Origin of the sequence: Sulfurimonas hongkongensis, assembly GCF_000445475.1 — a bacterium.
Classification (GTDB): Bacteria; Campylobacterota; Campylobacteria; order Campylobacterales; family Sulfurimonadaceae; genus Sulfurimonas; species Sulfurimonas hongkongensis.
In genome coordinates this window covers 1-50,364 of sequence record NZ_AUPZ01000008.1, presented here as the reverse complement: position 1 = coordinate 50,364, position 50,364 = coordinate 1, and the positions used below count along the sequence as shown (strand labels likewise).

The 50,364-nt window shown below is 34.4% G+C and carries 41 protein-coding genes; 13 read left to right on the top strand and 28 right to left on the bottom strand.

Annotation, left to right across the window (positions count from 1 at the left end):
* Positions 1 to 80: 80 nt before the first annotated feature.
* The 10 genes from M947_RS18785 to M947_RS18740 all read right to left on the bottom strand — a co-directional run bounded on the left by M947_RS18785 (position 81) and on the right by M947_RS18740 (position 11,437).
* Positions 81 to 2,108 carry a TonB-dependent receptor plug domain-containing protein gene (locus M947_RS18785; protein WP_021287663.1) on the bottom strand — a complete coding sequence of 676 codons (2,028 nt, stop codon included), beginning with the start codon at positions 2,106 to 2,108 and terminating at the stop codon, positions 81 to 83.
* A gap of 135 nt (positions 2,109 to 2,243) precedes the next feature.
* A complete protein-coding gene (locus M947_RS18780; RefSeq protein WP_021287662.1) occupies positions 2,244 to 2,669 on the bottom strand; it encodes a DUF1104 domain-containing protein in 426 nt (141 codons plus the stop codon).
* Between the two features lie 117 nt (positions 2,670 to 2,786).
* The gene (locus tag M947_RS18775) at positions 2,787 to 4,199 is read right to left on the bottom strand and encodes an N-acetylmuramoyl-L-alanine amidase (protein ID WP_021287661.1); all 1,413 of its coding nucleotides are present in this window, start codon (positions 4,197 to 4,199) and stop codon (positions 2,787 to 2,789) included.
* 7 nt (positions 4,200 to 4,206) lie between these two features.
* Positions 4,207 to 5,298, bottom strand: a complete 1,092-nt coding sequence (locus M947_RS18770) for a nitronate monooxygenase (protein ID WP_021287660.1) — start codon at positions 5,296 to 5,298, stop codon at positions 4,207 to 4,209.
* Positions 5,299 to 6,498: a tyrosine--tRNA ligase gene (gene tyrS, locus M947_RS18765; RefSeq protein ID WP_021287659.1), complete on the bottom strand. Its 1,200-nt coding sequence runs from the start codon at positions 6,496 to 6,498 to the stop codon at positions 5,299 to 5,301.
* Positions 6,499 to 6,579: 81 nt separating this feature from the next.
* Positions 6,580 to 8,730, bottom strand: coding sequence for a RelA/SpoT family protein (locus M947_RS18760; RefSeq protein ID WP_021287658.1), 2,151 nt, complete (start codon positions 8,728 to 8,730; stop codon positions 6,580 to 6,582).
* 5 nt (positions 8,731 to 8,735) lie between these two features.
* Positions 8,736 to 8,957, bottom strand: coding sequence for a DNA-directed RNA polymerase subunit omega (locus M947_RS18755; protein ID WP_021287657.1), 222 nt, complete (start codon positions 8,955 to 8,957; stop codon positions 8,736 to 8,738).
* A gap of 299 nt (positions 8,958 to 9,256) precedes the next feature.
* Complete coding sequence (gene pyrH, locus M947_RS18750) at positions 9,257 to 9,967, bottom strand: UMP kinase (RefSeq protein WP_021287656.1); 711 nt, start codon at positions 9,965 to 9,967, stop codon at positions 9,257 to 9,259.
* Positions 9,968 to 10,079: 112 nt separating this feature from the next.
* A complete protein-coding gene (locus tag M947_RS18745) occupies positions 10,080 to 10,859 on the bottom strand; it encodes a CheR family methyltransferase (protein ID WP_021287655.1) in 780 nt (259 codons plus the stop codon).
* Entirely contained in the window at positions 10,859 to 11,437 is a 579-nt protein-coding gene (locus M947_RS18740; protein ID WP_031347999.1) for a CheB methylesterase domain-containing protein, read from the bottom strand. The genes M947_RS18745 and M947_RS18740 overlap by 1 nt, the downstream gene beginning before the upstream one ends.
* Positions 11,438 to 11,576: 139 nt before the next feature.
* On the opposite strand from M947_RS18740, the gene M947_RS18735 reads away from it, so the two are divergent.
* On the top strand, positions 11,577 to 12,581 hold the full coding sequence (locus tag M947_RS18735; RefSeq protein WP_021287653.1) for a polysaccharide deacetylase family protein: 1,005 nt from the start codon (positions 11,577 to 11,579) through the stop codon (positions 12,579 to 12,581).
* Positions 12,582 to 12,676: 95 nt separating this feature from the next.
* Positions 12,677 to 14,722, top strand: a complete 2,046-nt coding sequence (locus tag M947_RS18730; RefSeq protein WP_021287652.1) for a methyl-accepting chemotaxis protein — start codon at positions 12,677 to 12,679, stop codon at positions 14,720 to 14,722.
* A 111-nt stretch (positions 14,723 to 14,833) separates the two neighbouring features.
* Here M947_RS18730 and M947_RS18725 read toward each other — a convergent pair whose 3' ends face one another.
* Positions 14,834 to 15,580 carry a hypothetical protein gene (locus tag M947_RS18725; protein ID WP_021287651.1) on the bottom strand — a complete coding sequence of 249 codons (747 nt, stop codon included), beginning with the start codon at positions 15,578 to 15,580 and terminating at the stop codon, positions 14,834 to 14,836.
* Between the two features lie 96 nt (positions 15,581 to 15,676).
* Between M947_RS18725 and M947_RS18720 the strand changes: the two genes are divergently transcribed.
* The 5 genes from M947_RS18720 to M947_RS18700 all read left to right on the top strand — a co-directional run bounded on the left by M947_RS18720 (position 15,677) and on the right by M947_RS18700 (position 24,288).
* Entirely contained in the window at positions 15,677 to 18,853 is a 3,177-nt protein-coding gene (locus M947_RS18720) for an NAD-glutamate dehydrogenase domain-containing protein (RefSeq protein WP_021287650.1), read from the top strand.
* 67 nt (positions 18,854 to 18,920) lie between these two features.
* Positions 18,921 to 20,237 carry a hypothetical protein gene (locus M947_RS18715; RefSeq protein ID WP_021287649.1) on the top strand — a complete coding sequence of 439 codons (1,317 nt, stop codon included), beginning with the start codon at positions 18,921 to 18,923 and terminating at the stop codon, positions 20,235 to 20,237.
* Complete coding sequence (locus M947_RS18710; RefSeq protein WP_021287648.1) at positions 20,238 to 21,329, top strand: trypsin-like peptidase domain-containing protein; 1,092 nt, start codon at positions 20,238 to 20,240, stop codon at positions 21,327 to 21,329. It begins immediately after the preceding gene.
* Positions 21,329 to 23,278 carry a M3 family metallopeptidase gene (locus M947_RS18705; protein WP_021287647.1) on the top strand — a complete coding sequence of 650 codons (1,950 nt, stop codon included), beginning with the start codon at positions 21,329 to 21,331 and terminating at the stop codon, positions 23,276 to 23,278. Before M947_RS18710 ends, M947_RS18705 begins: the two co-directional genes overlap by 1 nt.
* The gene (locus M947_RS18700) at positions 23,278 to 24,288 is read left to right on the top strand and encodes an endonuclease/exonuclease/phosphatase family protein (protein ID WP_021287646.1); all 1,011 of its coding nucleotides are present in this window, start codon (positions 23,278 to 23,280) and stop codon (positions 24,286 to 24,288) included. Before M947_RS18705 ends, M947_RS18700 begins: the two co-directional genes overlap by 1 nt.
* A gap of 88 nt (positions 24,289 to 24,376) precedes the next feature.
* Here the strand turns inward: M947_RS18700 and M947_RS18695 are convergent, their stop codons facing one another.
* Together M947_RS18695 and M947_RS18690 are read right to left on the bottom strand one after the other, a co-directional pair.
* Positions 24,377 to 25,054: a uracil-DNA glycosylase gene (locus M947_RS18695; RefSeq protein ID WP_021287645.1), complete on the bottom strand. Its 678-nt coding sequence runs from the start codon at positions 25,052 to 25,054 to the stop codon at positions 24,377 to 24,379.
* Between the two features lie 3 nt (positions 25,055 to 25,057).
* Positions 25,058 to 25,351 (bottom strand): hypothetical protein, encoded by a 294-nt coding sequence (locus M947_RS18690; RefSeq protein WP_031347997.1) that lies wholly within the window; start codon positions 25,349 to 25,351, stop codon positions 25,058 to 25,060.
* Positions 25,352 to 25,475: 124 nt separating this feature from the next.
* Here M947_RS18690 and M947_RS18685 point away from each other — a divergent pair, with 124 nt between their 5' ends.
* Genes M947_RS18685 through putP form a run of 3 tightly spaced genes read left to right on the top strand, consistent with a single transcriptional unit; the run spans position 25,476 to position 31,357 of the window.
* Positions 25,476 to 26,330, top strand: coding sequence for a tetratricopeptide repeat protein (locus M947_RS18685; protein ID WP_021287643.1), 855 nt, complete (start codon positions 25,476 to 25,478; stop codon positions 26,328 to 26,330).
* The gene (locus tag M947_RS18680) at positions 26,327 to 29,887 is read left to right on the top strand and encodes a proline dehydrogenase family protein (RefSeq protein WP_021287642.1); all 3,561 of its coding nucleotides are present in this window, start codon (positions 26,327 to 26,329) and stop codon (positions 29,885 to 29,887) included. The genes M947_RS18685 and M947_RS18680 overlap by 4 nt, the downstream gene beginning before the upstream one ends.
* Positions 29,888 to 31,357, top strand: coding sequence for a sodium/proline symporter PutP (gene putP / locus M947_RS18675; RefSeq protein WP_021287641.1), 1,470 nt, complete (start codon positions 29,888 to 29,890; stop codon positions 31,355 to 31,357). It abuts the gene before it with no gap.
* Positions 31,358 to 31,384: 27 nt separating this feature from the next.
* On the opposite strand, the gene M947_RS18670 is transcribed toward putP, so the two are convergent.
* Together M947_RS18670 and M947_RS18665 are read right to left on the bottom strand one after the other, a co-directional pair.
* Positions 31,385 to 32,503, bottom strand: coding sequence for a methyl-accepting chemotaxis protein (locus tag M947_RS18670; RefSeq protein WP_021287640.1), 1,119 nt, complete (start codon positions 32,501 to 32,503; stop codon positions 31,385 to 31,387).
* 7 nt (positions 32,504 to 32,510) lie between these two features.
* Positions 32,511 to 32,894 carry a PAS domain-containing protein gene (locus tag M947_RS18665; RefSeq protein ID WP_021287639.1) on the bottom strand — a complete coding sequence of 128 codons (384 nt, stop codon included), beginning with the start codon at positions 32,892 to 32,894 and terminating at the stop codon, positions 32,511 to 32,513.
* A 192-nt stretch (positions 32,895 to 33,086) separates the two neighbouring features.
* Between M947_RS18665 and M947_RS18660 the strand changes: the two genes are divergently transcribed.
* Together M947_RS18660 and M947_RS18655 are read left to right on the top strand one after the other, a co-directional pair.
* Positions 33,087 to 33,389 carry a flagellar biosynthesis protein FlhA gene (locus M947_RS18660; protein ID WP_021287638.1) on the top strand — a complete coding sequence of 101 codons (303 nt, stop codon included), beginning with the start codon at positions 33,087 to 33,089 and terminating at the stop codon, positions 33,387 to 33,389.
* Between the two features lie 135 nt (positions 33,390 to 33,524).
* A complete protein-coding gene (locus M947_RS18655) occupies positions 33,525 to 34,274 on the top strand; it encodes a response regulator transcription factor (RefSeq protein ID WP_021287637.1) in 750 nt (249 codons plus the stop codon).
* Between the two features lie 3 nt (positions 34,275 to 34,277).
* On the opposite strand, the gene M947_RS18650 is transcribed toward M947_RS18655, so the two are convergent.
* The 11 genes from M947_RS18650 to M947_RS23375 form a co-directional block, all read right to left on the bottom strand.
* A complete protein-coding gene (locus M947_RS18650; protein ID WP_021287636.1) occupies positions 34,278 to 36,554 on the bottom strand; it encodes an ATP-binding protein in 2,277 nt (758 codons plus the stop codon).
* A gap of 137 nt (positions 36,555 to 36,691) precedes the next feature.
* Entirely contained in the window at positions 36,692 to 37,528 is an 837-nt protein-coding gene (locus M947_RS18645; protein WP_021287635.1) for a peptide deformylase, read from the bottom strand.
* 19 nt (positions 37,529 to 37,547) lie between these two features.
* On the bottom strand, positions 37,548 to 37,712 hold the full coding sequence (locus tag M947_RS23625; RefSeq protein WP_021287634.1) for a hypothetical protein: 165 nt from the start codon (positions 37,710 to 37,712) through the stop codon (positions 37,548 to 37,550).
* Between the two features lie 112 nt (positions 37,713 to 37,824).
* The gene (locus M947_RS18640; protein ID WP_021287633.1) at positions 37,825 to 39,294 is read right to left on the bottom strand and encodes an NAD(P)/FAD-dependent oxidoreductase; all 1,470 of its coding nucleotides are present in this window, start codon (positions 39,292 to 39,294) and stop codon (positions 37,825 to 37,827) included.
* A 147-nt stretch (positions 39,295 to 39,441) separates the two neighbouring features.
* The gene (pepN, locus tag M947_RS18635) at positions 39,442 to 42,012 is read right to left on the bottom strand and encodes an aminopeptidase N (protein ID WP_021287632.1); all 2,571 of its coding nucleotides are present in this window, start codon (positions 42,010 to 42,012) and stop codon (positions 39,442 to 39,444) included.
* A 61-nt stretch (positions 42,013 to 42,073) separates the two neighbouring features.
* Positions 42,074 to 42,847: a xanthine dehydrogenase accessory protein XdhC gene (xdhC, locus tag M947_RS18630; RefSeq protein ID WP_021287631.1), complete on the bottom strand. Its 774-nt coding sequence runs from the start codon at positions 42,845 to 42,847 to the stop codon at positions 42,074 to 42,076.
* Positions 42,847 to 45,153, bottom strand: a complete 2,307-nt coding sequence (locus tag M947_RS18625) for a xanthine dehydrogenase molybdopterin binding subunit (RefSeq protein WP_021287630.1) — start codon at positions 45,151 to 45,153, stop codon at positions 42,847 to 42,849. Before M947_RS18625 ends, xdhC begins: the two co-directional genes overlap by 1 nt.
* Positions 45,153 to 46,571 (bottom strand): FAD binding domain-containing protein, encoded by a 1,419-nt coding sequence (locus M947_RS18620; RefSeq protein WP_021287629.1) that lies wholly within the window; start codon positions 46,569 to 46,571, stop codon positions 45,153 to 45,155. Before M947_RS18620 ends, M947_RS18625 begins: the two co-directional genes overlap by 1 nt.
* Positions 46,572 to 46,646: 75 nt before the next feature.
* Entirely contained in the window at positions 46,647 to 47,072 is a 426-nt protein-coding gene (locus tag M947_RS0111985; RefSeq protein WP_021287628.1) for a HepT-like ribonuclease domain-containing protein, read from the bottom strand.
* Positions 47,065 to 47,352: a nucleotidyltransferase family protein gene (locus M947_RS18615; protein ID WP_021287627.1), complete on the bottom strand. Its 288-nt coding sequence runs from the start codon at positions 47,350 to 47,352 to the stop codon at positions 47,065 to 47,067. Before M947_RS18615 ends, M947_RS0111985 begins: the two co-directional genes overlap by 8 nt.
* A gap of 80 nt (positions 47,353 to 47,432) precedes the next feature.
* Positions 47,433 to 47,573 carry a phage integrase N-terminal SAM-like domain-containing protein gene (locus M947_RS23375; protein ID WP_245541256.1) on the bottom strand — a complete coding sequence of 47 codons (141 nt, stop codon included), beginning with the start codon at positions 47,571 to 47,573 and terminating at the stop codon, positions 47,433 to 47,435.
* Between the two features lie 191 nt (positions 47,574 to 47,764).
* Here M947_RS23375 and M947_RS18610 point away from each other — a divergent pair, with 191 nt between their 5' ends.
* Positions 47,765 to 48,955: an HNH endonuclease gene (locus M947_RS18610; protein ID WP_021287625.1), complete on the top strand. Its 1,191-nt coding sequence runs from the start codon at positions 47,765 to 47,767 to the stop codon at positions 48,953 to 48,955.
* 189 nt (positions 48,956 to 49,144) lie between these two features.
* Here M947_RS18610 and M947_RS18605 read toward each other — a convergent pair whose 3' ends face one another.
* Together M947_RS18605 and M947_RS18600 are read right to left on the bottom strand one after the other, a co-directional pair.
* Positions 49,145 to 50,005 carry an IS3 family transposase gene (locus M947_RS18605; RefSeq protein ID WP_071779286.1) on the bottom strand — a complete coding sequence of 287 codons (861 nt, stop codon included), beginning with the start codon at positions 50,003 to 50,005 and terminating at the stop codon, positions 49,145 to 49,147.
* A gap of 11 nt (positions 50,006 to 50,016) precedes the next feature.
* Complete coding sequence (locus tag M947_RS18600; RefSeq protein ID WP_162139350.1) at positions 50,017 to 50,256, bottom strand: transposase; 240 nt, start codon at positions 50,254 to 50,256, stop codon at positions 50,017 to 50,019.
* Positions 50,257 to 50,364 lie beyond the last annotated feature (108 nt).

Here is a 50,364-nt window from a genome sequence, read left to right as displayed (position 1 = left end):
ATTTTATCAAACTGACACGAAATTTCTAACACTCCCAGTTAAGACAGAACAGTCTTATCTCTAGACATACTTTGTATATCTTAAAACTTGTATTTAGCACCAATGTAGTAATATGACTTTTGTATATATCCCAATTCTTCTGGTATTTTTTTATCAAAAACATTGTCGATTCCGGCAAAGAGATCTATATTTTTAAAACTATTTTTTTGCATTATCTTTATATTTGTTGTGCTATAACTCCCAACTTCTCCCTCTGAACCTATCTGTTTTCCCGTATATTTTGTTACACTTCTTAACTCAAGCTTTGGAATGGGGAAATAGCTAATTGTCATACTTGTGAGTTTCTCTGGAACTCCAACCAGATCAGTATCATCTGTTTTGTTTTTTGCATCTACATAGGTATAATAAAATTTTACAATTAACTCATCTATTGGATAAAGAGCTATGCTGGTTTCAACCCCTTCTATCTCACTCTTGCTTATATTTTTATAAGTCGTAGTAGTGGCATCTAGTACAACCTTGCTTATTCTATCATCTATGTTGGTATTATAAGCGGAGGCTTTGAAATCATACATATCCCCCTTGTTACTTACTCCTATCTCTATAGTTTGACTTGTTTCTGGTGTAAGATTCCAACTCTCTGTTTTTGTTCCATCTATAATTGTAGAACCTAGAAGACTTTTTCCTACAGCTGTTGTACTGTTAGTATAGAGTTCTTCATCAGTTGCACTTTTAAAACCTTCGGAGTAGTTTGCCTTGAGTTTTGTGTTTTTATCTACTGCATAAACGGCACCAAAGCTGATAGAAGATTCACTTTTTGCTACAGAGTCTTTATCATACCTAGCCCCATATACAAGATTTAACTTCTTAATAGGTCTATACTCATGTTGCAAAAAAACTCCTGAATATGTTCTATTATCTATGCTATATCCAGTCGCTTCTCTATCATTAACTCTATACTCTCCTCCAACTAAAACTCTATTGTTCTGTGAAAATTCATATGTGTTTACAAGATTATGGTTAACATACCTTGTAGTAGAATTGTCTACCCCAGATATAGAGCCCTCTTTTGAATTATACCCCAGTTCTTCCCAGAAGTTTGTATATATTTTTTTGTCTTTTTCATATTTTGAATATGAGATACTATATCTTAATTCATAAGCATCCGAAGGTGTATATGTAAATCCAGAACTCGCAGTAACTCTTTTATTTTCATCATACTGTTCTGCTAAAATATTATTTACTACGATTTTATCATAGTTTGTCTTATATAGTGCGCTTACAAAATCTCCCTGGGTATCCTCTTTAAGATAACTCATATCTACATCTATCTTAAAATGATCATTAAATCTGTGCGTTACTCCCCCGCTAATACTTTTAATCTCCATTTCATTTTGAAGATCTTCTTGAAAAGTATATGTATCGTTTAAATTATCTAAATTTGTTGTTGATTGTAGTGTGGGAGAGAGTGTAGAGGGTTTATATGAGTTAGTTCCCTGTTTAATGATAATATCTTCTGTCGTATCATTTGAATAAGTATCTCTTTTAATATAACTCGAGAAAATTCTAAATGAGGTATTGTCTTTTTTACCAAACACACTCATATCAGCACTATTTTTACTTTTTGCATGAGTTAATTGTACATCTCCGGCAAAATCATCACTACTTTTTTTAGTAATAATGTTTACCACTCCACCTATAGAGTCACTCCCGTAAAGTAAACCGGAACTCCCCTTGACTATCTCTATCCTCTCTACCATGCTAGCAGGAAGCTTTCCTGCATCTGAAAAATCTCCATTAACTCTTTTACCATCTATTAGATAAAGTGTATCATCGGGTTTCATTCCTCGTATACTAACCTGTTGTTCATTAGCGCCAGATGGCCTTGTAACAACTTCTCCACTACTTATCAATATATCAGAAACATTTGTCGCGCCGCTATTTTCAATTTCATCTTGTGTAATTACAGTTACCTGCATAGGTAAATCATCTATTGTACTTTTGGTTTTAGTACTTAAGACAACAATTTCACCTAAGTAATATGTCTCATTTGCTACAAGCAGTGATGATAAAATTATACTAAAGCTTAAAATATTATTAATTTTCAACTTATATCCTTCTTTTCAATAAATTTAAATTATTATTGCAAAAGAGTGTTATATTTGTGTTAATTTACTATAGAATATGATAAGTAATTAATTTTTAAAGGTAATACTGCGATGAGTACTACCACTTCTAAGGTATTATTTTATTTGCACTTGCTTTTCTTTAATAAGTTCATCTGCTCTTTGAACCAACTCTTGTGAAGTCATTGATATCATTTTTGTCTTAAATGCAAACTTCTCTTCCATACTCAATGAGCTCATTTTTGTTTTTAAAGCATTTTTTCTCTCAGGGGTAAGCGATTTCATTTTTGCTTCAAATTCTGCAATTTTTTCTGGCGTAGTGGAGAGTATAGACGCCTTAAATGCATGCATTTCTTCTTTTTCTATTTTTCGCTCTTCAGGCGATAGTGCTTGCATCTTAGCTTTCATAGCTGCTTTAAACGCAGATTTATCTTCTGGTGCAACACCACCTCTATGGTTTTTTAACTCTTGTATTGACATATTCGAGTAATCAACTGCAATGAGAGCTGTAGCCAACAAAGCACTTATAATTATATTTCTCATTTTAAATCTCCGTTTTTTTTTGATTGTAACTATTTATTGTGAAGTGTTTGTGAAGTCTTATGCAGTAGTTAATCAAGTGTTACAATTACTAGTTGAATTGGATAAGTAAAAATTTAATTAGTTTTTCTCAAAATATCTCTCAATCCCATTTGCTAAACCTAGAGCTATTCTTTTTCTGTATGTAGGATTTACCAATCTTTTAGCCTCTTGCGGATGTGAGATAAAACCTACTTCGACTAAGACAGCTGGCATTTGAGCACCAACTAGCACCCAAAAAGGTCCCTCTCTTACTCCGCCATCTTTTGCTTTGTAGTTTTTGTTTAACTCTCCTAGCATTCCCCTTTGTAGGTCGATGGCTAGTTTGTTTGATGCAACTATTTTATGAGAATTTAGAAAGTTTAAAAAGGTATCTTTACCATATTTATTCATCTCACTCAAATCTGCGGAGTTCTCTTTCGCAGCAACTCTCTCAGCCCTTTTAGAACGAGAAGGAGACAAGAAATAGCACTCTATTCCATGAACTTTATGTGCATTTTTGCGTCCAACTGCATTTGCGTGAATACTTACAAAAACATCAGCCTTTTTTTTATTGGCAAAAGCAGTCCTTTGGCTTAGTTTTATGTACTTATCACTCTCTCTTGTCATATACACTGTATATCCACGAGCTTTTAAAATCTTCTTTAACTCTTTAGATATCTTGTAAACTACAACTTTTTCTCTATATCTTTTATAGCCAACCGCTCCTGGATCTTTTCCACCATGACCTGGGTCTATAACTATGATTTTATCTCTATCAGCTCTTTTAGGGAAGTTTGACTTTTCTGGTTTTTGTTTTACTGTTTGTATGCTTTTGGTTTTAGTAGATGCAACCATATGAATAACTAGTTCATCATCATCTTTTTTAAAGCTAATACGCACTTTTTGACTATCTTCTATAACAAGTCTTAGTGTATTTGAGTTGTACTGGGCTATTTTGATTCTATCTATATTTCGTTTATTTAAGCTTTGTGAATCTGTGAGCATAGATGCGTGAACATCAAAAACATATCTATATCTCTGCTCTTTTGCATCATAGAGTGTAAAATAATTTAGTTGATTATTTCTTAATTTTTTGTCAAATTTCAAGACAAGTCTGCCATCTCGCCATTTTATACTTTTTAATTTGTGTGATGAAGTTATTTTAATATTTGGGCTTTTGCTTTTAACTTTTTTAGCTTTATACTTTTTTTTAGGAGCTTTATATGAGGATGGTTTTGTTTTTATACTAGCTAGTTCTTGTTCATACTGAGATATATCTATATGAAGTGCTTTACCACTTTTAACGATCCCTTTTAATGCACTACTCCTAAGCTTCTCATCTTCTGACATAATGGCACGAAGATAGAGATTTTTGTAGTCATTATATGCACGAAAATAGTTTGATTTTGATTCAGTTTTCATAAAAGTATCGGCTCTTTTTAAGAGCTCTCTGTCACTTTGAGCGTAAAGAGATATAGCAATTAAGAAGATAAGAACAAGTAAACGCATCATCAGCTATCTATTCACCTTGGACAAGCTTTTTCATTAACTCTTTTACTGAGATTATTTCATTTAGTCTATAGCCATTTGTTCCCGAAAAAAATAGACCCGTTTCCAAATTTCCTAAATAAGCATCACTTAGCCTATCTGCTATACAAAAACCAACTACCTTTGCCTCTTCTCCACGATTACATGGTGACACACAGTTAGATATGCACTTAATAGCTGGACCTTCTCTTTTTTGGACTAAATGAGTTAAGTTTGTAACTATACCTTGAGCTGGGTATCCAACAGGTGAGCCCATAAGCTGTATATCCTCTTTTTTAGCATTTAGTAGCACTTCTTTAAAGTTTTGATGGGCATCACATTCATCAGTTCCAATAAAGCGAGTTCCCATCTGAACGCCTGATGCACCTAGTGATAGCATCTGTTCAATATCACTCTTATCCCAAACTCCACCAGCTGCTATGACTGGAATATTTCCCCAAAGAGCCGCCTCCTCAACAACTGGACCTACTATATTTTCTAGTTGATTCTCTTCTAATTTGCACTGCTCATAAGTAAAACCTTGATGTCCACCACTCTTTGGACCCTCTACTACTACTGCATCTGGGATTTTGTTGTATCTTTTTTGCCATCTTTTACAAATAATTTTTAAAGCTTTTGCAGATGAGACTATAGGTACAAGAGCTACATCTGGATAACCCTCAGTAAACTCCGGCATATTTGTAGGTAGACCTGCTCCAGTTATAATGATATCAGCTCCACCCTCACAAGCATCTCTTACAACTCTACCATAGTCATTTATAGCGTATAAAACATTTACAGCTAGAGGCTTATTTCCACATATTTTTCTTGCATTGAAGATGATTTTTTTAAGCCCCTCGCTTGAGTAGAAATTCACTTCACTCAAAGGTCTATTTGAGACTAATTTTTTAGCATAGACTTTGTCTTCGTAGTAACCAGTACCAACAGCACTAATGACTCCCAAACCACCCTCATAAGACACAGTTCCAGCTAATTTATCCCAGCTAATTCCAACACCCATTCCACCTTGGACTATTGGATGTTGTATAGTATATTTTCCGATCTTTAGTGACTTAAAACTCATCTAATTAACCTTTAATTTTGCAAACTTTCTTTTTCCAACTTGTAGTACATACTCACCTTTTGTGAGTTGTAACTCTATATCTGAAATCTTTTCTTGATTTATTTTAACAGCACCTTGCTTAATATCTCTTCTAGCTTGTGAAGTAGATGGCTCTAAGTTACAATCAACTAAAGCCTTTGCTATCCAGATATCTCCATCAGCACTAAACTCCTCTATCTCGGTAGGGATTTGACTTTGAGAATGAACTTTTTGAAACTCTTCTTTTGCTGCATCAGCTAACTCTTTAGTATGATATCTCGCCGTAATCTCTAAGGCTAACTCTTCTTTAACACTCTTTGGGTGAAGTAAGCCATCACTAACACCGGCTTTAAGAGTATCTATCTCATCAAGAGTTTTTGTACTTAGTAGCTCATAAAATCTCCACATAAGCTCATCAGAGATACTAAGGATTTTGCCATACATATCGTTAGCTTCATCAGTTACTCCTATGTAGTTGTTAAGAGATTTACTCATCTTTTGAACACCATCAAGTCCCTCTAATATTGGCATCATAAGCACAGCTTGTTGTTTTTTTACATCATAAGTTTTTTGAAGTTGTCTTCCCATCAGAAGGTTGAATTTCTGGTCTGTCCCACCAATTTCTATATCACTCTTTAGATGAACACTGTCATACCCTTGAAGAAGTGGGTACAAAAATTCACTAACTGCTATTGGTGTATTTGCCGTGTATCTTTTTGAAAAATCATCACGTTCAAGCATTCTAGCAACTGTTAGAGTAGATGCAAGCTCTATCATACCAACAGTTCCAAGAGAGTTTAACCAGCTTGAGTTATAAACAATATCTGTTTTGCTCTCATCTAAAATCTTAAAGGCTTGCGTAGTGTAACTTGCTATATTTTTTTCTATATCTTGGCTGCTTAAAACCTTGCGAGTCACACTCTTTCCACTTGGATCGCCGATAGCCGCAGTAAAATCACCTATAAGAAACTGTACTCTAGCCCCATACTTTTGAAATGTTGCCATCTTTTGCAATAAAACTGTGTGACCAAGGTGTAAGTCTGGTGCAGTAGGGTCAAAACCAGCCTTTACAGTAAAAGCTTTCCCCTCATCAAAATAAGCTTTTAATAAGTTCTCTACTCTCTCAATGTCGATTATCTCAGCACAACCTCTTTGTATCTCTCTTAGGGCCTCTTGTAACATCTATATATATTCCTAATCTTCTAATTTTTCTGGCTCAAAGAGCCAAGCTTTAATGGCCTCAGCGGCCAAAACACAACAAATTTAACGATATGCATCATCTGTACGAATGAGATGAATGACTTTTATTTTTTGCTCCATTCTAGCACGAAGTGAGTTAATATCAGCTTCTTTTGACTCAAAACCAAGCTCGCAATATCTTGAAGATTCACTTTTATTTTTTCCTAATTCTATAGAGTTTATATCTATATTTAACTTCACTAAAAAGTTTAAAAAATCAGCTAAAGTTCCTTTTCCACTGTGCAGGGAGACTATCATATTGTAGTTGTAGATATTTTGTCTCTCCCATCTAACAAAGAGCATAGCATCATTTGCTTCTAGTTTTTTGATAGCACTTTTGCACATCTTATGATGCACATAAGCTTTAGATTTTTCTAAAAAAGCAACTATCTCATCACCAGCTTTTGGATGACAACAATAATCAAAAACTACGTCACTAATATGTGAGTTGCTAAATATTTCAACACCCTTTATGGTGTAAGGTTTTAGCTTAAATCTATGACGAGTAAGAAATCTCTTAAACCTTGAGTTTTTGCTAATTTCTAAAGTATATCTATGCATGACTTCACGAAGCAATTCTATATCTGATGGTATATTTGCTCTTCGCTCAAAGCTGTTTCTATCAAACCACTCTTCAACTCTTGAGTTATTAAGTTTCATTGCAGTTGCGACTATGTTTACACTTGATTTTGCATTTAAATCCCTAAGTCTTGCGTTGCAATTTAGCCGCATATTAGTTTTGGCTTTAGATGTTTTTACTGCATCTATCCATGAACATCTTGTGATGACATCATCAGACATATTTATTTTTATAATATCGCCATTTTGAAGCTCGCTTAAGAGTGAGGCTTTTACCTTATTTACAAGTGCTGATTTTGCTCTATTTCCAACTGCACTATGGACCATATAAGCAAAGTCTAAAACTACTGCACCTCTAGGAAGAGTAAAGGCTTCTCCGCGAGGAGAAAAGACAGCTATATCCTCAGAATACAAGTCATTTTTTATAAGTGCATAGAAGTCTTCAACTGACTCATTTTGATAGCTTAGATTGTTTAGCCAGTCTAGTTTTATATTATTTCCACCACTCTTATATTTCCAGTGAGCTGCTACTCCTAGTTCTGCGGTATTGTGCATCTCATGAGTTCTGATTTGAACTTCAAAAATAGCAGTTTTATAAAAAACCGTAGTATGGATAGTCTGATAACCATTATCTTTTGCTACTGCTATATAGTCTTTAAATCTTGATGAGAGAGGTTGGAAGTTTAGATGGATAAGTCCTAAAATATTGTAACACTTTACTGGGTCAGTTGTGATGATTCTAATAGCCAAAAGGTCTAAAACTTCGTCTATTGAGACACCTTTTCTTTGCATCTTTAAGTAGATAGAGTAGCGATGTTTTACACGAGAGAGAATCTCAAAGTCATCTTCACAAATACCGTTTTTTAGTAAGATTTTATTTATCGACTCTTTAAACTCTTCTAGTTTCATCTCTATAGCGTGATAGTTCGTATCAAGATAGTTATCAATATGGTGTTTTTCTTCTTTGAAAATATATGAAAAACTCAAATCTTCTAATATATTTTTTAAAAAAGAGATACCTAAGCGATGTGCAATAGGAGCGTAAACTACAAGTGTTTCTTCTGCAATTCTTAGCTGTTTGTGTTGCGGTAGTGCATTTAAGGTTAGCATATTGTGAAGTCTATCGCAAAGTTTTACCACTAAAACTCTTACATCTTCGATACTAGCGAGCAACATCTTTCTAAATGAGAGTGCAGAGACCACTAACTTTTCATTTGAACTAGATGGAACAAGCTCTAAATCACGGATAGTATCAATCTTAGTAAGTCCCTCAACAAGATGCGACACATCACTTCCAAACAGCTCTGTGATAGTCTCAATCCCAACATCTGTATCTTCTACAATATCGTGCAAAAGTGCAGCTATCGCCATTGACTCATCATCTGTAATAGAAGCAACTATAGTAGCTACTAAAATAGGGTGAATAACATAAGGCTCGCCACTCTTTCTAAACTGCCCTTTATGAGCAGCCTTTGAATATTCCAGAGCATCTTGGAGTCTCTTACTTGGAGCCATTTGGCTAAAGAGGTACCCCTGTGCTGAGTCAACATCATGTATGTGTTTGACTTTTTCTATATCAACTTGACTCAGACTCAAATCAACTATCTTATAATATCTTCAAAGCCTTTTATAACTATAAGACCTTGTGCAATCTCCATCAAAGCCAAATCTGCTGCTTTAATGCTTTTTGGATCAATATTTAACTTGCTTGTAGCACCATTTAAAATCTCATCACTTCTCTTTGAGACAGCAAGTGCCAACTGATAACGATCAAGAGTTTTGTTGTCATCTAATATTTTTGCTGTTAATTCTTCAACATTCATACAATTATTTCCTTAATTTTATTTTATAAGATGAAGGGGATCCTTCATCTTATTTTGTCACGGTATCGGAAGTAATTCCGCTACCTACGCTAACACTTGGTTTCCCTCGGCGGGAAGCCCTCGGCACTTGTGCCTCTTTGACTACCATTTGAAGCTTTTAAAACCGCGAATTTGTTCTGGGGCTTTAGGCTTTAAAGTAACACTAGCCTTCTCATTTTACTTCAAGAGAGACTGTGAAACAACTACAGTTATTTCACAGTCTCAAAAAAGGTAAAACGAGGCTAAAAGGAGACTTAATGCTACTGCACTATAGAACAGTTTTCTCTATTGCCGTTTAGTATGTCTAGCAAGTTTCCTTTTTTAGACATATCACACACTATAATTGGCAATTTGTTGTCTTTTGCTAATGCTATGGATGTGTCGTCCATAACTTTTATATGGTCTTTTAGAGCTTGCTCGTATGTTAGTTCTGAGAGTTTTATTGCATCCCTAAACTTTTCTGGATCTTTATCATAAACTCCATCAACCTTAGTAGCTTTTATGATAACCTCAGCACCAATCTCTACTGCTCTTAGAGTTGCCGCTGTGTCTGTTGTAAAAAATGGATTACCAGTCCCTGCTGCAAAGATAACCACTCTGCCCTTTTCTAAGTGACGAACTGCACGACGATTTATATATGGCTCTGCAATTTGTTCCATTTTTATAGCTGTTTGCATCCTCACTTGAAGCCCTGCATGCTCACAAGCCTCTTGCATAGCTACACCGTTTATCACAGTAGCGAGCATTCCCATATAATCACCGCTAGTTCTTTTGATAATGCCATCTTGCGCAGCTGTAACGCCACGAATAATATTTCCACCGCCAATCACTATGCCAACTTCTATGCCAGCATCTACTAAAGATTTTATCTCTTGAGCAATATACTTAAGTATCTTAGTATCAATCCCATGACCTGCTTCACCTGCGAGAGCTTCACCTGAAAACTTAACCAATACCCGTTTATTAGCCATGCAATTCCTTTTTAGGCATCTCTAAAATTTTTTGTCAGAGGTGCCCTTATATCTAAATCCGCGAATTATATTAAAATTTGTCTTTGATATTGCTTTTATAAATCTCCGTTTTTTATAATTCATCGGCATGACCGAAAAATATCTTTTGTTCTTGGTTTTTTCTCATCCCTTGGAGTATCCCTTTAGCTCTTGCTTTAGTTTGCGCATCGAAGTAGATAAACATATTTCTTGAAAAAATATAGTCAAATTTACCAAGAGTAGCGAATGAGGCATCAAAGATGTTTATAAGTCTAAACTCTACTAAACTTTTAATACTATCTTTTAAGATAAACTTATCATCTTGCTTATAAAAATACCTCTGCACAATCTCATCGCTAAGATTTCTTACATTTCTTTGTTTATAAACTGCTCTTTTAGCTTTATTTAATGCATCTGAGTTTATATCTATACCTAAAATCTTAAACTTATCTGCTTTTACTCCAGCTTCAAGAAGAGCTATCGCTATGCTATAAGGCTCTTCTCCCGTTGATGATGGCGCACACATTATCTTAACTGTAGAGGAGTCCTTTTTTACAAGACTTACTAACTCTTCTATCTGCTTAAACTCTCTATAAAAAAATGTCTCATTTGTAGTTAGATAATCTATAAGCTCTTGCTTTATATCTGCATCTCTATCTAAAAGACTTAGAAGTTTAGAAAACGAATTTATCCCTCTTTGCTTACAAAATGTCATAACTTTGTTGTTTAAAATATTCATCTGCTTATCAAAAGTAACACCTGTTTCATTTTTAAAGTATTCAGCAATCCCAGTTGCATCACTATAGTCAGTTGGTTCCTCTTTTTTTACCTCACCAAAACTCTTATCTTCTTTTTTTCTAAAAAAACTAAACATTATGAACAAAATTCCTTTATGGTTTGTATTATCTCTTTTATATCTAAAATTTTTATATCTTTTATCTCTTTTCTAGCACGACTAGGCATCCCATCTACGATGGCGCTTTGCTGCGACTCTGTCAAGCACAAAGAGCCGTTTTCTTGTAAAGCTTTGCAAGCCTCGATCCCATCTGCACCAATTCCCGTTAATATTACGCTTAAAAACTCTATCTCTTTTGTAAAGGGTAAAAAGGAGTTAAAAATATAGTTAATATCTGGATTAAAACTATTTAAGCTAGAGTCTTTTTTACTAAAGATTAGTCCATTTGAATCTCTGCTAACTCTAGTAGAACCTGAACATACATAGATACCTGAACTCTTTAAGTAAGTTTTATCATTAGCTATGAAGATATTGTTTGTTGGGTCCTCATCTAATCTTTTTGCAAAACTATCCATAAAACCAACAACCATATGTTGAGCTATTACAATGCTTGTATCGTTTAGTTTTGGCAAAGCTTTTATAATCTTTTCAATCTGTCCGGGCCCACCTGTTGAAGCTGCTATTAGGACTATTTTTTTTGGTACTGTATAGCTCATATTTGTTTTTCTATTTTCATACAACGAGGCCTTAATTTTTTTACTAAAATGTGACTGTATTATATCAAATATATCTCTTTATAGCACTCTTAAATAGTTACATACTATAATGCACAAAACATATCTAAGGACAAAATTTATGAAGTTTAAAAAATCTCTTTTTATCTCTCTTATACTTTACGCATCAACTCTATTTGCTGATAGCTGGGCTGTTGCTTTTATGTATCATCGTTTTAATGAGACTAAGTACCCATCTACAAATATCAAAATAGAACAATTCAAAAAACAACTAGAGTATTTAAAAGCTAACGACTACAATGTTTGGCATCTATCTAAAATCATCTCATATATAAAAGCAAAAAAAGAGTTACCACCAAAGACTGTAGCACTAACCATAGATGATGCATATATTAGTTTTTATGAAGATGGCTACCCACATCTTAAAGAGATGGGCTTCGCCTTTAGTCTTATGGTTAGTACCAATCCCGTAGATGCCAAATCAAAAAACTATATGTCATGGTCACAAATGAGAGAGATAAAAAAACATAAAGCAGAGTTTATAAACCACTCTGTCATGCATCACTACCTCATACAAAAAGATAAAAAAGAGATCCGAGATGAGATCTTAAAGGCTCAAAGGCGACTTCAAGAAGAGTTAGGGGATAGCACCAATGAAAATCCACGCCTCTTTTCATATCCTTTTGGAGAGTATGATGAAAGGGTTGAAAACATCTTAGAAGAGTTAGACTTCGTTGGCATCACACAAACTTCTGGGGCTATTGGTTTTGATACAGATTTAAGAAAAATACCTAGATTTCCTATGGCTGAGGCCTATGCATCCATGGATAGCTTTATAACTAAGCTAAACACAAAACCTATGCCAATTGTCTCTGTTTTACCAAAAAACAACATCATAAAAAACAACAATCCTCCAAAACTTACCCTGACACTAAAAGAGCAACTTCCAAATATGCAGTGCTTTATCTCAAGTGGTAAAAAGATAAATCACACTTGGGTATCACAAACCGAACTTGAAGTAAGCGCTGATAAGGAGCTAAAAAAGCCTAGAGATAAGTATACTTGTACAGCCCCTACAAGAGATAATAAGTGGTACTGGTATAGTCACTTATGGATAATTGAGTAACATTTTAAAGTTAAATAGTCAAATTGTCGCTCTAAAAAGTTTTTTTTAACTTTTTCTTTGATACAATTTTTTTTAACATTATTGGGGAGTATTTAATGAACAAACTATCTATAAAATTACAAGTTATCCTGCTTGTAGCAGTGTCTTTAGTCGTTTTGGCTTTTATCATAGGACTAATCTCAACAAACAAAAGTGCAGATGCACTACTAAAAAACAGTTATGAGAACTTAACAACTGTTCGTGATATGAAAAAAAGTCAAATTCAATCTTTTTTTGATAAAAATCTTGTAGATATAGAAGTTCTTTCTCGCTCACAAAATGTAAAAGAGCTACTAACAGATCTCATAGATGTACATGAGACACTAAATGTACAAGCAGATGAACCTTATCCAGTTAACAACGAGTTAGCAAAAGATAAAAAAGAGAGACATGAAGAGTATTTTCAAACTTATATGAAAGCCTATGAATATTATGATATCTTTATCATTTGTGCAAAACATGGACATGTTATGTATAGTGCTACAAAAGAGTCTGATTATGGTGCGAATTTAACTGTTGGTGCATTAAAAGATAGTCCTCTAGGAGAAGCTTACAGAGAAGCTCTAAAGAACAATCGCCCTACATTTATAGATATGAAACCATACGCTCCAAGCGAAAATGAGCCGACAATGTTTCTCTCAACTCCTGTATCTATTGATGGAGAGGTTCAAGCTGTTCTTGTATTTCAAATAAGTGACGCTGCTATAAACAAAGTTATGCAACAAAGAAATGGCTATGGCGAGACACAAGAGGACTATCTAGTAGGAGCTGATAAGCTTATGAGAAGTGATAGTTTTATCAACAATAGTACTCACTCTATTAGAGCATCATTTGCAAATCCAGCAAAAGGTAGAGTTGATACACAAGCCTCAAGAGATGCATTTGAGGGTAAAACAGACATTATAATGACAGAAGGTTATGATGGCAATCAAATCCTTCTTGCATATTCACACATAGATATTGGTCAAGATTTTGACTGGGCTATTATCTCAAGAATAGGCGAACAAGAGGTTATGATAACACCAAATGAGATAAAAACTTCTATCATCATAGCAGCTATAATCGCACTTCTTATCATAGTTGCGCTTACTGTAGTTATGATAAACATTAGCGTTATAAAACCACTAGATAGATTTAAAGATACACTTCTTAGCATCGGAAGTAACAACGACTTAAATAAGAAAGTTGATGAAAATGCTCCACTAGAGTTAGCTCAAATGGCATCAACTTTTAATGAACTCTTAGATAGTCTCAAAAACCTTATAAAAATTTCTAAACAGGGCGCTACAGAAAACGCTTCTATCTCTCATGAACTCTCAACTACTGCAAAAGGTGTTGGAGAAAATGTTGAAAAATCAGTTGTAGCAGTAGATGATGCAACTCTAAAAGCAAACACTACAAAAGATGAAATCTTAATAGCTATCACTGATGCGCAAGAGAGTAAAAAAGAAGTTGAAAAAGCAAATGAGAATCTAAATGCTGCTAGAAATGATATTGTTGCTCTTACTTCTAGAGTTCAAGGCAGTGCCCAACTAGAGATAGATCTAGCCCATAAAATGGATGCTCTCTCAGGTGAAGCAAATGCAGTTAAGAGCATCTTAGAAGTTATCTCAGATATTGCAGACCAGACAAACCTACTTGCACTCAATGCTGCGATTGAAGCAGCACGTGCAGGCGAGCATGGACGAGGCTTTGCGGTTGTGGCTGATGAAGTTAGAAAACTTGCAGAGAGAACTCAAAAATCACTAGGAGAGATAAATGCAACTATTAGCGTAATAGTCCAATCCATAAATGATGTGAGCACTCAAATGAACACAAATTCTCAAGAAGTTCAAGCTTTAGCTGAGATATCAACTGATGTAGAGGTGAAGATAAACGATAGTGTAAATATTGTAAACTTAGCTGTAAAAGCGAGTGATAAGACTGTAAATGATTTTGAAAAAACTGGTAAAGATATAGAGTTTATCGTAAATCAAATCACGCAGATAAACACTATCTCATCTCAAAATGCAAGAAGTGTCGAAGAGATAGCAGCAGCTGCAGAGCATCTAAACTCACTAACTGACGCTCTGCATGTAAAACTAGAGGAGTTTAGGACTTAATCATTAAACCCTTTATAGGAACGCTAACCAATGGCATACTCCATGATAAGAGGATTGCAAGAGACATCTGTCCCTGCCAATAAAATGGACGAGTTCGTTTTATTGTTATTATCAATGGTAGGCTCTAACTAAAATCCCTCTTTTTCCATCATGAGATATCAAATGATAGTTGGCACTATAAACTTTTGCTTTTTTGTTTGTGTGAACTTTTATAACCCAGTTAGCCTCAACTGCTCTGTGTTTTGCAAGTCCTGATTGGCTTAGTTTTTTCATCTTGTTGATGCTATTTTGGGTTACATTTAACTTATCATATATAAAATCATTATTTTCTAAGTTTTTATATAGTGTAAACTCCGCATCGTCTACTAAAGGGATGATTTCAAAATACTTAGCATCTTTGTGTTTGTTTATAAAAGAGATGATGTTTTTTTTACACTCCCAAGAGATGATATAACTCCCCATCTCCATGTCATAACAACTTGCAAACTCTTTTATAAGCTTCGCACCTTTTGGAGCTTCACTTAAATCCTCAAAGTTTTTATCAGCACTGCTCTTTACTAAAGGAGCTGGCGAAACATCTCTGTTGATTGTAGTTAGTCGTTTGTTCTGTTCTTGTATATTTTTTAGCTTCATCTCTAGAGATTTATACTCATTAATGCTTTTATACTCTTTTTGAACATCTAGTGGTAACTCTGCAAAACTCACAACTTTTTTAGCATTGTTTCTATCTTGAGAACTTTGAGAGTTTAAATCTACATAGAGATACCCAACAATTCCAAGTGCCGCTATTAAAAGGCTGTAAGCCACATAATGAAGTATATTTACTTGTGATTCTTTAAATTTTGCTTCCTTTTGCATAGTTTCTCCTACCTTTTGAGTTAAATGTATCATACAACACATGTCCAAAGAATTCAAAATGTGTTACAATTAAATTAATTTTTATAAGGAATTCTAATGAAATCTTCTTCTACAAATTCGACTGCTATTTCTAAAGACAGCCCAACTATTTCTGATGAACTCTACAGTGATGTTTTAGAGAAAAAAATCATCACAGAGATTGTTGATGATTCAAAACTTCCCTTTATATATATTTACTCTTCAAAACAGATATACTTATCTTCAATACTTCCAGTTTTGCATGATTTTGGCTTTATCATAATAGATGAGATTACCTATACTATAAAAAAAGGTAAGCAGCAAATCTATTTAAATAAATTTAACCTAAAACTAGATGACATAAAGAGCTTAAAAAACTCAAAACTAAATGTCCAGAGAGTTATTTCAGACTCACTTTTAGGCAATGCTCTATTTAGATGTAAGCTATACTCTTTAGTATTTTCTCAAAACCTCTCTATTAGAGAAGTGCTACTTCTTCGTGCTATGATTGAGTATATTGACCAGTCTGTTATCTCGATAAATCAAGAAGCGATACTAAATACTATCACAACATATCCTCAGATATCTAAACTTTTTATTGATTATTTTATGACAAAATTTAATCCAGAACAGACCAAAAGAGATAAGCTTTTAAAAGAGTTAGAGTCACATTTAGAAGAGCTTATAAAAGATGTTCCAAATATTATGGATGACAAAATTTTAAAACTCACCTATGCACTCATTCAAAACCTAACTAGAACAAACTACTTTTTTAACAACCCACAAATAGCTTTTAAAATAGATACCGCATCTTATGCTCAAAACCTTAAAGGGCTTCAACCAAATATAGAGATTTTTGTGTATCATCCTGAGTTTAGCGGTGTGCACTTAAGAATGAGCAAAATAAGCCGTGGAGGACTTAGATGGAGCGAGAGACATGAGGATTATCGCCAAGAGACAAAGTCACTTATGCTCACTCAAGAGGGCAAAAACTCCATCATCATTCCAGATGGCGCTAAAGGTGGATTTGTTATACATAAAGAGGAATCTACTATAACAAAAGATCTGTTTAAAAGCATTTATAGTGCATTTATAAATAATCTTTTAGATCTTGTTGACAACAGAGTTGATGGAGAGATAGTAAGAGATAAAAGGGTTGTAGCTTATGATGGAGATGACTACTACTTTGTTGTTGCAGCTGATAAAGGTACTGCATCTATGAGTGATGTAGCAAACGAGATAGCAAAGAGCCGCTCCTACTGGCTAGGTGATGCTTTTGCTAGTGGTGGAAGCAATGGTTTTGGACACAAAGATTTAGGTATTACAGCTCGTGGTGCATTGGTATCTTCTGAGAGATTTTTTATAGAAAGAGGTATAAATATAAAAGAGCAGAGCATCACGATAGCTGGCATCGGAAGTATGAATGGGGATGTTTTTGGAAATGGGATGCTCTATTCTAGGATGTTTAAACTTCTAGGTGCAATCTCCCACAAAGAGATTTTCATAGACCCAGACCCTGATGTAGAGATTAGTTATAAAGAGCGTTTGAGACTCTTTACAGCCAAAAACGGAAGTTGGAGTGCTTATAATAAAGAGCTTATCTCTAAAGGTGGAGGCGTATTTTTACGTTCACAAAAGAGTATAGAGATAAGTGAGGAGATAAAAAAACTGCTTGGCACTACTAAAAAGACTCTTAGTGGAGAAGAGTTAGCTAAAAAAATGCTAATGATGAGAGTTGATATGCTCTTTAATGGTGGAGTTGGAACCTATGTTAAAAGTTCTCTTGAGTCAAACTTAGACCTTGGCGATAAACAAAATGAAGCAGTTAGACTAGACGCAACTGAGTTAAGGGCTAAAGTTGTATGTGAGGGTGGAAACTTAGGTTTTACTCAAAGAGCTAGAATAGAGTATGCAAGAGCTGGCGGAGAGTTGAATCTAGATGCAATAGACAACGCTGCTGGAGTAAATACATCTGACCATGAAGTAAATTTAAAAATACTCCTTAATATCATAAAATCAAAAAATCTTTTAAGTGAAGAAGGTGCTAAAAAAACACTAAAAGACTTAACTGAGCAAGTAGTAAACTTAGTTTTATGGAGCAATTATCACCAATCTCTAGCAATTTCGCGAGACTCTAGTTTAAGTCATCGCTATTTGGATGATTTTCTATCAAGTATTGAGGTTTTAGAGACCAATCTATCAACCTTTAAAAGAGTAGATAACTTTATACCTAAAAACGAAAATATCTCTGAGATACTTTGTCCTGCTGGCTCTATTGTTAGACCAATCATTAGTTCACTTATCTCTAATTCTAAGATATTTATTAAAAATATTTTACTTAATTCTACCCTTGTTGATGAGAGTTTTGCGAATCAATTTTTATTTAAATACTTTCCAAAATCATTTATAAGTGCTTATGAACATGAAATTCAAAACCACCCCCTTCGTCGTGAAATCATAGCTACAATCATGGCAGATACTATAGTAAACCTTCAAGGCGCTACCTTTATTTCTGACTTTAACAAAATAGGAAGAGATGGCTTTTTACTAAAGATAAAGTCATACCTCATCACAAACCAACTCTTTGATGCTAATGATATAAGATATGAGATATATAGAAATGATTTTAAGATGAATGTAAAGCTTCAGTACAAACTCCTAGATGAGATAGAGAGGACTCTAGGATTTACTACTAGATGGATGTTAAGGTACCTAGCTAAACATCAAGTAGATGTAAATCATATACTAGACTACAAAGAGGAACTTTTTGAGATTTTAGGCAATATGAATGACTCAAAGATTACAAAAATCTTAGATGACAACCAAAAGTTTAACCTTTTCTTTAGTGCTATAGACTACCTAAAGTTTGCAGTAGCTGCTATTATGGTAAAAGAAAATTCACTTCACTCTTTTAAAGATGTTGCAGTGCTTTTTTACTTTGTAGTAAATGAGTTTAAGATTTTAGAGATGATAGCATCCCTAAATGCAATAGATATAGCATCTAGTAGCCAAAAAATCCTAAGACATCAAGTCCTCCAGTATATAGAGTTTATCGTGGTTCATTTTACCGTCAAAGTTTTGGAATTTCAAAGAGTAAACGAAACACCTCAGGAGGCTTTTAGAGAGTATCTAGAAAATGAACAAGAGTCATTTGAAGATATGAGAGCTAACATAGAACTTTTTATGTCAAAAGAGACAAAGAGTATCGAAGAGGTTAGCATCACTGTAAATCAAATTATGACTTCTATTTTATAGCATAGCTTTTTTTTAAGCATGCTATAATTGCAAAGAAATTACAAATACTCTTTAATATAGGAAACTTTTGAACTGGTTTAACTTTTTTGATACTAAAATAACAGAACTTCGCCATCCTTTTGGCAGAGGCATAAATGCTTCACTCTCCCCTAATGAAGAGGAGCTTTTTAACAAGTCTTATGAATCTTTTGAGAAGCATGAGATACTAGATGCTTATGAGTTTTTCCTCAAAACGCTAGAGAACTTCACAAATCAAATCTCAAACAAAAACATCACAATTATAAGAGATGATGAAAAGCTAGAGTTTGAGATATTTCAAGGGAGTGCAAGAGTCACAGGAGTTGTAACGAAAGAGTCTCTTTACGCGCAAGTTGTGATGATAAAGACTAAAGAAGCTACGGTTGCACTAAAACGCTACATCTTAGAGAGAAACTACCAACTAACTTATGCTAATTACTCAAGCGATGGTGAGTTTATAAAGCTAAAACTCTATCATGACAATATAACTGCATCTCCACAAAAGATATTTTTTCCACTTCGAGAGATTGCTCTAAATGCTGACTTTGACAAAGAGTATTTAAAGAGTGAATTTAAAGATATCAGACTTGAAGATTCTTCTCATATTGTAAAACTAGAAGATGATGAGCTAAAGATTAAGTATGAGTTTTTGCATAAGTGGATAGATGAACTAGAAGCAAAGATACTTACACTCCCAACAAATGATAATGCTGGGATGCAGGCTTTTTTATACCTGCATCTACTCTTTAAAATTGACTACCTTTTAATCATAAAATGTGATGTTTATCAAAAGATGAGTAAAAAAATACGGATATATTTTAGTGATGAGAACCTCTCAACTGAGTACAAAAATGAAGAGCTAAGAAAGTACGTAGAGAAACTTAAGAACATGGATTTTAAAGAGTTTAGCAAAAAATTTTATAGTGCAAAATACACTTTTAACCCGATGGAGAAGGTTTCACATGAAGAAATCTCCAACTTTATAGATGAATCGTTTATAAAAATAAGATGGTATAAAAACAATCGCTACAATCAGATCATACCTACCATCTATAGATATATTCCTTTTTATATTTTATACAATTATGGGCTAAATCCTATTGTAAAAAGGCTTCTGCATACTCTAGTTAAGATTCAAAATCCGACTTTTTTTAAAGCACTAGGTTATAGTGTACTTTATGACAAAGACAAAAAAATCTTTGCTAAAAAAGCCATCAAAGCCAGAATCAACGATACCATAGTTCCACATCAAGCAAGATATAAAGAGCTAAAACCTTTTGGAGATAAGCTTAACTTCTCATCTCTAAATGAGTTTAGCAATAGCTATCTTTTACAGCTAAAGCATCTAAACTTTGAGGAGATTTAGATGATAACTCAAACACTACTCGATACTTATATAGACAACATCATCCAGATAATGACACCTTATGGAACTGGAAGTGGCTTTATCATGGGCGATTTAATTGTGACAAACTCTCATGTAGTAGGTGGACTAAAAGAAGTGGTAGTTAGTTCAAAAGATATAAAAAGAACTATCGCAAAGGTTGTTTATGATGATAGTGATTATGATTTAGCTTTTATAAAAACTGAGTTTGATGAGCCGAAAAATCCTTTAAAACTCTCTTCTAGCAGAGTTAAAAATGGAGATACAACTATAGCCATAGGACACCCTTATGGACTAAACTATACAGCTACAGAAGGCATAGTTTCAAAAGCATCAAGACTCTATGAAGACCTAGAGTACATCCAAATAGATGCGGCAATTAACCCAGGAAACAGTGGTGGACCACTCCTAAACGTCAAAGGCGATGTTATAGGTGTAAATACTTTTATCATTCAAAATGCCAATAACCTAGGCTTTGCACTTCCACACTTTTATGTAAAAGAAGCTATACAAAATTTCAAAGAAGTAGGCGAAATAAACATCATAAAGTGTCCATCTTGTAAAAATCTTATAAAAGAAAAAGATATCAAAAATGACTACTGCCCTGAGTGTGGTACAAAGCTAGAGATTGCAAAGCTTAGACGAAAAGGCTACACTCCATCAGGTGCTACAAAACGCTTAGAAGATATACTTGATTCACTTAACATAAACGTCACCCTCTCAAGACGCTCTCAAGCCTCGTGGAGAGTTGACTATGGAAGTGCAAGAATAGAGATTAACTACTATGAAAATGGCATCATTATCGGTGATTCTAAGCTTTGTAGAATTCCAAAAGAGGATATAGAAAATATCTATGATTATCTTCTTAGTGAGAATGAAAACCTTAGCTACTTGCAGTTTTCCATAAATGAAAACAGTATCTATCTATCTTATCTTATAGTCGATTCTTCTCTCACATTTGATGAGGGAAGAGTTGCATTAGAGAGGCTCTTTAGACTCTCTGATGAATATGATGAGATTTTGATAGATAGATTTAAAGCCATAAAATTAAAAAGAGATGAGGAAGATAGATAATGAGCAAATTTTTAAAATTTAGTCTAAATTTAGAGAGTTTTATAGATGATTTACAAAAGATTATAGAGCAAAATAATAAAAGCGTTGATGAGTTACTCAAGCTTGATAAAAAGAGTTATAGCTCTTTTGTCAAACCACTACAAGAAAATGAAGAGAGACTTGAGCTGTTTTTCTCGCCACTCTCACACATAAATGCGGTAAACAATTCAGATGAATCGCAAAAAGTATATGCCGACTCTCTGCCCATCATTACAGATTACTCTACAAAACTATCTCAAAATATAGAGATTTACAGGGCTTATAAAGAGATTTTAGAAGATGAAGCTAAAACTTTAAACTTTGAGCAAAAAAGAGTTCTAGATTTAAACATCTTGCACTTTGAATTAAGCGGTGCTCATCTTGATAAAAAGTCAAAGACAAGACTTCAAGAGATAAATATCAAAAAGAGCCAACTCTCAAATGACTTCTCTCAAAACCTCCTAGATGCAACCAATGCATATGAGTATGTAACATCTGATGCAAAGGATGTTGATGGACTTTTAAAGAGTGATATAGAGAGTGCTAAGTTTGAAGAGGATGGAGTTACAAAGTACAGATTCACCCTTCAGATGCCATCATACATAGCTTACATGACTTATGGTCCTAACTGCAAGATAAGAGAAGAGCTTTACAAAGCTTATGTTACTAGATCTCCAGAAAATGCAGCCATCATAGATGAACTTCTTAGTTTAAAAGATGAGATGAGCAAGATTTTAGGCTTTAGTAACTATGCAGAACTCTCATTAGCATCTAAGATGGCAAAAGATACAAAGAGCGTTATAGACTTTTTACAAACTCTAATAGACAACTCAAAAGAGCAGGCAAAAGAAGAGCTCAAAGAGGTTCAAGCACTCTCAAAAGAGCCACTAGAGAGTTTTGATACTGCTTACTATAGCGAGATGCTTAAAAAAAAGAAGTACGAGATAGATGAAGAGGAGTATAGACCTTATTTTGAGCAATCAAGAGTAGTAGATGGAACATTTGAGTTTTTAAATAGACTCTTTGGCATCTCATTTGTAAGAGTGGATGAAAAGCTTTGGGATGAAAAAGCCAATGCTTATGACATCTATCTAAAAGACGAGTTAAAAGCAAGAATCTATCTTGACCTTGAAGCTAGAAAAAGCAAGCGAGGCGGAGCGTGGATGCACAACTTTGAGACTCACTCTAAAACTAAAGATGGCGAAGTAAAACTTGCATCTGCTTTTGTAGTTTGTAACTTTACACCATCTAGTAAAACGCAAAAATCACTTTTAAGACATGATGATGTAGTAACTCTGTTTCATGAGATGGGTCATGCCATTCATCATCTACTAAGTGAAGTTGGCGAGATTGAAGTAAGTGGTGTAAATGGAGTGGAGTGGGATGCAGTTGAGTTTCCATCACAGTTTTTAGAAAACTTTGCTTATGAACCAAAGGTTTTAAAACTCTTTGCATCTCATCATGAAACAAAGGAAATTTTGCCAGATGAGATGATAGAGAGACTTGTTCGTGCTAAAAACTTTATGTCAGCATCACAGATGCTAAGACAATTAGAGTTCTCTTTGTTTGACTTTAAACTCCACTCAAAGCTTTATAGTGGCGAGAGTATTCAAGACTTACTAGATTCCATCAGAAAAGATACTGCACTTATAAAACCACCAGCATATAATAAGTTTCAAAATGGCTTTTCTCATATCTTCGCAGGTGGTTATGCGGCTGGATACTACAGTTACAAATGGGCAGAGGTTTTAAGTGCTGATCTCTTTTTTAGCGTGGTTGATGAGGGGATTTTTGACTCTAACGTAGCTAAGGCTTATCTTGATATTGTACTAAAAGGTGGAGGGGCAAAGAGTATGGATGAGTATTTTAAAACTCTGATGGGCAGAGAGCCTGATGCGCAGAGCTTGTTGAGATTAAATGGAATCATCTAATGAAACATCTCTTTTTACTCTTTGCTCTTCTTGGCACACTCTTTGGAGATAGAGTTTTGAGTATTGCCTCTTATAATGTTGAAAACCTTTTTGATTTAGAGAAAAAAGGCTACAAATATAGAGAGTATAAGCCAAATACTAAGAGTAACTGGAATCAAAAAACATACAAAATCAAACTACAAAATATTGCAAAAGTCATAAAAGAGATAGATGCAGACATCATAGCCCTACAAGAGATTCACTCCCTTAAAGCTCTAAAAGACCTACGTTTTACACTAAAGAGAGCTGGACTTTATTATGAATTTTACAAAATTGCGAACAAGAAAAATACAGCTATAAATGTAGCGATTTTAAGCAAGTATCCCTTTGTATACACTAAAGAAGTAGAAGTTACAAAAACTTACAAATATAGAAATATCTTAGAGGCAAAGTTTAAGATAGATGGAGTCCAGTTTTACTTGTTTGCAAACCACTGGAATTCAAAGTCAAAACCTGAAAGTAAAAGAATTTTTTCTGCTAAACTCTTAAGAGATAGAATCCAAGAGATTGGATATGATAAAAACATCATCTTACTGGGTGACTTTAACTCCGACTATGAAGAGTACATAAAGTTTGAGCGTATAAGAAGATTAAATGATACCAACGGCAAAACTGGCATCAACCATGTTTTACGAAGTGTAAAACAGACTCAAAGAGCCAAAAATACAAAATATGAACAAAATAATTTTTATAACCTCTGGTATGATGCAGACCCAGATGATAGATATACTTACATCTATAGAGGTAAAAAAGAAGCACTTGACAATATCTTAATCTCTCAATCTTTGTTAGACAAAAGAGAGATGTTCTATCTTGATGGAAGCATAAAAAATCTACAAAGAGACTATCTCTTTAAGAAAAAAAACATCTATAGATGGCAAATCTCAAAAGCAAGGATACCAAGACATAAAGGAGAAGGTTATTCAGACCATCTACCTGTTATGGCGAAGTTTAAGCTATTAACTAACTAGTAATATTAAGCTGGCAAGACTTTCGGAAGCGATGCTTTAGCTTCGCCCTGTGGGGCTTTGAAGTACTAAGTGGCTTCCAAGAAAAAACTCAATCCAAACACCAATTAATCTCGCCTCTTTTATGTTTGGCTAGATAAGCATTTGCTTTTGAAAAAGGTTTTGAGCCAAAAAAACCTCTATAGGCACTTAGTGGCGAGGGGTGTGGAGCTTTTAGAATTAGATGCTTATTTGTATCTATGAGCTTCTCTTTCTTTTGTGAGGGATTTCCCCAAAGCACAAAGACTATATGTTTATACTCTTTTGAGAGTTTTTTTATAACAGAGTTAGTAAACTCTTCCCATCCTCTGCTCTTATGAGAGTTTGCTTTTGCCATCTCAACACTTAAGACGCTGTTTATTAGTAAAACACCCTCTTTTGCCCAGTGAGTTAGATCTGGCGAACTTGGATAAGAACAAGCCATATCATCAACAAGCTCTACAAAAATATTTCTAAGTGATGGTGGAGTTTTGCACTCTTTTACAACTGAAAAGGCCAAACCATTAGCTTGAGAAGGTCCATGATATGGATCTTGTCCAATAATGACAACTTTTACATCTTCTGGTTTAACTAACTCAAATGCTCTAAATATCTGCTCTTTTGGTGGAAAGATTTTTTTAGTTTCGTACTCATTTTCTATAAACTTCTCTAATTTTATAAAGTAACTCATCTGCATCTGTGAAGAGACAAGTGATGACCAATTTGTAGCACCTAGTAATTGTTTTAGCATCTGCTACTCTTTTGAAAGGGCTAAGATAACTTCTCTTATCTCATCTTCTTCAAAGTATATATTTAAAGCAAGTTCATTGCTGATTTGACCTAGTAATTTTTTCTTTTTTTCAACTCTTGCATCACCCTTTAATCCATTTAGTGCATCTTGGAGTTTTTGTTTATAGTTTGAGATGATCTCATTTTTTTTATCTTCCTGACTTCTACTAACTACCACCTCTTTGCTTCTTAAAACTAAGATGATAATAATAACTAAAACAACAATCCCAAAAACAGAGTAAATAATCTCACTATCCATAAAAAAACCTTTTAGTAAAAAAAGAAGTATATCAGCTTTTTTACACAATTTACGCACTATTATTAGTTATTAAGGTGCTAAACTATACACTAAAAGCATAATAATTTTTACTAAAAGGTTTTGTTTGAAAATATTTTTACTACTTTTTTCTATCTTTATTGTTTTTGGTTTTGCTAATGAAAAAAAAGATGAAAAGATCGAAAAACAGCTCTATGTCCCACTTATTGAGAGATATATCTTAGATGAGTTAAAAGAGATAAGAATAGACCATCATAGGCTTCGCTCTGATGTTGAGCAGCGAATTTCAAAAGCTGAGGTCGCTCAGACTGACAGATCAGCAAGATATATCACAGATACTATAGGAAATATTTTTTATCTCATTGCAGCTGCGACTTCGATCCTCATCTTTGCAGGCTGGAACTCTCTTAGAGATATCAAAAAAAAGACTGAGGATATAGTTGAGTCACGAGTTGAGCAAATCACTAAAAAGTACAACGAGAAACTAGACTCGCTTCAAGACACACTAACTGAGCAGTCTAAGCGAATACTAGAAAATCAAAATAAGATTTATAACACCCAGTTTATCCACTCCTTATGGATGCGTTCAAACCTAGAGACAAATCCACAATCAAAAATAGACATCTACGATGAGATACTAAAACTAAACTCTAATGATGCAGAAGTATACGCTTACAAGGCTGATGCGGTTTTAGATTTAGATGAGTATGAATGGGCACTAAACCTTAGTAACAAAGCTATAGAGATAGATGACAATTACGGGTATGCTTATTGGCAACGTTCTTGTGCAAATGCAGAACTTGGAAATCTAACAGATGCTATAAGTGACCTAGAACTAGCCTTACAAAAATCTCCAAACTTAAGAGATGATGTAGAAAATGAAACATCATTTGATGATATAAAAGATACAAAAGAGTTTAAACAAATACTAGCCCAAATAGAAAGAGGAGTCAATATATGAATATAGATACAACAACCTTTAATGAGGCAAAAATACTTGCCACTTCATGGCAGAGGGATATTGCAAAAAACAGGATTCGTTCTGAGAAGAAGTTTCATGCCATCATGAAGCGACTACTGAGCAATCCTAGGAACAAAATATTTCTTATAGAGCTACTAGACCAAAGCTTTAGATCACAAGACAATAACCGCATAGCTGATCAACTAGAGTATATCTTCAACAAGTACAATAACACAACTTTTTTTACAGAGTTTGAGCAACTCTTAGTTTGGCTCTTTCGCAATCTTGGCATCTACCTGCCAGCTATCTCTGTGCCACTTTTCATTACTTACTTAAGAGGTGATATAAAAGATATAGTTATAAAAGGCGAAGATAGATCATTAAATAAGCATCTTCAAAAAAGATTGGCTGAGAAAACCAGAGTAAATATCAACATAATTGGCGAAACAGTTTTAGGTGAAGATGAGGCAAAAGATAGAGTCTCAAAATACATATCAGCTCTTGAGAATCCAAATATTGACTATGTCTCTATAAAAATCTCTACAATATTTTCACAAATAAATCCTCTTGCATATGACTGGAGTGTTGAACAAATCTCTTTAAGCCTCCAAGATATCTATAGAGCCGCGCAAGAGAACAACTCAAAGTTTATAAACCTTGATATGGAAGAGTATAAAGATATAAATCTTACTATAGATGTTTTTATCAAAACCCTCTCTCTTGAAGAGTTTAAACATCTTCATGCAGGCATAGTTTTACAAACATATATTCCAGAAACTATAACTCACCTAAAAAGACTATATGAGTGGGCAAAAAAAAGAGTTGATGATGGCGGGGCTAGCATAAAAATAAGACTCGTAAAAGGTGCAAATCAAGAGATGGAACTCACAGAAGCATCTCTTAGAGGTTGGGAGTGTGTGACTTACTTAGATAAAGCCCAAAGTGATGCAAACTTTAAACTTCTTATGGACTTTCTTATAAGCAAAGAAGTCTCACCTTACATAGACACAGGAGTTGCATCTCACAACCTTTTTGATTTAGCACTAGGCTACATGCTTGCAAAACAAAGAGGGGTTTTAGAGTGCTTTAGTGCTGAGATGCTTGAGGGTATGAGTGAAACGGCTTATCATATTCTCAAACAAGAAGATATTGAGGTTATTCTCTACGCTCCAACTGCAACTTCAAAAACCTTTACAAACGCTATAGCCTATCTTGTTAGACGCTTTGATGAAAATACGGCAGAGCAAAACTTTTTAAGACATAGTTTTGGACTTGAAGTAGGAAGTGAGGCTTGGGAGATTTTGCTTCGTAGTTACGATAACTCACTTGAAGCACTCGGTTCGCTTCGCCTAGAGCCATATAGAACACAAAACAGAAATACAGAAAGCTTTGAAAGTATTGTAAACGTCCAAGATTATGTTTTTAAAAATGAGATCGACACAGATTTTACGCTTCCACAGAACCAAATATGGGCAAACAAGATACGAGACAAATATAAAAATATATCAAAAGAGAAACCTTTAAAAGCTTATATGGTCATAGATGGAAAAGAGCGTGAGAGTGATGAAATAAAAGAGGTCATGGATAAGTCACAATTTAGCCAAAATGTGATTTTAGGTAGTTGTTTTATGGCTGGGGAGGATGAGTTAAAAAAGGCCATAAGTGTTGCAAAGAGTGATAAAGATGGCTGGAGCAAACTAGATTTAGCACAAAGAACTCAAATCCTTATGAAAGTAGCAAATGAGTTTAGAAAAAACAGAGGTGAGCTTATAGGAATGGCTGCAGCTGAACTTGGTAAAGTCTTTAGTGAGACTGATGTTGAAGTCACAGAAGCCATAGACTTTTTAAACTTCTATCCTTATAGTGTTAAAAAACTAAGTGAGCTAGATGGTATAAAGCTTGAGCATAAAGGTGTCGGTTTAGTTATAAGCCCCTGGAACTTTCCAATAGCCATAGCAGTAGGAGGAATAGCAGCAACCCTAGCAACAGGTAACAGAGTCATCCTAAAACCATCTTCAGATGCCCTACTTTGTGCATATATGCTTTGTAAATGTTTTTGGGACGCTGGAGTTAGTAAAAACACCCTACAATTTACTCCAACTCAAGGAGTATTAGCTGGAGAGCACTTAGTTAAGAGCAAAGATATTGATTTTGTGATATTTACAGGAAGTGAAGATACTGCTTATGGCATGCTAAGTGAGCGTCCAGACATTCATCTAAGTGCTGAGACTGGGGGCAAAGATGCAACAATAGTTACAGCCCTTTGTGATAGAGATCAAGCCGTAAAAAATGTAGTAGCTTCTGCTTTTAACAACTCTGGACAAAAGTGTTCAGCTACTTCGCTCTTAGTTTTAGAAAGAGAGCTTTATGAAGATGCGGAGTTTAAAAAAATGCTCGTAGATGCAACTCTCTCTTTAAATGTTGGCTCGGTCTGGGACCTAGAAAACAAAATTAGTTCACTAGTAAACATACCATCAGGAAACTTAAGAAATGCACTAGAGCATTTAGATGATGGGGAGAAATGGATCATAACTCCTAGCTACGCACAAAATGGAAATCCTTATATGTTAAGACCATCTATTAGATGGGGGACAAAAAAAGGGGATTTTTGCCATATGAACGAGCTTTTTGGTCCAGTTCTAAGTGTGATGTGTGCAGAGGATTTGGATGACGCCATAGATATAGTAAACTCTACTGGATATGGCTTAACTTCGGGGATTGAGTCTCTTGATGAGAGAGAAGTTGAGAGGTTTAAAGATGGGATACTCGCTGGAAATCTTTATGTAAACCGTGTAACAACGGGAGCTATAGTTATTAGACAGCCTTTTGGCGGTATGGGTAAATCAGCTATAGGAAGTGGCAAAAAAGCAGGTGGATTTAACTATGTTTCTCAATTTACAAACATTACTTGTGAGACAACAACAGATGAAAAATCAGCTTCACATCCATACTTAAAAAATCTCCAAGAGATTTTAAAGGATGAAGAGAGTTACAAAAGCGTTTTAAAGAGAAGCATTAAGACTCTTGGAGGTTTTGCTCACTACTTACAAAGCGAGTTTTTACAAGAGCATGATTATGCAAATATCAGAGGTGAAAGCAATATTATCAGATACTTAAATGTCAAAAAAATGACACTAGTTATCAGTAGTGATGACTCACTATATGAGATACTCTGCTCCATTGCAGCTGCAAAACTCTCTGGTGTAAACCTTCATGTCTCCCTACCAAAGAAGATAGATTCTCATGAACTTTTATGGCTGATGGGTAAAAAAGCTTTCTTACTTGATGATAGCGACTCTCTTGCAAATGAGTCTTTAGAAGAGTCCATTGAGTCCATGAGAGAGTCACAAAGAGTTAGGTATCTAAGTAAAGACAACATTGAAGATGAAGTTTATATAGAGATGGCAAAAGATGCTATACATATTGCTAGCGAACCTTTTATATCTCATGGTAGAGTTGAACTTATGCACTATTTTTTAGAACAGAGCATCTCTCACAGTTATCATAGATATGGAAATCTAGGGCTAAAGAGTCTCGATGAGAAGGAGGATAAGTAGATGGAGGCACCACTTTTAATTTCATTTTTTCTTTATATGATAGTGATGGTGGGTATTGGGTTTTACTTTTACTTTAAAACTGATGACTTAAGCGATTATGTACTAGGCGGAAGAGGTTTAGGTCCAGGTGTCACAGCACTTAGTGCAGGTGCATCTGACATGAGCGGGTGGCTACTTTTAGGGCTTCCGGGGATGATGTATAGCCAAGGTTTGGTTGGTAGTTGGATTGCAGTTGGACTTTTTATAGGAGCTTTTTTAAACTGGCACTATGTTGCAAAACCTCTTCGTGTTTATACTCACTATCTTCATGATGCTATTACTATTCCTGATTATTTCTCAAACAGATTTAAAGACAACAAAAATACTCTAAGAGTTATAACTGCTATTGTTATTTTAATCTTTTACACCCTTTATACATCCTCAGGACTAGTAGGCGGGGCTAAACTTTTTGAAGCTACCTTTAACCTAGAGTATTCAACTGCTTTAATAGTCGGTAGCTTTATCATTGTTTCATACACATTTTTAGGTGGATACAACGCCGTTAGTTGGACTGATTTCATTCAAGGCATCCTTATGATGTTAGCTCTTGTTATCACTCCTCTTGTGGTTTTATACGATATCGGCGGGGTTAATGAGGCTATAAAAGTCATAGAATTACATGATGCAAAAATGTTAGATATTTTAAGAGGAAGCTCGCTTATTGGAATTATCTCACTTCTTGCTTGGGGGCTTGGATATTTTGGCCAGCCTCATATCTTGGTGCGTTTTATGTCCATCAGAGATGAAGATGAGATGCATCGTGCAAAAGCCATAGGTATGACTTGGATGGGACTCTCAATAATAGGCTCACTAGCTGTTGGTTTTTTTGGTTTTGTTTATGTTTTATCTCATGGAGTTGACTTAAATGATAGTGAAAAGATTTTTATAACCCTCTCTCAACTACTTTTTAACCCTTGGATCGCCGGATTTCTGCTAGCTGCTATTTTAGCGGCTATTATGAGCACTATTGACTCTCAACTTTTAGTATCTTCTTCTGTTCTAACAAGAGATATCTACCACGCTCTCTTAAGAGAAGATGCAAGCAATAAAGAACTTGTTTGGGTTGGTCGTGCTACTGTTATAGTCATAGCCGTCATCGCTTGGTATATCTCAACAGACGAAAACTCTAGTGTATTGCAACTTGTTTCTTATGCTTGGGCTGGTTTTGGTGCCGCTTTTGGACCACTTGTTATCTTATCTCTCTACAACCAGAACATAACAAGAACTGGAGCAATAGCTGGAATGGTAGTTGGCTCTTTAACTGTCATCATCTATAAAAATATAGAGGGCGGTATATTTGACATATATGAACTCTTACCTGGTTTTATCCTTGCTTGGATTGCTATTTTAATATTTAGTAGAGTTGGTGAGGGTGCTTCAGATGAGTCTAAAAAGATATTTCAAGAAGTTCAAAAGAAGTTGAAAAAGTAGAATGTATAAATAAGAGTTTTAAGACTCTTATTTATCATGTGCAAGTTTACTTAAAGTTTTAATGATATCATCCATCTTATCGCTTATAAGACTCACTTCATCAGATATATTATTTACCTCACTAGCGTTTGAGTTTAGTGCGTCTGAGCTTTCACTGATGGACTGAATAAGAACATTTGTAGTAGCAGATGTTTCAGCTAGAGACCTTTGAGTTCTCTCGGCTAACTTTCTAACTTCATCAGCTACAACTGCAAAGCCTCGTCCATGTTCACCCGCACGTGCCGCTTCTATGGCAGCATTTAAAGCCAGTAAATTTGTCTGTTCCGCTATCTCTGCAATATTTGATAAAATATCTTTAGTCTCATTTGCACTTGAGACTAGGTGTCCTAGATTTTCAACCATCTCATTCTCTTTTTGAGAGACGCTGTGTATTCGATTTACCGCTGAATGTATCATATCTTTAAGTTCTATAATCGTTGTGTTAGTTATGTTGCCAATAGTCTCGTTTAGCTTTGCAGATGTTTGCATGATTTGCGTCTGTTTATCTACATTCTCTTGCTCCATATCTTGGAGTGCTTTACCTAAAAGATTGATATTGTTTAATAAGTCAGCCATTTTAGCCTCAACATCTACCTTACTTCTTGAAGTAAACTCTCCATTTGCATAGTTTTTCAGAGTTGTGATGGCATTATCAAGGTTTTTTTCTGATGCAACAAGCATATTGTTCATACTATTTCTAAGAACATGAACATATGGTGTTTTAGTATCAGCGGCTACCCTACATGAAAAATGCCCTTTTGATACTTTATCAGCTAATAAAACCATCTCCCCAGCCACTCTTGTATCTTCTAGTATAGTATTTTGGTATGTAGTTACGATTTTGTTGAAGTTTTTTTCTCCTTCATCAGTTGTCTCTAAATCTATCTCAACTTTATTTCTTTTAAATTCCATAAGCTCAACTAACTCTAATCTTCTTGCGTTAAGGCTATTTTTTTGAGAATCTTTTTGCATACTAACAGCAACAGTAACTCCAAACAATAAAAGAGCTAAAACTACATGAACGATACTTGAAGTAGTTAGAAAAAGAGACGCTATCAATACTATGAAACCTATAGAAATTATTACTATCTTTTGTTTACTGTTCATATTTTCCCTATCTTAATGTTTTGTAAAGTGCCTCTGCACCCTCTACTTCTTCTTTTGAAGGCTTTCTTCTACACGACATATACATCGTTTTTTTTGTAACCGAGTCAACCATGGGATAGACTGTAGCATAAACCCAATAAAAACCACCATCTCTAGTCCTGTTTTTTATGTAACCACCCCAAACTTCTCCAGCTTTTATTGTATTCCACAAATCTTTAAACGCTGCCTTTGGCATATCTGGATGCCTTACTACATTGTGTGGCTTACCAACTATCTCATCTATAGTGTATCCAGCAATTTTGCAAAAATCGTCATTCGCAAATAGTATAATGCCTTTCTCATCTGTTTGAGAGACCAAAAAATCGTCGTTTTTTAGTATATATTCTCGCATTATTCCTCTTTTTTTATATTTAATTATATCTTTATACTATATCTAAGAAAATCATAAAATATTCTTATGTATTTCAAATCGTTTATCTTGTCTTTTTTTTAGTTTAAATTCTGGATTCAAATTCTAAAGCTTTAGTTAGTTTAAATTCAATTTAGTCATAATATGACAATAACTGAAATTAAGGAGAACATCATGCAAGACCAAAACATTATATTTATTCAAGCCATACTATTTTTATCTCTATTTGGGGTTATGTTTTTCATCTCTTACTTTATTACAAGAAGAGGTGCTAAAAAGTTTGAAGATAAGCACTCGTTAGACGAGAGAAAAGAAGCTGTAAAAAAACGAGAACTTGTTGATACTTTTTTAAATAGTTCTATCGTTAAAATCATAGGAAAAGATGAAACACTTAAAGAACTCTCAAATAAACTCAACAAAGGTGCTATAAATAAGGAAGAGTATAATATTTTAAAAGACACTCTACAAGCTAGTTAAGTATCTTTTATATACTAAAACTCTAAAAAATAGCCCTTTGTGTCCTAATTTATTGTAAATAAAAAATAGTTATATTATAATAAGACCAAATTTATCACAAAATAGTTACTATTTTTGTCTAAAAGGGTTTTATATATGGTTAAGCATAGTATCATCGTTATAGAAGATGATGAGATTACAGCACTAAACCTGAGCTTATCTCTTCAAAAACATGGCTACAAAGTTTTGGCAGTGTGTGATAATGCTGATGATGCAAAACAGAAAATTGAACAATACAATCCGGATATCGCCATCATAGATATCTCTCTTGATGAGAGCAATGATGGTATAGAGCTTGCAAAAATTGTGCGCCAAAAATATAACATCCCTTTTATATATCTAACTTCATATAGCGATGATGAGATAATCTCTCAAGCTAAACTTACAGAGCCTTACGGCTATATCGTAAAACCTTTTGATCCAAACTCACTTCACGCAACTATTCAGATGGCTATCTTTAAATATGAGATGGAAAATGAGAGAAAAAACAATTTAGACTCACTTAAAGTAGACAAGCTAAATCTAGAAAAACTACTCTATGCAAGAAGATCAGCAGACAAACCCATAGTTTGTTTTGGGGAGAACTATCATCTAGACATTAGTATTTGCGAGACTTTTTATAATGACACAAAGATAAAACTAACAAAAAAGGAGAATGCTTTTTTGCGTCTTTTAGTAGCTCAACTAGGCATTGTTGTGAGTTTTGAACAAGCTATGAAATATGTTTGGGATGAAAATGGGGCTACTGAAAATAGTGTTCGTACTCTAGTTTGGAGGCTGAGAAATAAACTTGAGACCGATATTATCAAAAATGCTTCTGGTATAGGCTACTATATAGAAGAATAAACATTAAACAATACTTATCTGCTTAACTCTGTTTTTTATATTTGTAAAAACTGCTTCATAGTCATACTCACTATTTTCTTCTTTTGCCTTTTTCTCCATCTCACTAGCACTTTTTTGGAGTGCTTCTATCCTAAAGTTTCCACTAGAACCTTTTATAGAGTGAGCATTTAGTGCTATTTGTTTATAGTCTCTCTCCTCTATGGCAACTTGAAGTTTTGGCATCTGTTTTTTCATTTTTTTAATAAAAAGAGTAAGAAGCAGCATAAGTTCATCTTCATTTAGCTTCAACTCCTCTTTTAGTTTTATGGCATCAATACCTACTACCCTCTCATGAAATTCACTTGGCATATTAGCCTCTTTAAGTTTATCCTCTTTTAGGTAGAGTTTTAAAACTCTCTCTAGCTCTTTTAAAATAATAGGCTTGCCTAAAAACGAATCAAAACCGCTAAGAAGTCCTCTCTCTTTGGCTCCTTTTATAACATTTGCTGTCAATGCTGAGACTGGAGTATGTTTTAAGCCTCTTTTTTTCTCATAACTAGCTATCTGTTTTACAGCTTCACTTCCATCCATAAGTGGCATCTGTTCATCCATCAGTATCAGATCATAATTATTTTTTTTGTATAACTCTAGTGCTTCGAGTCCATTATTAGCTAAGTCAAAACTTAGAGAGTACTTTTCCAAAAGTATCTTTATAAGCTCCTGATTTGCTTCATTGTCCTCAGCCACTAAGATGTGACCTTTAAACTTTATGTTAGAGTGCTTTTTGTGTGGCATATATGAGTGTGGATTTATAACTTCATCAAAAGCACCTCTTATTTTAGAACAATAGAGTGGAAAACTAATAGAAGTTATGTTGTCATACTTATCATAATCATCATTTGGCTCATTTGCTAAGACTATAAATTTTTTCTCAGAGTCTATCGCCATTTGTATAAACTCTTTATCTACATCCTCTTGAACAAAAAGAGCTATATCAAACTCCTCATCCATGGAGCTTATCTTTTTTGTATCCATCTTAAAAGCATCTGCATATCTCAAAAAGGAGTTCTCTTTATATGCATTTTTACTCTCTTTTGAACAGACTGCTATCTTTAGGGTTCTAAACTCACTAACATCTTCTAAGAGTGGGCACAATTCGCTTTTAGCCTCTACTGGGATTTTTAAAGTGAACTTACTTCCAACTCCATAAATAGACTCAACATCAACACTCCCTTGCATATGTTGTGCTAGCTGATGGCAGATAGAGAGCCCCAAACCTGTCCCAGATGAGGAGTTTTTTAGCTCACAATGCTGTGCTTGAGCAAAGGCTAAAAAGATGTTTTGCACATCTTCTTTTGCTATACCTATCCCACTATCACTTACACTAATGCTTAAAGTACCATTTTTACAAAAAGACTCTACGCTTATATGTCCACCATCTGGGGTAAATTTTATAGCATTACTTAAAAAGTTTGATAAAACCTGTTTCATTCTAAGTGCATCTGCATAGAGCTCTTTTGGGATACGTGGGTCTATAAAAGAGGTGATAGTGATATTTTTCACATTTGCACTTGCAACAAAAAGCTCCATTGTGTGACTTATCTCATCATGTGGTGAAAAGATTTTAGGCTCTATAGTAAACTCTCCACTTCTTAGCTTTGAAAAATCCAAAATATCATTTATGATACAAAGCAGATTTTCACCACTATTTAAGATAATGTCGAGATAGTTTCTATGTATTTTTGAAACATCTTCATCTATGAGAAGATTTACAAAGCCAAGTATCGCATTTAATGGTGTTCTAATCTCATGCGACATATTTGACAAAAAATACTCTTTTGCCTGTGATGCTTTGTCTGCTTTTTGTCTTGCATATATGAGTTTTTCAAAAATAGTATCTGTGTAGTACTTTAAAATACCTCTAAAGTTTTTATCAAAAACAAATGAAATTTCATTTGACATCTCTTTTGAGTCAAGTTTTTCATCATAAGAAAACTCTATCATAGAGCGGCGGAAATGACTACAAATTTCAAAAAGTTCATCCGCACTAATTTCTCTATCTTTTAGATAACTTAAAAGTCCTTGCATGATAGGACAATTTCCAATCTCTAACTCTCCTGCAATAACTCCCATAAAATAATCAAAAACTCCACTAGCATACTCTTTTAAAAAAAAATCTATCTCTATCTTGTGTTGCTCTAAAATCTGCTGTGGGGAGTCATAAGAGAGCCATTGTAGAAGTATCCGTTCTTTAGCATTTACAAATGTCTCTTGTGACTCAACTAAGTTTGGTATCTTCATTTTCATTTCTTTCATTAGTAAAATTTGCTAGTTGAATGCTCTGAATAATTATCAATTGCATCCTGAATCAAACAAAAGAATCGCTTTTTGCTATTTTTACTTGACATGGAATCTAGTTTATAAATTAATCAGAGAACTCAATTTATTACAAAAAATGATATTAACATTATAAGTAATAACTTTACAAGCATTATGACACTTGTACCAATTATATTTCCTATCTGACAACTAGTACAAGAGGTAAATTGCTTTCCTTCGTATTGGGCGTAGAAGAAATAAAATATCAACAGCCCAAAAGCAACATAAAAAATATTAAGCTGATAAGACCATATGCTATCTAATGTGCTCTTGTTAGATACAAACAAAGAGACAATAACCAATAAAGCCATAGCTATCATGATGATATTTATAATCTTTATAAGATAATCTCTTTTAAAGCTTGTCGGACAATTTTCTGAAATTGCGATGTCGCTTCCAAACTCAAGTTTTTTAACAAAAAGCTTCTTTTCTTCTTTTGATAACTTATTTATAAAAGATGAACCAAAGGTATAGTCCACTTTTCTTTGAAGCAAGATAGACTCTTCGCCAGTTGCCTTTAGAGTATGTTGTTTAAGATTTACATCTTCATATATGATGGAAATATTCTTATGTCTCTGTACTTTTGCACTCAAATCAGGGAAATAAGCTGTTCTTTCTACCGTTGTTATTTTATCGCTAGTACTTATTATTCTAGGATTTATTAATTCTAAATACTCATCATCCTCACCAATTTTAAAAAATGAATCTTTTTTTTTAATAACAATAATATTATACATCTCACCTATTTGAAATGCAGCTAGTGCCTCAAGAGAGTTCTCTTTTATAGTATCTTTTAAATCTTGTATAATAGATAATATCTCTTTAGTCACAACTCTTACATCTGTTGAGTATTCTACACTAGGTGGTGTTGGATAAGTAGTAATCTCTCTTACCATTAAACTGCCTTTTTAAGAACTAATGACTTTTTTTAACCACTACTAACATCTTAAGATTTATGACAATAAATCTTATAAACTGATATATAACACAAGTTCTTAAAAACTTCGCCACTGGACCTGGTGTCATTGTAGTAAAGTTATTTCCATATGCTTTGATATTTTTTTCGCTATATTTTGACATTTTCTTATCCTTTAATTTATTTTATAAATTTAAGGGAATTCCTCCCTTTTAATTATCACGATATCGGAAATAATTCCGATATCTACGTCAGCACTTAGTTTGTGTTTTTACCCTACTCTGGAATGAGCGTCCAACCTGGTTTAAGTTGAGCTTTATACATAAAGAGATGGTGTAAGATATGTTTTATCCAGTGACCTGCAAGACCAATCTCACCAAAAGTATAGTCCGTATCACGGCCAGTCCCAGGATACTTGTCAAAATCAGGGACAACAGGGTATATAGTCATAGCAGCTGCGGTACCATCAAAGATTCCTTTACCAGCAGATGCCACACAAGCAGCACCCATCTCAGCCATAGAAGCTCTATGCAATGGAGCATCTTCTCCTTTTAAAATTCTATCACAAATACTGTGAGCAACTGTTTTGCCCATTATACCAGATGGCATACCAGTACGAGGTGGCGTAGGGTTGATAGGAGTTCCACTTGGAGAACTCATCGGTTTTGAAATTGGATGCGGAGGTGCAAAAGCGATACCGCATGCAAATATATTTGTATAAGTTGGATTTTGATAAGTTGCGGGCCAATCACTAGCTTTCCAATTTTCATACGCACCAGCAGAGTAGTTAGCATCAACTTTAATAAATCCATTTGGAGCAAAAAGTTCAGCTGTAATATCTTCGCCATCTTTGCTGTATGCTTTGATTCCAACACCTGCAAATGGTGGAATTAACATTGAGAAGTCAAAAGACTCTTTACCAACAGAGCCATCAAGTAGTTCGTAATCAACGGAACCAGCTTCTACCTTAGAAACATGCGCACCGATAATCCAATCTACATCACGCTCGGCAAATAAAGATTCTGCAAATATCCTTGAACTTACAGCAAAGCCCATAGCTTTCATATGAAGCCCACCAACTCCAAAGTCACCTAAAAAGGACTCATTTGATATCCATTTTATATCTGCCATATCACGCACACCAGCTTTTTTAAGCTCATGCTCTATGTTAAAAATATACTCAAATGCAGCACCCTGGCATGTACACAGACCATGTCCAGTCCCAATCAGAAACTTTTGACGCTCGCCATTTTTCATCTTTTGTATACACTTTTTAAGCTCTTGCGATGCATGAACTGCATGATCAGCCGTACAAACTGAGACTGTATGCTCACCTAAACCATTTTCATCTCCTAAGCCTGGAGTCGCTGCAAAGTTTAGCTTGGGTCCAGTTGCGTTAATGAGATAATCATACTCAACATCTTCAACATCACCCTCTCTTGATTCTAGTGTATACTCTATACTTACAAAAGGTTTATCACTAGAAGAACCTCCTTCTGGATTTATAGAAACTGCTTTTGCTTGTTTATACGTGATACCTGCTTTTGCATAAACACTAGCTAAGTCAAAAGTGACTTCTTCTTTGGACATAAGTCCAACACCAACCCATATATTTGATGGAATCCAATTCCATTTTGCGTTTGGGGTTACCACAACAACCTCGTGGGATGAACCCAGCCATTTTGCTGCAAAAGTTGCGGCAGTATGTCCTGAAACACCTCCGCCTAAAACTACCAATCTTGCCATATAATTTCTCCTTTTATTGTAAAAGTAAAACAATCATATCACAAAATCAACTTACCTTTATAACAAATAATTATTATATAAATAAATTATATATCTATTTAGAGCTTTATTTTAGGTACTTTCAAGCTTCTGAAAATTTTATTAAAACTAAATTTTAAGGATTTTGCTAATAATTTCATAAGTGTTCTTTGAAAGAGAGTGTGTAGAAATTACACATTCCAACTCTTTTTTTATCAAATTTTTGTTATTTTGATTTAATCTATTATATATTTTAAACGCAGATGCTAGTCCCGATGCCATCTGTGCATTTATCTTATCTATCTCTATGATTTTATCTGCTACAAAAGCATATCCTGATCCATCAGCAGCGTGGAAATATTTGTAATTTTTTGCAAAGACTCCAACAAGAGAGCGAACTAGATTTGGAACTCTTTTATCATAAACTTCATCATCTTGTGACGCTATAACGCGAAGCAACACTCCCTCTCTTTGTGAGGCTGCTATGATGGAGAAGTACTTGTTCATAACTAAAGTATCATCTTTGTATCTTTCATAAAAATCGTCTAAGGCAAGACCTCCCTCATGGCTTGTGATGTTTTCTAACACATCAAGAGCTACGACTCTATCAGTCATGGTAAGGGATTCTTGGTACTGTTTATATGCTAAGTCTATAACCTCTCTACTCTCTAAGCTTGAGAGTAGTCTCAAAGCTCTATTTTTCAAGGCTCTCTCTCCAACACTCACTGTATCTAACTCTTTGTTTTTTGGTTTATGATGGAGTCTATAAATATCAAGAAGCTTCTCTTTGAACTCTGTGGCTATCTCACGCTCTAGTCTCTCTTTAGCTTTATAGATAGGAGTAAAATCAACCACTTTTTGTCTTTGCATCAAGCTTGAGATAGATGGAAGTTCAAGTAGAAGTGCTTTGTATGAAAGCTCTACATCTAAATCTAAAACATATCCAAAAGAGTTTAAAAACTCCGCATCAAGCTCTGCACTCTCCATGAGTTTCTCTGTAGTCTCTAGGGCAAAAGATTGTGCTGATTCATACTTTACAAAGCTATCTTTGTCGTGTTTCATTAAAAATGCGTACTCATTTTTCTCTTGTTTTATAATGATGGGTGCACTAAAGCCACGGTTTATAGAGAGATAAGGCTTTGCCTCTAGCCCCTCAAAGACAAAACTCTCCTCTTCTTTTGAGACTACAAGCATCTCCTCTTTAATCTCCTTGCCATCAGAGCCAATAAGTCCTACTTTTAGTGGAAAATAAAAAGGTTCTTGTTTAATCTCATCAACCTTGTTTGGTACAACCTGCTTCAAATCAAGTGTGTAAACTCCATCACAAAATGAGTCTTTAACTTCTAAGATTGGCGTGCCTGATTGATGATACCATCTCTTAAACTGCGTAAAATCAACTCTTTTTTCTTTATCAACCTCGCTCATAGCCCATAAAAAGTCACCAGTTCTTACAGCTCTTCCATCAAAGGTCTTAAAGTATAGGTCCATCGCCTCTCTAAACCTGCTCTCTCCTAAAAGAGTGTGCAACATTCTTATAACTTCTGCACCTTTTTCATAGACTGTTGAAGTGTAGAAGTTGTTTATAGAGATGTATGAGTCGGGTTGGATGGGATGTGCCATAGGAGAGGCATCTTCTACAAACTGTCTCTCTCTTAAACCCTTCACATCTTCGATGCGCTGGACCTCTTGTGAGTTTAAATCTGCTGAGAAACACTGGTCGCGAAAGACTGTAAGTCCCTCTTTTAGAGTTAGCTCAAACCAGTCACAACAAGTGATGCGGTTTCCCGTCCAGTTATGAAAATACTCATGAGCTATAACACTTTGTATCCCCATAAAGTCAGCATCTGTAGCCTTATCCTCATCTGCTAAGACGTAGTGAGAGTTAAAGATATTTAAGCCCTTGTTCTCCATAGCTCCCATGTTAAAACTATCTACTGCTACGATGTTATAAACATCTAAATCATACTCTCTACCATACTTTTGTTCATCCCAAATCATTGCATCTTTAAGTGACTTCATCGCAAAAAAACACTTCGACTCGGCTCCTTTGTCGCAGTAAATATTTAGCTCTACTTTTGTTTGTGAAGCTGTTATAAACTCATCGCTTATAACTCCTAAATCGCCTGCAACTATGGCAAAAAGATATGATGGTTTTGGATGTGGGTCAAACCAAGTAACCTCATGTCTGCCATCTGCTAAGTCATGAGAGCTTTGCTTGTTTCCATTACCTAAAAGTACGGGATATCTCTCTTTGTCTGCCACGATCGTTGTAGTAAAGACGCTCATAATATCTGGACGGTCAAGATATGGAGTTATTCTTCTAAAACCCTCTGGCTCATTTTGTGTACAAAAGATAGAACCTGATTTGTAAAGACCTTCTAGCTCAGTATTGTTTTGTGGATAGAGCTTGTTTTTTATCTTTAGTGAAAATGAGTTTGGAACATTATAAACAGTGAAACTCTCCTCTTGTATATCGTAGCGAGTATCGTTTAATTTCAAGTCATTTAGATAGACTTCAAGAAGTTCCAACTCTTGAGAATCAAGCTTTATGTGCTTTTCTTGAGCATCTAACTTATTTATCTCCATAGTGTTTGTAACAATCACAAACTCTTCAAAAAGCTCGAAGTAGAGCTCACAACTCTCTACTTCAAACCCACACTTTTTATAGTCTTTTAAACAAATAACACTCATATCACTCATTGCTTTTCTCTTTTTATTTTTAGAGTAATAATAGCATAAGAGTTTTAGATGTAAATGAGTCTTAAAGTTTTGTGTTGCTCATGGAGTCTCGAACTTCTAATAATTGTGCTGAAATACTAATGGCTATCTCTTCTGGTGTGTTGTTTCCTATATCTAATCCAACCGGAGAGTATATTTTTGAAATATCTTCTTGAGAAACTCCACTCTCTTTAAGTCTATGCTTCATACTTTTAGCCTTAGAGGAACTTCCTATAACCCCAAGATAAGGAATGTCTTGGCTACTCTTTAGTAACTTTTGTGCTATAGAAAAATCTAAATCATGAGAGTGTGTCATGATAAGGCAAAAACAATCTTGTGGTAAAAGATGTTCAAATGAGCCTGTCATAATATTTTTTGATTTAGGAAGTTTTTTAAGCCACTCTTTGCGTAAATCTAAAGAGTATATATGACAATCAAGAGTTTTGAGTATACGAATAAGCTTTTGAGCAATATGCCCTGCCCCAAAAATAGCAATATTCCATTTTTTAACTCTAGAAATTTCAAAAAATATTGTCATTTCACCGCCACACACCATGTCCAAATCTTTAGTTAAGCAAAAATGCTTTAAATGACTTGTTGCATTCCTATCTTCTAAAAGTGATAGTGCATAGTGCAGAGACTCTTTTTCAATTTTTCCCCCACCGATGGTTCCATAGAGTGGAGTATCTATACACTCTTGTGTCACTAACATTTTTGCACCAATCTCTTGAGGAACACTTCGCTGTGCATCTACGATAGTGACCAAGACATAACTAGTATCACGCCCTAGTTTTTTAATTTTTTTATATAGATTCATTACCTGAGGGATTCCAGTTTCATTAAAATATTCTCAGCTGTAGCTGGAATTTTTATATTGCCCTTAAATCCCTTTGATGAGAGTGCATGACGAATGGCTGAGAAGATAGACAGACCAAGAATAAATGGTGGTTCAGCTACGGTTTTTGAACCTCTTATATTGTCTACTTCATAAGGGTTATCAAGAAAATTGATTATAAAATCTGATGGAATATCTTGAATATTAGGAATTTTATAAGTTGTAGGAGAGTGTGAAAGCAGAGCCCCTTTATCAGAATAAACGAGATTTTCATTTGTTACCCAACCCATACACTGAACAAAAGCACCTGCGATTTGACCTCTATCTATACCTTCATTTATAGAGCGTCCTAAATCCATTAGTATCTCAACTCTATCAACGCTTGTTTTTCCGCTAAAGCGGTCTATTGTAACCTCGCTAACAGCCGCACAGTTTGTATAGTAGGCAAAAGGTTTTCCCTCTCCTTTTTTAACATCAAAACTGAGATTTGGGGTTTTATAAAAAGCATAATCTCCCATCGATATTCTATTTTTATATGCAATATCTAAAAGCTCTCTAAGAGCCATTTTTTGATTTGTTTCTCTGTTTATTACAACTCCATTTTCGATATATATGTGACTTGTCTCAATGGCTTCACTCACACTATATTCAAAGTGAGCATCATGCCCCTCATTTAAAAATAGTTGAGCTGCCAAGTTTAAAAGGCGATTTTTTATCTTCATTGCAGCTAAATTTGCCGCCATTGCATTTAGATCAGTTCCACTTGAAGCGGCTGTTGGCGAGGTATTGTGATTTTTCTCTGTGGAGGTAATCATTACCTTACACATAGAAACATCTACGCCTAGAGTCTGTGCAACAACTTGTGCTATTTTAGTGTTAACACCTTGCCCCATCTCTGTTGCACCTGTTGAGATTTGAACACTTGCATCTGGAAATATATTTACTAGAGCATTGGCTTGGTTTAAAAATCTCGAAGTAAAAGATATACCAAATTTCACGGGAGTAAGTCCAATACCTTTGATAGTAGTTTTAGACTCTCTGTTAAAGGCCTCAATGGCCTCTCGTCTTTGTTTGTAGTTACTTGAGTTTACAAGTTTTTCTACTATTTGAGGCAGGGTGTTTTGTGTAATCTTTTGACCATAAGGTGCAGTATTGTTTCTATCAATGGCATATAGATTTCTCTCTCTTACACTCAAAGGATCCATCTTAAGATGGTAAGCGATATCATCAAAAACCTGCTCAACTAAAGCTATCCCTTGAGGAGCACCAAAGCCACGAAAGGCAGTATGAGGATGATGGTTTGTTCTGCAAGCTACTCCGCTAATACTCCAGTTTTTTACATAGTATGCATTATCACTATGTAGGATTGCTCTTTGAACTACAGATGGAGAGATGTCTGTGTATGCACCACCATCAGCAAACAACTTTGTCTCAAGCCCTAGCACTATGCCCTCTGCATTAAAACCAACCCTATAAAAGCCTTTAAAAGGGTGTCGCTTACCTGTTACAATCATATCATCCACTTTACTAAGGATAATCCGAGCAGGACGCTTTAGTTTAAAAGCAACAAAGGCAGCCATAACAGCAAAAGGAACAGATTGTGTCTCTTTTCCACCAAAAGCACCTCCCATTCTCTTGACTTTAGAAGTTACTTGTCTGAGTTTTAAACCTAGGCATTTTGCAACGATATACTGAACCTCTGTTGGGTTTTGTGATGAACTAAGAATATCAATTTCATCATTATCAACAGGGTAAGCAATAGCCGCTTGTGATTCAAGATAAAAATGTTCTTGAGCTTTATTTTCATACTCTCCACTAAGTCTTAATGGCGCACTCTTATAAGCACTCTCAAAATCTCCACGCTTTATCACTTGCACATCACCAAAGTAATCTTTTTCTTCTATTGCCTCATCAAGGTTTAGCACTGAGGGGAGTTCTTCAAAAGTTATAAGTGTCAATTTCCTCACGCTCTCTAAGGCTTCTACAGTCGTAGCGGCTATAATTGCAATAGGTTCCCCAACATAGTGCGTAATCGCCTCTGCCAAGATAGGTTGATCAGCATCGATATTTCCCCAGAGATTTCCACTAAGATCTCTATAATCCCAAATGCCTAAAACACCCTCTATCTCTTTTGCATCTCTATAGTCACGCTCTAATATTTTAGCTTTAGCGTAAGGCGAAGCGATATAAGAGACATAGACTTCATTTTTCATCATAACTCTATCTTCTATAAACTCCGTTGTGCCATCTAGATGTCCTTTGGCATTGTCATGATTCACACTACTCATTAAAGACCTCCTAAATCATAGTAGAGACGGCTTAAAAGATTGCGTGCTACTGATTTGCGAAACTCTGCACTTGCTCTAACATCTGTTAGTGGTTTTATGGAGTCTGAAATATCTTTTCCTATCATCTCAAAAGTCTCTAAAGTAAAGCTACAATCAAGATACTTTTTTTCTATCTCTTCTAGGCGAAGTACAGTCTCTGCTACACCACCATAAGCGATGCGAAGGTGTTCTATAAGGCTTGATTTATCTATCTTAATATAAAAAGCCGCGCTAAGAGTTGCGATATCAAGATGGGTTCTATTTGCTACTTTATAGAGTTTTAAAACAGTTCCATCTTTTGGTTTAGGAATTTTTACAGCAGTGATGATTTCATCACTTAAGAGATCAAAATCTTTATAAGCCTTGTAAAATTTATCTATAGGAAGCTCTCTAGTTCCTCTAATGCTTGAAATAACCAAGATAGCTTCAATGCTAACAAGAAAAGGCAGAGTATCTCCAATAGGTGAGCCATTTGCAATATTACCAACAAGAGTAGCTCTGTTTTTGATTTGAGGCGAAGCAAATTCATCTAAAAATTTTGAAAATTCAGGATAAAACTCTTCTAAACCTTTTTGTACATCTGTGAGTGTCTTGTTTGAGCCTATATTTATATAATCATCCTGGGCATTTAAAGTGTTTAGCGAAGCGATTTTCCCAATAAAGATAAACTCTTGCTCTTTGGAGATGCCTTTATTCATCAAGACACCTAGGTCTGTTGCTGATGCAATTAGTTTGGCTTGTGGAAATTTTTTACGATAGCTATATAGTTCTTCTAAACTTGTCACGATTACAACTGTTCTCGCGTTAAAATTTAAACATAGAGATTCTTGTGCTAAAGCACTAAGCTCTGCAATATGCTTTGGTGTGAGGAAAAAATCTTTTACAGATTTATACTTTGAAGTATCTACACAAAGAGCGGATTTTATAATATCAACATAACCTGTACAACGGCATAAATTACCAGTAGTATAGTCTTTAATCATCTGCTCATCAACCTTTTTGTTATGTTCAAAAAGGTCTGCTAGGGACATTACAAACCCTGGTGAGCAGAAACCACATTGAGCAGCATTTCCATGAGCTAAAGCTTTAGATATTGTGTTAGAACCCTCTTGAAGCAGAGAGAGACCTTCAATAGTCACAATATGCTTTGCATCATTTGTAAAGATTGGGCTTATACATGAGTTTATAGAGTAAAAATCATCAGTAGAGTGATTAGAGATTAGCACTGTACAAGCACCACAATCACCCTCAGCACAGACTACTTTTGTTCCTGTTTTTCCTGCACACTCCCTTATATATCGTGATAAGGGCCAATATACCTTTTCGCCGCTAACTAGATGTTTTTCACCATTTAGATAAAAAATAATCTCATTTCGCATCATTGTCCCTTATATTAGATACTATAGATATATAGATACAAATATCGCCTTCGTGATCTATCTTAAGATTGTTCATCATTTTTCTATTTGTAAATAGTAAAGCTCTTCATAATAGGGAGTTTTTAACGCTTCTTTTATATAAGCTGTACTATCTTTTATCTTTGGTAGCATCTCTATAAGCAACTGTTTTAATACAGGAAGATAATCTATGATGATTTCCCACACCATAGACTCATCAACACCACGGTAATTGTGTGATATTTTATCTCTCATTGCAGATATGTTTTTCCAATTTAATTTATTTGAACTTTTCAGTTTGTCATCAATCTTTTTATTTTCTTCGCCTATTGCTATGAGCAAGTTGACTGTAGCATTAAAGTTTAGTTTCTTATTTGCAAAGTAAAATGTCTCTTCATCTTTAAACCCTGATGAATATATAAAAATTTTCTCTATAGCTTCAAGTATAGTCAGTACATACAAGGTGTTTTTACTATCAAACATAGATGAAATCCTTTTGAGAATGGAGCTTGATAAGTGGGTTGAATTTTTTATAATTTATTAGATCAACCTTAGTTTGAAATATAGTTTCAAGTTCATTTTCAAGTTTTAAATAGTTTTCAAAATTTAATCTTGAGTTTTCATTTTCTATATATGCTATATCTATATCACTTTTATCTGTATTTGTTTGGGATGCAACAGAACCAAAGAGTATAAAGTTTTTTATGTTGTAAGGTAGTTTTTTATTTTTAAGTACTTCTGCAATTTTTGTTGTTGTGTACATTTTCTACCCCTTTTATAAATTTTGTATTTACGATTCTACTCTAATTCCTCTTTATTTTGTGTAAAGATGTCTCTATACCCCTAAGAGTGAATCTCAGGGGTGTATCTAAAAAAAATATAGTGCTTAATCCAATGAACATAATTTTTTTCAGTAGAATAACTATAGTGTTTAAGGCGAATTTTCTCACGAACAATATCTAGTAATTTCTTTTTAGCTTCCATAGCTGACTCCATAATTTAAGCTCATTTATGTTCTTTTAACGGATATACAATAAATAATACTTATATATGTTCCAATAAGAGCAATTATATTTTTAAAAGGACATTTTTTCTTTAAGGATATTACTTAAGGTTGCCTTCACTATAATGGGTATGAATAAATAGTTAGTAAAAAAAAGATATAGGGAATGTAATTGCAAGATCATACGTGTATTTATTGTAATCAAGAAAAAAATACAGATGAATTTTCTCTTGAACATATTTTTCCTGATAGTTTAGGGGGCGCGTTTGCAAATAATATTTTCAAGACTAGACTAGTATGCCAAAGATGTAATAGTTTATCTGGACTATATGTTGATAGTTCTTTTGTAAAAAACTTTTTTTCTACTACATTACCTGCTTTTTCAGATTATCTAGGATATTACGACTTTGAAAAAAAACCAATAATACCTTTTAGCTATATGGGTTTTGTTGAGTATATAAAGCATCCGAATTATAAATATTGTGAAAAGTGGCTTTGGTGTGGTGGCAGTATGATTTACCATTTTCACAATAACTCTACAGAGAGTTTTCAAACAATTGCAGGTGGAGATCCTCGAAAAAGAAAAGGGAAAAATGCAGGAGAGGTATATTTAGTTGGTTTGACAGATAATCCATTTTGGATAGAACTACTTTTAAATTCTTTTATTAAGCAATTTAAAAAATCAAAAAAAATTTCTGTTAATTATATACTTCCAAATCAATCATCAGAAAGTCTATCAAATGAACAACAAAACATAAAAAAAGAACTTTTTACTATTCATCAATCTAAAGATATACAAAAACATACTATGCCAATAAATATTGACTTCAATGTTAGGTTTCAAGCAAAATTATCTCTTGGATTAGGATATTCTTTATTTGGAAAGCAATTTTCTACATCTAATGAAGCAAATTTTTACAGAGATATTTTTTGGAATAAAGATCATAAAAAACTAATAGAATTACAACCAAAAATGATGTCATTTTTTTCCAAAGGAAAGAATGACCTTGAAAAATTTATGAAGTTTTTGAACTTCAAAGGTTGTCATGGATTATTTTTTATTCCAGTAAGTAATACATTGGTTTTTTATGGCAATTTGTATGGAGAAAATCAATATCCAATTCTAACAGTCATTACAAACGAACTTGATAAATATGAACATGAATTAATTAAAAAGTATCCTTATGGCTGGGGATATATTTTAGTTCCGCAAAGAGAACTATTTATAGGTGAAATTGAAATTCCAAATATTTTAGCATTCAATACTGGTGATAAAAGTTTTTTGCCTGAGTTAATAGAATTGGAAAGTTTGTATCAAGACCAAAGTGAATTGCCTCCATTTAATCTTGAGAAGAAAGACTAACAAATCAGTGAGACTGTGAAATAATCAAACCCCACAACACATAATTTTCTAATTTCAACTTAATTTAGGCAATTTTTTTGCCTAAATTCTACCATAAAAATAATTGCAACGATTTTAGCCATATAAAGCCTAAAACTAGCGATATGGAATGTCCCCTATAAACTAGACAATTACCAATCCAGTAAAAACCTATTTATTTAAAGACTTTAAATTATACCTTTTTTCAAACTCATTAGGCGAAATATAATCCAGATAACTATGTCTTCTTTTTGAATTGTAGAACATCTCTATATATTCAAATATCTTTGAGGCTGCTATATCTCTTGTTAAAAATATCTGTTTTCTGACTAGCTCTTTTTTTAGAGTTTTAAAGAAGCTTTCTGCGACAGCATTATCATAGCAATTGCCTCGTCTACTCATACTAAGAGTAATATTATATTTTACAGCAAATCTTTTGTACTCATAAGAGCTGTACTGGCTTCCTTGATCAGAGTGAAGAATAACTTCGTCAGTTTTTTTAAGTCTTGTGGTTGCCATTTTAAGTGCTGAAATTATCAATGGTGTTGTTTGACGATGCCCCGTTGCCCAGCCAATAATCTTACGACTATATAAATCTAATACTGTTGCTAAGAATATCCATCCCTCTTTCGTTCTGATATATGTAATATCGCTAACCCAAGTATCATTTGGCTTACTAGATATGAAGCACTGATGTAGGTGATTTGGATGCGCTTTATGAACTTGACCAGGCTTAGAGTAAGGCTTGCGCTTATAAGTGCCTACTCCATAGAGTTTCGCTTCGCGCATCAGTCTAGCAACTCTTTTTTTATTGACATGGAGTCCAAGCTCTTTTAAATCCTTGTGTATATTTCTATGTCCATATACACCACTAGACGCTTTAAACGCATCTTTTATGTGCAGTAGTAATTCTTGATTTTCAAGCTCTCTGTTTGAAATGGGCTGATTTAACCATTGATAGTATCCGCTTCGGTGTACTTGCATAACTTTACACAGTCTACCAACTGTATAAAGTTGACTATGCTCTTGAATAAAAGCATATTTTAGTTTGTGTGGCTTGCAAAGTACACCGCGGCCTTTTTTAGGATATCCCTCTCTTCGGTAACTCGCTTAAGTTCTTTCTGGAGCTTCTTAATCTCCGCTTGTGATGCATCAGAAACCTTGTGTTTTTCAATTGCTTCTGGAGACTCTAAGCGTTTTATCCAACCTCTGAGTGAATCAGGATGAACTCCTAATCTCTCAGCTGTATCGTTAATGTCAAGCGCAATCCAAAAATGTACCAAAACGCAGTGCAAAAATGCACCACTTCGTAACACTTATTATTTAACTGAAATATCTAATAATCCAGCTTCCCTTTTTTGCTTTAATCTATAGCTTTCACCAGTCACATT

Coding starts and splice junctions, on each gene's coding strand:
- M947_RS18710 (WP_021287648.1), top strand. CDS start 20,238: ATGATAACTCAAACACTACTCGATACTTATATAGACAACATCATCCAG.
- M947_RS18735 (WP_021287653.1), top strand. CDS start 11,577: ATGAAGTTTAAAAAATCTCTTTTTATCTCTCTTATACTTTACGCATCA.
- M947_RS18740 (WP_031347999.1), bottom strand. CDS start 11,437: ATGAGCTATACAGTACCAAAAAAAATAGTCCTAATAGCAGCTTCAACA.
- M947_RS23625 (WP_021287634.1), bottom strand. CDS start 37,712: ATGTCAAAATATAGCGAAAAAAATATCAAAGCATATGGAAATAACTTT.
- M947_RS18720 (WP_021287650.1), top strand. CDS start 15,677: ATGAAATCTTCTTCTACAAATTCGACTGCTATTTCTAAAGACAGCCCA.
- M947_RS18665 (WP_021287639.1), bottom strand. CDS start 32,894: ATGCGAGAATATATACTAAAAAACGACGATTTTTTGGTCTCTCAAACA.
- M947_RS18770 (WP_021287660.1), bottom strand. CDS start 5,298: ATGAGTTTTAAGTCACTAAAGATCGGAAAATATACTATACAACATCCA.
- M947_RS18695 (WP_021287645.1), bottom strand. CDS start 25,054: ATGCTAAAACAATTACTAGGTGCTACAAATTGGTCATCACTTGTCTCT.
- M947_RS18690 (WP_031347997.1), bottom strand. CDS start 25,351: ATGGATAGTGAGATTATTTACTCTGTTTTTGGGATTGTTGTTTTAGTT.
- M947_RS18725 (WP_021287651.1), bottom strand. CDS start 15,580: ATGCAAAAGGAAGCAAAATTTAAAGAATCACAAGTAAATATACTTCAT.
- M947_RS18660 (WP_021287638.1), top strand. CDS start 33,087: ATGCAAGACCAAAACATTATATTTATTCAAGCCATACTATTTTTATCT.
- M947_RS18645 (WP_021287635.1), bottom strand. CDS start 37,528: ATGGTAAGAGAGATTACTACTTATCCAACACCACCTAGTGTAGAATAC.
- M947_RS0111985 (WP_021287628.1), bottom strand. CDS start 47,072: ATGTTTGATAGTAAAAACACCTTGTATGTACTGACTATACTTGAAGCT.
- M947_RS18780 (WP_021287662.1), bottom strand. CDS start 2,669: ATGAGAAATATAATTATAAGTGCTTTGTTGGCTACAGCTCTCATTGCA.
- M947_RS18755 (WP_021287657.1), bottom strand. CDS start 8,957: ATGAATGTTGAAGAATTAACAGCAAAAATATTAGATGACAACAAAACT.
- M947_RS18655 (WP_021287637.1), top strand. CDS start 33,525: ATGGTTAAGCATAGTATCATCGTTATAGAAGATGATGAGATTACAGCA.
- M947_RS18700 (WP_021287646.1), top strand. CDS start 23,278: ATGAAACATCTCTTTTTACTCTTTGCTCTTCTTGGCACACTCTTTGGA.
- M947_RS18640 (WP_021287633.1), bottom strand. CDS start 39,294: ATGGCAAGATTGGTAGTTTTAGGCGGAGGTGTTTCAGGACATACTGCC.
- M947_RS18745 (WP_021287655.1), bottom strand. CDS start 10,859: ATGTTTAGTTTTTTTAGAAAAAAAGAAGATAAGAGTTTTGGTGAGGTA.
- xdhC (WP_021287631.1), bottom strand. CDS start 42,847: ATGAATCTATATAAAAAAATTAAAAAACTAGGGCGTGATACTAGTTAT.
- M947_RS18705 (WP_021287647.1), top strand. CDS start 21,329: ATGAGCAAATTTTTAAAATTTAGTCTAAATTTAGAGAGTTTTATAGAT.
- M947_RS18670 (WP_021287640.1), bottom strand. CDS start 32,503: ATGAACAGTAAACAAAAGATAGTAATAATTTCTATAGGTTTCATAGTA.
- putP (WP_021287641.1), top strand. CDS start 29,888: ATGGAGGCACCACTTTTAATTTCATTTTTTCTTTATATGATAGTGATG.
- M947_RS18650 (WP_021287636.1), bottom strand. CDS start 36,554: ATGAAGATACCAAACTTAGTTGAGTCACAAGAGACATTTGTAAATGCT.
- M947_RS18625 (WP_021287630.1), bottom strand. CDS start 45,153: ATGAGTAGTGTGAATCATGACAATGCCAAAGGACATCTAGATGGCACA.
- pyrH (WP_021287656.1), bottom strand. CDS start 9,967: ATGGCTAATAAACGGGTATTGGTTAAGTTTTCAGGTGAAGCTCTCGCA.
- M947_RS23375 (WP_245541256.1), bottom strand. CDS start 47,573: ATGGAAGCTAAAAAGAAATTACTAGATATTGTTCGTGAGAAAATTCGC.
- M947_RS18775 (WP_021287661.1), bottom strand. CDS start 4,199: ATGATGCGTTTACTTGTTCTTATCTTCTTAATTGCTATATCTCTTTAC.
- M947_RS18680 (WP_021287642.1), top strand. CDS start 26,327: ATGAATATAGATACAACAACCTTTAATGAGGCAAAAATACTTGCCACT.
- M947_RS18615 (WP_021287627.1), bottom strand. CDS start 47,352: ATGTACACAACAACAAAAATTGCAGAAGTACTTAAAAATAAAAAACTA.
- M947_RS18620 (WP_021287629.1), bottom strand. CDS start 46,571: ATGCGAAATGAGATTATTTTTTATCTAAATGGTGAAAAACATCTAGTT.
- tyrS (WP_021287659.1), bottom strand. CDS start 6,498: ATGTTACAAGAGGCCCTAAGAGAGATACAAAGAGGTTGTGCTGAGATA.
- M947_RS18730 (WP_021287652.1), top strand. CDS start 12,677: ATGAACAAACTATCTATAAAATTACAAGTTATCCTGCTTGTAGCAGTG.
- pepN (WP_021287632.1), bottom strand. CDS start 42,012: ATGAGTGATATGAGTGTTATTTGTTTAAAAGACTATAAAAAGTGTGGG.